At 54.6% G+C, this 57,671-nt stretch carries 53 protein-coding genes and 1 riboswitch (1 of these 54 running past the window's edge); of the genes, 15 read left to right on the top strand and 38 right to left on the bottom strand.

Going from position 1 to position 57,671, the window contains the following annotated elements:
- The 6 genes from MHH78_RS33715 to acpS all read right to left on the bottom strand — a co-directional run.
- Positions 1 to 503 carry the 5' portion of a carbohydrate ABC transporter permease gene (locus MHH78_RS33715; protein ID WP_425355130.1) on the bottom strand. The gene continues 403 nt to the left of window position 1, outside the view, so 503 of the gene's 906 nt are visible here — the first part of the coding sequence; its start codon is at positions 501 to 503; its stop codon lies off the left edge, out of view.
- Positions 504 to 575: 72 nt separating this feature from the next.
- Positions 576 to 3,485, bottom strand: coding sequence for an extracellular solute-binding protein (locus tag MHH78_RS33710; RefSeq protein ID WP_341170460.1), 2,910 nt, complete (start codon positions 3,483 to 3,485; stop codon positions 576 to 578).
- 214 nt (positions 3,486 to 3,699) lie between these two features.
- On the bottom strand, positions 3,700 to 5,115 hold the full coding sequence (locus MHH78_RS33705; RefSeq protein ID WP_341170459.1) for an extracellular solute-binding protein: 1,416 nt from the start codon (positions 5,113 to 5,115) through the stop codon (positions 3,700 to 3,702).
- A gap of 859 nt (positions 5,116 to 5,974) precedes the next feature.
- The gene (locus MHH78_RS33700; protein WP_341170458.1) at positions 5,975 to 7,012 is read right to left on the bottom strand and encodes a LacI family DNA-binding transcriptional regulator; all 1,038 of its coding nucleotides are present in this window, start codon (positions 7,010 to 7,012) and stop codon (positions 5,975 to 5,977) included.
- A 1,222-nt stretch (positions 7,013 to 8,234) separates the two neighbouring features.
- Positions 8,235 to 9,611 (bottom strand): A/G-specific adenine glycosylase, encoded by a 1,377-nt coding sequence (gene mutY, locus MHH78_RS33695; RefSeq protein WP_341170457.1) that lies wholly within the window; start codon positions 9,609 to 9,611, stop codon positions 8,235 to 8,237.
- A gap of 32 nt (positions 9,612 to 9,643) precedes the next feature.
- Entirely contained in the window at positions 9,644 to 10,048 is a 405-nt protein-coding gene (acpS, locus tag MHH78_RS33690; RefSeq protein ID WP_076086774.1) for a holo-ACP synthase, read from the bottom strand.
- Between the two features lie 281 nt (positions 10,049 to 10,329).
- Here acpS and MHH78_RS33685 point away from each other — a divergent pair, with 281 nt between their 5' ends.
- Complete coding sequence (locus MHH78_RS33685; RefSeq protein ID WP_341170456.1) at positions 10,330 to 11,148, top strand: alpha/beta hydrolase family protein; 819 nt, start codon at positions 10,330 to 10,332, stop codon at positions 11,146 to 11,148.
- Between the two features lie 417 nt (positions 11,149 to 11,565).
- Here the strand turns inward: MHH78_RS33685 and nadE are convergent, their stop codons facing one another.
- From nadE to MHH78_RS33670, 3 genes are all read right to left on the bottom strand, one after another.
- Complete coding sequence (nadE, locus tag MHH78_RS33680; protein ID WP_076086768.1) at positions 11,566 to 12,375, bottom strand: ammonia-dependent NAD(+) synthetase; 810 nt, start codon at positions 12,373 to 12,375, stop codon at positions 11,566 to 11,568.
- 142 nt (positions 12,376 to 12,517) lie between these two features.
- Complete coding sequence (locus tag MHH78_RS33675) at positions 12,518 to 12,952, bottom strand: BrxA/BrxB family bacilliredoxin (protein ID WP_036722287.1); 435 nt, start codon at positions 12,950 to 12,952, stop codon at positions 12,518 to 12,520.
- Positions 12,953 to 13,121: 169 nt separating this feature from the next.
- Positions 13,122 to 14,741, bottom strand: a complete 1,620-nt coding sequence (locus tag MHH78_RS33670; RefSeq protein WP_341170455.1) for an ATP-binding protein — start codon at positions 14,739 to 14,741, stop codon at positions 13,122 to 13,124.
- Positions 14,742 to 15,004: 263 nt separating this feature from the next.
- On the opposite strand from MHH78_RS33670, the gene MHH78_RS33665 reads away from it, so the two are divergent.
- Positions 15,005 to 16,264, top strand: a complete 1,260-nt coding sequence (locus MHH78_RS33665; protein WP_076086765.1) for a BaiN/RdsA family NAD(P)/FAD-dependent oxidoreductase — start codon at positions 15,005 to 15,007, stop codon at positions 16,262 to 16,264.
- 140 nt (positions 16,265 to 16,404) lie between these two features.
- Here the strand turns inward: MHH78_RS33665 and MHH78_RS33660 are convergent, their stop codons facing one another.
- Positions 16,405 to 17,673 carry an ABC transporter permease gene (locus tag MHH78_RS33660; RefSeq protein ID WP_341170454.1) on the bottom strand — a complete coding sequence of 423 codons (1,269 nt, stop codon included), beginning with the start codon at positions 17,671 to 17,673 and terminating at the stop codon, positions 16,405 to 16,407.
- Positions 17,652 to 18,443, bottom strand: a complete 792-nt coding sequence (locus MHH78_RS33655; RefSeq protein ID WP_341170453.1) for an ABC transporter ATP-binding protein — start codon at positions 18,441 to 18,443, stop codon at positions 17,652 to 17,654. The genes MHH78_RS33660 and MHH78_RS33655 overlap by 22 nt, the downstream gene beginning before the upstream one ends.
- Positions 18,444 to 18,701: 258 nt before the next feature.
- Here MHH78_RS33655 and MHH78_RS33650 point away from each other — a divergent pair, with 258 nt between their 5' ends.
- Positions 18,702 to 19,169 (top strand): MarR family winged helix-turn-helix transcriptional regulator, encoded by a 468-nt coding sequence (locus MHH78_RS33650; protein ID WP_036722277.1) that lies wholly within the window; start codon positions 18,702 to 18,704, stop codon positions 19,167 to 19,169.
- A 161-nt stretch (positions 19,170 to 19,330) separates the two neighbouring features.
- Here MHH78_RS33650 and MHH78_RS33645 read toward each other — a convergent pair whose 3' ends face one another.
- The 3 genes from MHH78_RS33645 to MHH78_RS33635 all read right to left on the bottom strand — a co-directional run bounded on the left by MHH78_RS33645 (position 19,331) and on the right by MHH78_RS33635 (position 21,912).
- Positions 19,331 to 20,827, bottom strand: a complete 1,497-nt coding sequence (locus MHH78_RS33645; protein ID WP_445668115.1) for an MDR family MFS transporter — start codon at positions 20,825 to 20,827, stop codon at positions 19,331 to 19,333.
- Between the two features lie 27 nt (positions 20,828 to 20,854).
- On the bottom strand, positions 20,855 to 21,433 hold the full coding sequence (locus MHH78_RS33640) for a GNAT family N-acetyltransferase (protein ID WP_341170451.1): 579 nt from the start codon (positions 21,431 to 21,433) through the stop codon (positions 20,855 to 20,857).
- 179 nt (positions 21,434 to 21,612) lie between these two features.
- On the bottom strand, positions 21,613 to 21,912 hold the full coding sequence (locus MHH78_RS33635; protein WP_036700151.1) for a hypothetical protein: 300 nt from the start codon (positions 21,910 to 21,912) through the stop codon (positions 21,613 to 21,615).
- Positions 21,913 to 22,143: 231 nt separating this feature from the next.
- Between MHH78_RS33635 and MHH78_RS33630 the strand changes: the two genes are divergently transcribed.
- Positions 22,144 to 22,623, top strand: a complete 480-nt coding sequence (locus MHH78_RS33630) for a GAF domain-containing protein (RefSeq protein WP_036722270.1) — start codon at positions 22,144 to 22,146, stop codon at positions 22,621 to 22,623.
- Positions 22,624 to 22,858: 235 nt separating this feature from the next.
- Here MHH78_RS33630 and MHH78_RS33625 read toward each other — a convergent pair whose 3' ends face one another.
- The 3 genes from MHH78_RS33625 to MHH78_RS33615 all read right to left on the bottom strand — a co-directional run bounded on the left by MHH78_RS33625 (position 22,859) and on the right by MHH78_RS33615 (position 27,689).
- Positions 22,859 to 25,291 carry a glycogen/starch/alpha-glucan phosphorylase gene (locus MHH78_RS33625; RefSeq protein ID WP_341170450.1) on the bottom strand — a complete coding sequence of 811 codons (2,433 nt, stop codon included), beginning with the start codon at positions 25,289 to 25,291 and terminating at the stop codon, positions 22,859 to 22,861.
- Positions 25,292 to 25,398: 107 nt separating this feature from the next.
- The gene (gene glgD, locus MHH78_RS33620) at positions 25,399 to 26,502 is read right to left on the bottom strand and encodes a glucose-1-phosphate adenylyltransferase subunit GlgD (RefSeq protein WP_036722265.1); all 1,104 of its coding nucleotides are present in this window, start codon (positions 26,500 to 26,502) and stop codon (positions 25,399 to 25,401) included.
- 23 nt (positions 26,503 to 26,525) lie between these two features.
- Positions 26,526 to 27,689 (bottom strand): glucose-1-phosphate adenylyltransferase, encoded by a 1,164-nt coding sequence (locus tag MHH78_RS33615; RefSeq protein ID WP_076083906.1) that lies wholly within the window; start codon positions 27,687 to 27,689, stop codon positions 26,526 to 26,528.
- Between the two features lie 481 nt (positions 27,690 to 28,170).
- On the opposite strand from MHH78_RS33615, the gene MHH78_RS33610 reads away from it, so the two are divergent.
- The 3 genes from MHH78_RS33610 (at position 28,171) to MHH78_RS33600 (ending at position 30,994) form a co-directional block, all read left to right on the top strand.
- Complete coding sequence (locus MHH78_RS33610) at positions 28,171 to 28,857, top strand: response regulator transcription factor (protein WP_340990910.1); 687 nt, start codon at positions 28,171 to 28,173, stop codon at positions 28,855 to 28,857.
- The gene (locus tag MHH78_RS33605; protein ID WP_341170449.1) at positions 28,854 to 30,323 is read left to right on the top strand and encodes a sensor histidine kinase; all 1,470 of its coding nucleotides are present in this window, start codon (positions 28,854 to 28,856) and stop codon (positions 30,321 to 30,323) included. Before MHH78_RS33610 ends, MHH78_RS33605 begins: the two co-directional genes overlap by 4 nt.
- Positions 30,324 to 30,427: 104 nt before the next feature.
- The gene (locus MHH78_RS33600) at positions 30,428 to 30,994 is read left to right on the top strand and encodes an FAD-dependent oxidoreductase (protein ID WP_341170448.1); all 567 of its coding nucleotides are present in this window, start codon (positions 30,428 to 30,430) and stop codon (positions 30,992 to 30,994) included.
- 75 nt (positions 30,995 to 31,069) lie between these two features.
- On the opposite strand, the gene MHH78_RS33595 is transcribed toward MHH78_RS33600, so the two are convergent.
- The 9 genes from MHH78_RS33595 to MHH78_RS33555 all read right to left on the bottom strand — a co-directional run bounded on the left by MHH78_RS33595 (position 31,070) and on the right by MHH78_RS33555 (position 40,752).
- Positions 31,070 to 32,053, bottom strand: a complete 984-nt coding sequence (locus MHH78_RS33595) for a glycosyltransferase family 2 protein (RefSeq protein WP_340990907.1) — start codon at positions 32,051 to 32,053, stop codon at positions 31,070 to 31,072.
- Positions 32,054 to 32,137: 84 nt separating this feature from the next.
- On the bottom strand, positions 32,138 to 34,333 hold the full coding sequence (locus MHH78_RS33590) for a glycosyltransferase family 39 protein (protein ID WP_341170447.1): 2,196 nt from the start codon (positions 34,331 to 34,333) through the stop codon (positions 32,138 to 32,140).
- 163 nt (positions 34,334 to 34,496) lie between these two features.
- Positions 34,497 to 35,042 (bottom strand): DUF1697 domain-containing protein, encoded by a 546-nt coding sequence (locus MHH78_RS33585; protein WP_341170446.1) that lies wholly within the window; start codon positions 35,040 to 35,042, stop codon positions 34,497 to 34,499.
- 48 nt (positions 35,043 to 35,090) lie between these two features.
- Positions 35,091 to 35,891 carry a phosphotransferase family protein gene (locus MHH78_RS33580; protein WP_076083879.1) on the bottom strand — a complete coding sequence of 267 codons (801 nt, stop codon included), beginning with the start codon at positions 35,889 to 35,891 and terminating at the stop codon, positions 35,091 to 35,093.
- 57 nt (positions 35,892 to 35,948) lie between these two features.
- Positions 35,949 to 36,569, bottom strand: a complete 621-nt coding sequence (locus tag MHH78_RS33575; protein ID WP_341170445.1) for a hypothetical protein — start codon at positions 36,567 to 36,569, stop codon at positions 35,949 to 35,951.
- 123 nt (positions 36,570 to 36,692) lie between these two features.
- Positions 36,693 to 37,817, bottom strand: a complete 1,125-nt coding sequence (locus tag MHH78_RS33570) for a GerAB/ArcD/ProY family transporter (RefSeq protein WP_341170444.1) — start codon at positions 37,815 to 37,817, stop codon at positions 36,693 to 36,695.
- Positions 37,818 to 37,844: 27 nt separating this feature from the next.
- The gene (locus MHH78_RS33565) at positions 37,845 to 38,048 is read right to left on the bottom strand and encodes a hypothetical protein (RefSeq protein ID WP_076083870.1); all 204 of its coding nucleotides are present in this window, start codon (positions 38,046 to 38,048) and stop codon (positions 37,845 to 37,847) included.
- 2 nt (positions 38,049 to 38,050) lie between these two features.
- Positions 38,051 to 39,208, bottom strand: a complete 1,158-nt coding sequence (locus MHH78_RS33560) for a Ger(x)C family spore germination protein (protein ID WP_341170443.1) — start codon at positions 39,206 to 39,208, stop codon at positions 38,051 to 38,053.
- The gene (locus tag MHH78_RS33555; RefSeq protein WP_340825717.1) at positions 39,205 to 40,752 is read right to left on the bottom strand and encodes a spore germination protein; all 1,548 of its coding nucleotides are present in this window, start codon (positions 40,750 to 40,752) and stop codon (positions 39,205 to 39,207) included. Before MHH78_RS33555 ends, MHH78_RS33560 begins: the two co-directional genes overlap by 4 nt.
- A 295-nt stretch (positions 40,753 to 41,047) precedes the next feature.
- On the opposite strand from MHH78_RS33555, the gene MHH78_RS33550 reads away from it, so the two are divergent.
- The gene (locus tag MHH78_RS33550; protein WP_076083864.1) at positions 41,048 to 41,413 is read left to right on the top strand and encodes an MGMT family protein; all 366 of its coding nucleotides are present in this window, start codon (positions 41,048 to 41,050) and stop codon (positions 41,411 to 41,413) included.
- On the opposite strand, the gene MHH78_RS33545 is transcribed toward MHH78_RS33550, so the two are convergent.
- Positions 41,410 to 42,117: a DUF1361 domain-containing protein gene (locus MHH78_RS33545; RefSeq protein ID WP_341170442.1), complete on the bottom strand. Its 708-nt coding sequence runs from the start codon at positions 42,115 to 42,117 to the stop codon at positions 41,410 to 41,412. The genes MHH78_RS33550 and MHH78_RS33545 overlap by 4 nt on opposite strands.
- Positions 42,118 to 42,288: 171 nt before the next feature.
- A complete protein-coding gene (locus MHH78_RS33540) occupies positions 42,289 to 42,717 on the bottom strand; it encodes a nuclear transport factor 2 family protein (protein WP_341170441.1) in 429 nt (142 codons plus the stop codon).
- Between the two features lie 174 nt (positions 42,718 to 42,891).
- Here MHH78_RS33540 and MHH78_RS33535 point away from each other — a divergent pair, with 174 nt between their 5' ends.
- The gene (locus tag MHH78_RS33535; RefSeq protein WP_341170466.1) at positions 42,892 to 43,203 is read left to right on the top strand and encodes an ArsR/SmtB family transcription factor; all 312 of its coding nucleotides are present in this window, start codon (positions 42,892 to 42,894) and stop codon (positions 43,201 to 43,203) included.
- Between the two features lie 116 nt (positions 43,204 to 43,319).
- Here MHH78_RS33535 and MHH78_RS33530 read toward each other — a convergent pair whose 3' ends face one another.
- The 7 genes from MHH78_RS33530 to MHH78_RS33500 form a co-directional block, all read right to left on the bottom strand.
- Positions 43,320 to 45,098: a SulP family inorganic anion transporter gene (locus MHH78_RS33530; RefSeq protein ID WP_341170440.1), complete on the bottom strand. Its 1,779-nt coding sequence runs from the start codon at positions 45,096 to 45,098 to the stop codon at positions 43,320 to 43,322.
- Positions 45,099 to 45,204: 106 nt separating this feature from the next.
- Entirely contained in the window at positions 45,205 to 45,531 is a 327-nt protein-coding gene (locus MHH78_RS33525; RefSeq protein WP_036700195.1) for an ArsR/SmtB family transcription factor, read from the bottom strand.
- A gap of 115 nt (positions 45,532 to 45,646) precedes the next feature.
- The gene (locus tag MHH78_RS33520) at positions 45,647 to 46,027 is read right to left on the bottom strand and encodes a hypothetical protein (RefSeq protein ID WP_339312580.1); all 381 of its coding nucleotides are present in this window, start codon (positions 46,025 to 46,027) and stop codon (positions 45,647 to 45,649) included.
- A gap of 67 nt (positions 46,028 to 46,094) precedes the next feature.
- Positions 46,095 to 47,723: a phospholipase D-like domain-containing protein gene (locus MHH78_RS33515; protein ID WP_341170439.1), complete on the bottom strand. Its 1,629-nt coding sequence runs from the start codon at positions 47,721 to 47,723 to the stop codon at positions 46,095 to 46,097.
- A gap of 283 nt (positions 47,724 to 48,006) precedes the next feature.
- Entirely contained in the window at positions 48,007 to 48,303 is a 297-nt protein-coding gene (locus MHH78_RS33510) for a putative quinol monooxygenase (protein ID WP_076083848.1), read from the bottom strand.
- Positions 48,304 to 48,340: 37 nt separating this feature from the next.
- Complete coding sequence (locus MHH78_RS33505) at positions 48,341 to 48,976, bottom strand: nitroreductase family protein (protein WP_341170438.1); 636 nt, start codon at positions 48,974 to 48,976, stop codon at positions 48,341 to 48,343.
- A gap of 39 nt (positions 48,977 to 49,015) precedes the next feature.
- Positions 49,016 to 49,444: a MarR family winged helix-turn-helix transcriptional regulator gene (locus MHH78_RS33500; protein WP_341170437.1), complete on the bottom strand. Its 429-nt coding sequence runs from the start codon at positions 49,442 to 49,444 to the stop codon at positions 49,016 to 49,018.
- Between the two features lie 108 nt (positions 49,445 to 49,552).
- Here MHH78_RS33500 and MHH78_RS33495 point away from each other — a divergent pair, with 108 nt between their 5' ends.
- On the top strand, positions 49,553 to 50,335 hold the full coding sequence (locus MHH78_RS33495; protein ID WP_341170436.1) for a carbon-nitrogen family hydrolase: 783 nt from the start codon (positions 49,553 to 49,555) through the stop codon (positions 50,333 to 50,335).
- Between the two features lie 374 nt (positions 50,336 to 50,709).
- On the opposite strand, the gene MHH78_RS33490 is transcribed toward MHH78_RS33495, so the two are convergent.
- Complete coding sequence (locus MHH78_RS33490; RefSeq protein ID WP_341170435.1) at positions 50,710 to 51,615, bottom strand: lipoate--protein ligase family protein; 906 nt, start codon at positions 51,613 to 51,615, stop codon at positions 50,710 to 50,712.
- Positions 51,616 to 51,838: 223 nt separating this feature from the next.
- Here MHH78_RS33490 and MHH78_RS33485 point away from each other — a divergent pair, with 223 nt between their 5' ends.
- The gene (locus tag MHH78_RS33485; RefSeq protein ID WP_076083836.1) at positions 51,839 to 52,738 is read left to right on the top strand and encodes a CHAD domain-containing protein; all 900 of its coding nucleotides are present in this window, start codon (positions 51,839 to 51,841) and stop codon (positions 52,736 to 52,738) included.
- 93 nt (positions 52,739 to 52,831) lie between these two features.
- On the opposite strand, the gene MHH78_RS33480 is transcribed toward MHH78_RS33485, so the two are convergent.
- Positions 52,832 to 53,467, bottom strand: coding sequence for a ThuA domain-containing protein (locus tag MHH78_RS33480; protein ID WP_341170434.1), 636 nt, complete (start codon positions 53,465 to 53,467; stop codon positions 52,832 to 52,834).
- Positions 53,468 to 53,516: 49 nt separating this feature from the next.
- Positions 53,517 to 54,239, bottom strand: a complete 723-nt coding sequence (locus MHH78_RS33475; protein WP_341170433.1) for an SDR family NAD(P)-dependent oxidoreductase — start codon at positions 54,237 to 54,239, stop codon at positions 53,517 to 53,519.
- Between the two features lie 228 nt (positions 54,240 to 54,467).
- On the opposite strand from MHH78_RS33475, the gene ytxJ reads away from it, so the two are divergent.
- From ytxJ to MHH78_RS33455, 4 genes are all read left to right on the top strand, one after another.
- Positions 54,468 to 54,794, top strand: coding sequence for a bacillithiol system redox-active protein YtxJ (ytxJ, locus tag MHH78_RS33470; protein WP_076083788.1), 327 nt, complete (start codon positions 54,468 to 54,470; stop codon positions 54,792 to 54,794).
- Positions 54,791 to 55,033 carry a glutaredoxin family protein gene (locus tag MHH78_RS33465; RefSeq protein ID WP_036722203.1) on the top strand — a complete coding sequence of 81 codons (243 nt, stop codon included), beginning with the start codon at positions 54,791 to 54,793 and terminating at the stop codon, positions 55,031 to 55,033. The genes ytxJ and MHH78_RS33465 overlap by 4 nt, the downstream gene beginning before the upstream one ends.
- A 107-nt stretch (positions 55,034 to 55,140) precedes the next feature.
- Positions 55,141 to 56,472: a WD40 repeat domain-containing protein gene (locus MHH78_RS33460; RefSeq protein WP_341170432.1), complete on the top strand. Its 1,332-nt coding sequence runs from the start codon at positions 55,141 to 55,143 to the stop codon at positions 56,470 to 56,472.
- A gap of 206 nt (positions 56,473 to 56,678) precedes the next feature.
- A riboswitch (cyclic di-AMP (ydaO/yuaA leader) is annotated at positions 56,679 to 56,848 on the top strand.
- Between the two features lie 134 nt (positions 56,849 to 56,982).
- Positions 56,983 to 57,438, top strand: coding sequence for a hypothetical protein (locus tag MHH78_RS33455; RefSeq protein WP_341170431.1), 456 nt, complete (start codon positions 56,983 to 56,985; stop codon positions 57,436 to 57,438).
- The last annotated feature ends 233 nt before the right edge of the window (positions 57,439 to 57,671 follow it).

The following is a 57,671-nucleotide window of genomic DNA, read 5'->3' as shown; positions in this document are numbered from 1 at the left end:
ATGATCCCCAGCATATACTTGGGGTCCTGCAGCCATTGGATCGGTTCGTAGATTACGCCAAGTTGCATGAGAAGTCCGTTGATGATCCCGTAGGAGTCACTGGAGAAGATAATCTGCCAGATGAAGAAGACATTCCCCGAGATCGACGGCGCAAAAAAGATCAGGGTCATAAACGCCCGCAGCTTGGGATTCAGCTCATTGATCAGCCAGGCAAACAGAAAACAGGCGATATAGCTGACCGGTCCGGTAACCACCGAGAAAATCAGTGTATTCTTGACCCCGATCAGGAACACATCATCGTTCCAGAGCAGCTTGGAATAATTCTCCCAGCCGATCCAGCGCGGCATCTCCAGCATGTTGAAGTGCGTGAAGCTGAAGATGATCGAAATCGCCACCGGCAGTACGGTAAACAGCAGAAACAGCACCATATATGGAGCCAGCAGGACGTACAGGTGCTTATCCCGCCGCACATCCTTGCCGAACAAAGCCCAGTAATTACGCAGCCCGGAAGGGGACAGCCGGGGCTGAATCAAGGGTTCGGCCGTATTTTTCACTTTCTGCACAAGAGTCCCTCCCTATTCCCTTCGTTTCAAATCGAACTCTGCTCTCTTCTGATCAATCTCATAGTCGATTTCCTGCACATAATCGTACAGGGCATCAGCGGTGTTCGTTCCATTGTTGATGACCTCGCGCAGGGCATTGTCCAGATGGCGTCCTGTGAAGTAACCGCCAGGCACCTCAGGTACACCCTGCACCCATTGCCACTGCTCCTCCAGATGGCGGTAATCGCTTGTCGGCCACGGCAGCTCCTTAAGCGCTTCAACGTTCGCGGTCGGATACCGCGCTGCCGCGCCCATGAGGCCCTCCATCTCCCGGCCGAAGCGGACCTGAGAATCCTTGTCTACCCACCACTTCATGAATTCCCAGGCGGCATCCTTGTTCTTGGCCTGCCTCAGCATTAGCGCGGCGGTGCCCCCGCTGGCAACATCCCTGCGGATACTGCCGTCCGGCTGCTTCGTCCCCGGAACCGGAATGAATTCCCATAGCCCCTTAATCTCCGGCGCAGAGACCGTCAGATAGTTATAGAAGGTATAGTCCTGAATGCCGACCGGCATCTCGCCGGTGCGGAACCGCATCGGGAAGTCGAAGATCAGCGGCAGCTTGTAGCTGGTGTAGAAATTGGTCCAGTTCTTGAAGGCAGCCAGACCGGTCTCTGTATCGAGTCCGCTCTTCGCTCCGTTATTCAGATAAAAGGATCCGCCCATCTGATAGAGCAGCATGGCATAGGCGCGGTTGACCTCCAGCACCGGCACACCTGTCGTCTGCGCGAGCGGCAGCGCCATATCCATCCGGTGCTTCTGCAGCACCGGAATCATTGCATATACCTCATCCCACGTCTGCGGCGGATCAAGATTCAGCTCCTGCAGAATATCCTTGCGGTAGAAGAGCATGTTGAAGATCTGCTGCTCCGGCAGGGCAAAGACCTGATTCTCGAACCGGTACGGCACGAGCGCACTGTCTCTGAACTGCTTCACCACATCCTCATAGCCGGGATACTTCGACAGATCCTCTGCCGCTTGGCGCATCCCGAAGTTCACCGGCATATCATTGCCGACCTGCATCGCCACATCCGGGCCTTCCCCGGCCAGCGAGGCGCGCAGCAGCACATTCGGACTCACCAGCTTCAGATTGACACCGATGCCGGTAAGCGGGGTAAATGTATCATCGATCATTGCCTTCAGCACCTGCGCCTGGTCGCGGCCGGTTCCAATCCATACATCAATGGTCTCGCCGTTCTCCGTGGTATTGCCAATCGTGTTGTAATCCTCGAAGAACGAATGGGTGAAGGACGACACCTCATGCACAAGCTTCCTGAACCCGGAAGCATGCGCCTTCGGCAGCTTCACATCCGGCGAAGAGAGCAGCAGGTAATCAATCTCCAGCGGCTGCTCCCGTACCTCCAGAATCCAGGAGCCGACGCTGCCGACATTGATTTTGAACTGCGACAGCCGCTTCTGCACCGTTTCCGGCTTGTCGGCCATGTCCGCCAGCTGATAGGCAGTTTTATTCAAGGTTGCGGTTTTATCACTCTTTTCCCCTGTAAGCCGGACCAGCTCTTCCGATACGCCATATAGAATCTTGCTCTGCTCACGGAAGACCGCCGTCATATCCGGGATTTGCTCCTCCAGCTTATAATCGCGGTACGGATCAGGCACATTGCCTGTAATCATCAGGATTTTCCGGTACATCGCATTAATGTCCAGCACACTGGCCTCCACCTGGCGCAAGAGCGGTGCAATGGCCCCGAGGCTGACCTCCAGCTGTAATTCGTGTTTTCCTTTGCTTAAATAGAATAAATAGGGCTCCTCATCGTTCCCCAGCCGGTTCATCTGCCAATCCGAATCATAGTAGAACGGAATCTGCAGCATTTCCCGGAACGGAATCTCTCCGTCAATCCGCATAGAGCGTGTGGAATAGATCCCTCTTAACAGCTCCTGCCGGCCTTTGATGGTGATGTTGTACAGACCGTCCTCCGGCGCTTCCACCTCCCAGGCGATCCATTGTCCCGGTACCCGCCAGTTGTTGCCGCCAATCGTGTTCATTCTGATCTTGGACACATCGTACGGCTCTGTTGAAGGGCTTGAGCGGTCTGTGATCGGATACAAGGTCGGGGAGGATTTGTAAGCAGCGTCTTCCCCCTGCACCTTAACCGAGTGGCCGCTGGTGGCCTTATACCCCTTAGCTTCGTAGCTCTGCTTCACCTCTGCGTAGGCAGCGGGTGCATCGTAGCTGTGCAGCTTAATATAGTCGATGACCATCGGCTCTCTGCTGGACACCATCGTCAAGGTGTGCCGCCCGGCCGACAGATAGAATTGGTACGGCTCCTCATAGTAGCCTTCCGTATCTCTCAGCAGCGTCTCCTGCCAGGTCGGGGCCTCAATCTGGCGCGGCCGGAGATCATTGTCCCGGTTATCCTGCTGGATCTCCGGGTTCTCATTGACCCAGATCCGCCCGAAGGACAGATTGCGGGCGCTGGTGAACGGCAGCTTGCCGTCGATCAGCAGCTCACGTTCAATCGCCGAGCTTTTGCCCTTTACCGGATAATACCGGACAGAGATGTGGTACAGCCCGGACTTCGGCACATCCAGCTGCCACTCTACCGAACCGCTCTCCTCCGTTCTGACGTATCTTCCCGTCTCCCCGCCAAGCTCAGTTAGCACCTCCGGACTCATCCCCTCGGCCCCGGTATAATCAGCTCCCTTCAGCATAATTTCTTCGCGTGGCTGCTCCTCGCCCTCATATTGCTGCAGATAATGCTCATAGCTGCCCTCAGGCAGCTGCCGCACCTCCTGCCCGTTCCCCGTCACACCTTGCGCCTGGGCAGCAGGCAGCTCTGCGCTTGCCGCAGGCAGCGTCATCATGGAGATCAGCATGACGGTTACAAGTGTCCGGTTCATCATCCGCCGGGATAATGATATTCTCACTCGGGTTCCCTCCTCTAGCAGACTTGCATATTAAGAGTGATACAGGTGGTGCAGAATAGAAGGATAAATAATTGTGTGAAACATATAAATCCTTATATTTCAAGCGCACACGGCTACGCCGCCCTATAAGGGCGGCTGCCGATTTCGCAGACAAACACAGCAGGTATTGCGCAGGACAAGCAGTTATTACCCTTGTTATGAGCTGTCCAGCTACCTATTTCTTCTCTTTATCCTGCTCACCGCTTAGTACTTTCTTGGCTGCGGCCTGCGCCGTTCCAATGACTTGGGCCACCCCGGTGGACGGTGTAATCTCGCCCTTCAGGAATTTCTCAGTCACCTTATCCAGCTGATCCTTGACGCCAAGACCGCCGTAACGTCCGCCGAAGACCCGCTCCACCTTACCTTCATCATTCATCGCATTGGTGATAGAGGCTTCATCCGGTAAAATATTCTCCATCGACAATCTGCGGTTCTCCTGCCAGCTGTCGAACGGCTGCAGATCCTCCCAGATCTTCACGATGGTATCCGCATCCTTAACCCCTTTGGGAATGGCATAGGCTGCTGTCTGGCCCAGCGGATCGTAGTACTTATCCGCCTGCGGTCCTTTTGGAATATAGACATATCCCCATTCATCCTTCATCTTGCCGAGAATACGTCCCTCGATCTCCCACAGGCCGCCTGGATACATCGCAACGGTTCCTTCTCCAAAATACTTGGCCGGGTCTTCCCAGTCGTTGCCTTCGTTCGGCTTGAACACCTTATCCTGCGTATACAGCTTATGAAGGAAGTTAAGCGCTTCCATGGATGCCGGTGAATCAAAGACCGCCTTCTGGGTAGCTTCGTCGTAGATTTTGCCGCCGTTGCTGGCGATCAGCAGCTCCGAGATCACATAATGGGCTCCGGCCAGACCGTACTGGTCCATCTTCCCGTCCCCGTTCTTGTCAATCGTCAGCTTCTTCGCCGCATCAAGCATCGTATTCCAGTTCCAGTTATCCTCATCCATCAGCTGCTGCGGGTCCTTCAGGCCCGCTTCCTTGAAAATACGCTTGTTGTAGAACACGCCGCTGTCGTTCGGGCTATACCAGCTCTCCAGGCCATAGACCTTATCGCCGCCGAAGCGCATGGAATCAATCACACTCTGATCGATGAGTGAATCCTTCAGATAATCATCCAGCGGTGTCAGGAAGCCGCCATGCATCAGGCCCCAGATGAAGCCGTCAGGCAGCCGGACAATCTCGGCAAACGGATCGCTCGCCATAACGGAAGAGGACAGCTTCTCGGCGGTGGACCAATACTCTGTATTCAGGTATTTAATCTTGACGTTGTATTTCTCTTCCACCGCTTTGATCCGTTCGCGGGCAAGCTCATCTGCCTCTGAATCCCCGACAGGAGTGGCATCCCACCAGTGGGAGATGCGGATCTCCCGCCCGTTCAGATTAGCAGCCGGCGTTGCCGAAGGCGCTTCCGTTGCTGCTGGTGCCGTTTCACTGGCTGCCGGAGCCTGAGTCGCCTCCGCCGCCGGTGTTGCCGGTGCAGACGCATTATTCCCTCCGCTGCAACCGGTTACAAGTGTAACTACGGCTGTCAGCAGCATGAACCACGCCGAGCTTTTCTTCTTCAACTGTTTCACTGTTCGCCACGCTCCCCTAATTTCAGTGATGTTAAGCTAATCCAATATTGAACTGATTCAAGATTGAACTGATTCAAGATTGAACTGATTCAAGCATGTCTGCGTCCGTCCCCCGCTCCCTTCCCGATGTCATATTTATATAGTGGCGTATGCCAGCATATAAGCCCTTAAGACTACCCTTGAGATGATGAAAAGAAAACTTGGAAATAAATGAACTTGGATACGGTTATTGCCGCCCCCTAAGGGTGGTGCCGTATAAGCAAGAAAGATAAGGAGCATTGCATGGCCGAATCGTCCCATTAAGGGCGATACCGCTTCAGAGGGCGTATCAGGAGCAACTGTGTACGGGCCTCTCCCGAGAGAAGGACAAGATTATTGCACGGCCCTTGCCGTCCCATTAAGAGCGATACCGCTTCAGAGGGCGTATCAGGAGCAACTGTGCACGGGCCATGCCGTCCCTCTGAGGTCGGCACCTCTCTCGCGGGAAATATCCCGATGAGTGGTGGGTTACGGCTGCGAATTCTTATACTTTTCAAATTATCAGTAAATTCGCAAAATCTCCTTGTCCCATATGTACCGCCAGAGTAACCGCTTACTCAAACTCTAAAAAATAATGAAATGGGTTTCATGAAATCCATTTCATTATAACTTCTGGTTATCCCCTGGTCAATCCTACTTTACACAAATTTCATGCTTCAATCCAAAAACTTTCCAGAATACAGGCCCCCTCGTGCTGACGCACTCCACATACGCCTGGAAAGTTCTTGACCGGCCCTGGATGAACATACTTGAATGCGTGCACGGCAGACTTGTCTGGTAAGCAGCTTCCGTTAGGCTACTATGCGTGCTATTGCGTGAGCTATTCTGCGAGATTTTTCGGGCGGCCCGTGCTGTCACGTACCACCAGCTTAGGCTGGAGCACCGTCCGTTTTCTGGGATTTCTGCCGCTGATCAGCTCATGAAGCATCTCTACAGACAGCTCCCCCAGCTGGTTGGTGTTCTGCGACACCGTGGTCAGCTCCGGAATAACCGCTCTGGACAAGGGCGAGTCATCGAACCCGACGATCGACAGATCCTCTGGTATCTTTAGCCCATGCTGGGTGGCCGACTTCAACGCGCCGATAGCCGTAAAATCATTTACACACAATACCGCTGTCGGCCGTTCCTCCTGCTCCAGCATCCGGTCCATCAGCTTCCGCCCGCCCTCGATCGAGAAGTCGTGGAACATGACCCAATCCTTGCGCAGTTCAAGCCCCTGCTCCTTTAGCTTCATCCTTACGGACTTCAGCTTCACCTGAGTCGTGGAGGTCTCCTCCATCCCCCCGAGAAACCCGATTCTCCGGTGCCCCAGGTCCAGCAGATGCTGGGTGGCCAGTGCCGCCCCTTCTTCTTCATCGGTGTAAATGCGGTGCAGACCGCTCCGGGGCAGATTGCCGTTGACCAGCACGATCGGCACATGCTTTGACAGCTCCACAACCTCCTGGGACAACGCCGGCGGACACTGGTTCAGGTTAATTCTGCCGCCCAGGAAAATAATCCCATCCACTCTTTTCTCCCGAAGGATGCTAAGGTACTCCGACTCGCGGCTATGCTCCCCCGCCGTATCGCAGAGGAAGAAGGTATAATGCTTCTCTCTGGCCACATTCTCGGCTCCCCAGAAGACCTCCGGGAAAAAAGGGTTGGTGATGTCAGGCAGAATCATCGCGATGGTGCCGGTCTCCTTCTTGAGCAGACTGCGGGCAAGCGCGTTCGGCTGAAACTGATGCTTCTCAATTACAGCCATGATGATCTCCCGGGTGCTCTCCTTGACCGGAGCTGTATTGTTGAGGACACGGGAGACTGTGGCTACGGACACCTGGGCCTCCTTGGCGATATCATATATGGTAATCGTCTTCATCCTTTACCTCCTTGGTCTCGCGTTCCTGGCTTATAGCAACTTACATCCGGGGCGGATGGGTGCGGGGTTTGGGGTGGGGTGGGGAAGTCGGCAGAGGGGCAGGGTGCAGTTAGGGCTGGAAGGGCGCGTGGAGATGGGCTGGTGCTTAGTGGCCCTTTATTCGTGCCAGTCGCCAACTGCTCCTCATTTTGCTCAATCCCCCACTTTTGGACATTCAGGGGTATTTGTGCTCCTCATTTCGTTCGACCCGCCCACTTTTGGACATTCAGGGGCATTTGTGCTCTTCATTTTGCTCGACCCGCCCACCTTTGGCCATTTCAGGAGTATTTGTGCTCCTCATTTCGTTCGACCCGCCCACTTTTGGACATTCAGGGGTATTTGTGCTCCTCATTTTGCTCGCCCCGCCCACTTTCGGCCAATTCAGGGGTACTTGTGCTCCACATTTACGTCTGCGGCCCATTTTCGGCACATTTAATGGGATTTATCCCTCTGATTTCACCGTGCGGCTCACTTTCCGCACATTTAATGGGATTAATCCCTCTGATTTCACCGTGCGGCCCACTTTCGGCACATTTAATGGGATTTATCCCTTTGATTTCACCGTGCGGCCCACTTCCGGCACTTTTTAATGGGATTTATCCCTCTGATTTCACCGTGCGGCTCACTTTCGGCACATTTAATGGGATTTATCCCTCTGATTTCACCGTGCGGCCCACTTCAGACACATTTTATGGGATTTATACCTTTGATTTCACCGTGCGGCTCACTTTCGGCACATTTAATGGGATTAATCCCTCTGATTTCACCGTGGGGCCCACTTTCGGCACATTTAATGGGATTTATACCTTTGGGTTCGGCCGTGCGGCTCACTTCCGGCACTTTTAATGGGATTTATCCCTCTGATTTCACCGTGCGGCCCACTTCCGGCACTTTTTAATGGGATTTATCCCTCTGATTTCACCGTGCGGCTCACTTCCGGCACTTTTAATGGGTTTTTGCAGTCTGATTCCGGCGCGGTCAGTGGCGCACATATACTATACTTTAGGCTGTTGAGGTCAGGTAATACTTAATTCCAGTTTGTCCACAACCGAAGCCCCCTAAATTTGCACAACAGCACACGGAAGCGGTGGCACTCTATTGAGAAGGACCGCAGCAGCTATGCTTGTCCGTTGGTGATCTGTATGGCTCAACAGGGATTAGCATAGCGGTAGCAGCTTGGAGCCTACGTCCCTTGCTCATCGAAATAGCTGTTCAGCAGCTTGAGGAACACATTCGGAAAGGCGTAATTTTTCATGTCCTCACGGTTGATCCAGCGCTGCGCTCCGCTGTCTGCTGCATCAGCTGCGGCATCCCCGCTGTCGAACAGCGCCAGCGGTGCGTCTTCCGCCGGCTGTGCCCCCAGCGCCGCAGCCAGCAGGCTGTTCTCACGCTCCACATGAGCCGCTCCCGCATCCACTCCCAGCGGACTATTCTCGCGCCCCGCATGTGCATCCACTCCCAGCGTGCCATCCGCGCGCTCCGCTTGCGCCGCCCCGTACACGGCGCGGCTCTCCGCTGCCAGCGGCAGCGCCGCCTCTTCCCTGCAGCGGTACACCTGCAGGGTCCACACAATATGGCTGAATGTATGCTCCGCAGCCATCCAGTGCCCCTCAGGCCGGGCGTGAATCCCGGCCTGGCTCATGGACCGGCGCAGCCGGTCCAGCGCTCCCGCTTCAGGCAGCAGCGCACCGCGCGCACCGCCAGCCTCAGCAGGCGGCGCAGGCCAGTGCGGCAGCTCCCACATGCGGGCCAAAAGCCCGCTAGCCGGCCGCTGCCGGATCAGTACCCGGCCCGCGTGCTCGCCGCGGCCCTCCACCAGGGCAGCCAGCCGCTCCTCCGGACGCGGCGGCTTCGCCTTGGTCTTGACAGGCAGCGAGGCCTCGCAGCCCGCCAGCCGCGCGGCGCAGTGCTCCATCACCGGGCACGGAAGGCAGCGCGGTGATTTCGGCGTGCAGATGAGCGCGCCAAGCTCCATCAGCGCCTGATTGAAGCTGCCCGCTTCCCCTTCGGGGATCAGCTCGGCGGCGAGCTTCTCCATTTTCACACGGGTCGGGCCTTTGGCAATGTCATCCTCAATCAGGAAATACCGGGATAGGACGCGCATCACATTGCCATCCACCGCCGGCTCCGGCCGGTTGAACGCGATGCTCAGAATAGCACCGGCTGTATACGGGCCTACGCCCTTGAGACCGAATACGGCATCGCGGTCATCCGGCACCTGCCCCCCGTACAGCTCCTTGACCTGCTTCGCAGCATGCTGGAGATTCCGGGCACGCGAGTAGTAGCCAAGGCCCTCCCAGCATTTCAGCACCTCTTCCTCCGGTGCATCAGCGAGCGCCTCCACGGTTGGAAACTGCTCAATGAAACGGTTGAAATAAGGAATTACTGTATCTACCCGGGTCTGCTGCAGCATAATCTCAGAGATCCAGATGTAATACGGGTTACGGTGGCGCCGCCACGGCAGGTCCCGCTTCTGGAGGTGGTACCATTCCAGCAGGAACCGGCTGAAGAATAACTTGGCTTCCTGCTGCGCTTCTATTTGCTTCTCATCTGTGGTCATCGTTATTCTCCTTGCCGTTCATAATTATATAGTTACAGGCTGTGGCCGGTCGTCCGCTCCACCACCGCGAAGGCCGAGGCCAGTCCGCGGCTGTGCGTAATGGTGAGATGAATGACATACTCCTGCTCCGGCAGCCCCAGCCGGGCCCAGGCCTCCGCAGACAGTATGGCTACTGGCTTGCCCAGCGCATCCGGCAGAATCTCAATGTCCTGAAAGCCCACCATCTGACCGATTCCGCAGCCCAGCGCCTTCACAACCGCTTCCTTGGCCGAGAATCTCCCGGCGGTGAATTCCGCTGTCTTCGCGCCTTTGCCTGCGGCCAGCACCCGCTCCGGCCCGGTCAGAATTCTCCGGGAGAAGCGGCTACCCAGGCTGCTCTCCGTAATCCCGGCAACCCTGCCGATTTCCAGCACATCATGCCCGATTCCGTAAATCACACTCCCACACCTCTCCTGGCTCTGCATTCCTTAACCCTCTTATATTACCTTCTATCCTTACCCTGCGTCTAATGATATGATCTTGCTAGGACTCCACAGATCTCATGTAACAGTGAGGCCTGTCAGCTTCCTGGCCAAGTATTATTAATAATAGTCTTAGCGTCAGCTTTCTGCTATCTTAAAAGAAAAAAAACTGAAAGTCTATCACCCGCAAATCAGGTATATCTGGTAAAGAAGTACAACCGCCAGTTCCAAGAGATGAAGGAAAGGAAGAATACCTTATGTCCCGTAATTTTGAATTACCCGCAGGAGAGGATGCGGTGCTTCGCTGCTCCCATTTTCCCGCTCAGGGAGAGCCCCGGAGTGTGGTGGTTATCGCTCACGGCTACAAAGGCTTCAAGGATTGGGGGATGTTCCCGTATACGGCACAGGCGCTCAGCGACGAGCATGAAGTGATCAGCTTCAACTTCTCCCATGCCGGCATCGGCGAGGATCTGCAGAATTTCACCGAGCTGGACAAATTCGCCCGCAACACCTACCAGCGTGAGATCAAGGATATGGAGATCCTGCTCTCTTATCTGAGCCAGCACCACAGGTTCGGCAGCCTCCCGCTTTTCCTGCTGGGCCATAGCCGCGGCGGGGGCGACTCGCTCCTCTACGCACTGGATCATCCGGCAGAAATTGCGGGGGTCATCTCCTGGAACGGGATCACTAACCTGGATCTGTTCACAGAGCAGCAGAAGAGTGAAATGCGGGAAAAGGGCCGGACCCATGTGCTCAACGGACGGACCGGCCAGCAAATGCCGCTGGACGCCATCATTATAGAGGATCTGGAGCAGCAGGCGGAGCGTTACCAGATTCTAGAGCGGATGAAGCAGGCCAACTTCCCCGTTGTCCTGATTCAAGGCAGTGAGGACGGCGAGCATCTGCGGCGCGGCTCCGAGCAATTGATCCGGCTGCGGCCGGATATCGAATGGGTGCAGATTCCCGGCGGCAATCATACCTTTGGCACCGTTCATCCTTTTGCCGGAACTACCCCCCAGTTAGAACAGGCGATATCCGCTACCAGAGAGTTCATCGACCGGGTGCTGGCGAAGTAGACCATCCATTTATAATGAGCCTCACATACCTGGCTGCCTAATTGTGTTCGGTTTTCCGCACACATTCGGCCGATGCACCTTCGCACCAGCACATTGTATTCGGTTTTCCGCACACATTTGGCCGTTCGCCTTCGCACCAGCACAATGTATTCGGTTTTCCGCATACATTCGGCCGTTCGCCTTCGCACCAGCACATTGTATTCGGTTTTCCGCACACATTTGGCCGTTCGCCTTCGCACCAGCACATTGTATTCGGTTTTCCGCACACATTTGGCCGTTCGCCTTCGCACCAGCACAATGTATTCGGTTTTCCGCATACATTCGGCTCGTTCGCCTTCGCACCAGCATACTCTTACACAAAAACCGCCGGAGCGTCTGCATCAAACGCAGCGCCCCGGCGGCTCCGGCATAACCTGCTTAGATCCCCGGAATACTGTCGCGCTTATGCGCCGTTCTCCGGAAGAAGCGCTCCAGCTTCTCAGCCGCTTCAGGGCTGACGGTCTTCCCCTCCAGATAATCGCTGTTCTCCTCATAGGTGATTCCAAGCTCAGTCTCATCCGTCTGGCCCGGCCAGAGTCCGGCCGTCGGCGCTTTGGTTACGATATCCGCCGGCACGCCAAGCGCCGCAGCCAGCTGTCGTACCTGCCGTTTGTTCAGGGAGGACAGCGGTGTTATATCGACGGCGCCATCGCCCCACTTTGTATAGAATCCGGTAATGGCCTCAGAGGCATGATCGGTACCCACCACCAGCAGATTGTTCTCAAAAGCAAGCGCATACTGCATCACCATCCGCGTTCTCGCTTTTACATTCCCCTTGCCCTGATGGGTAATATGCTTGTGCTGGCCCAGGGCCTTCAGGCTGTGCTCAACCTCCAGGGCGATCTCGTTCACCGCTTCTTCGATATTGGTCTCCACCGTATGGGTCAGCTCAAAAGCCCGGGCCACCGCATAGCTGTGCTCAATATCCTCCTGCTCCCCGTAAGGCTGGAACACCCCGAGTGTCATATACTCCTTGCCTTCCTCCGCCGTAAGCTCGTCCGTAGCCAGCTTGCACAGACCCGCAGCCACCGCGCTGTCCACACCCCCGCTAATCGCAATCAGCAGACCTCTGGCCCCCGCCTGGAGCGCATACGCTTTCAGGAAATCTACACGCTTACGTATCTCCGCATCCGTATCAATCGCCGGCTTAACTCCCAGCGTAGCAATAATCTCTTCCTGCAGACTCACAGGACCACCCCGTTTCTTAGAATTGTAATCCCTGCCCTTAACATTAGAAAAAAATCCCGCATGAGCCAAGCCCCCGGCTGACGGCTGGCTGATGCGGGATCATTACTTATTCATGCTGCTGCCCTCAGGCTGCAGGACATTATTACTGGCACACGCGGTCAAAAACTTCCTTCAGCTCCGCAGCAATCTCGGCGGCCGAACGGTCTTCCACACCGTGACGTTCGATGAAGTGAACCAGCTCGCCGTCCTTCATCAGCGCGATGGAAGGGGACGATGGCGGATACGGTGCGAAAAATTCACGCGCCTTGGCGGTAGCTTCCTTCTCCTGACCGGCAAATACGGTGAACAGGTGATCCGGCAGAATCTCGTTCTGCAGCGCCTGGGCTACCCCTGGACGGCACTGTCCGGCGGCACAGCCGCATACGGAGTTCACAACAACCAGCGAAGTTCCCTTGGCTGCCGGAAGGGCTGCTTCCACATCCTCCGGGGTCAACAGCTCCTGAAATCCGATGCTTGTCAGATCGTCGCGCATAGGTTGGATAGAATCTCTCATATATTGATTAAAAGACATGGACATTTCTCTGCACTCTCCTTCATCACTTGAATTGAGATAAGGTCAGAACCCGGATAACGTTACCGCGTTCCAGCACTATTTGCTAACTTTATTATACATACATACTCTGCGAAAGCAAGAGACGCAGCCTGCCGCTGCACAGCCCCGAAACGGTGCCGTCCCGTGAATTCTGCTACATATATACAGGGCTCTGGACCGCTCCCTCTCTGGACTCCACCGGAAAAGTAACGATGACCGAGGTCCCGCACCCGACCTCCGATTCTACCCGGATCGTCCCGTTATGCCGCTCTGCAATACTAAGACAGAGCGACAGCCCAAGACCTGTCCCCTGGCTCTTAGTGGTGAAGAACGGGGTGAACAATTGTTGCAGCTGGCTCTCGGGCATACCGCTTCCGGTATCCGTTATAATCAGCAGCACGGTATCCTCATGCTCACAGGTAGCCAGCGTCAGTACGCCCTTGGCCTCCATCGCCTCCATGGCGTTGCGGGCCAGATTCAGAATCAGCTGCTTGATCTCCCGGACATTCAGCTGCAGCAGCGGCATGGCCGGGCTGATTTTCAGCTCCACACTCTGGCCGCGGAGATTGGCATCCGCCCAGATCAGCGGCGTAAGCTCCTCCAGAATATGCTGGAGCCCGGCCGGCTCCTTGTCCGATACACGGGTCTGTGCCAGCGACAGAAAGTCATTGATGATGCTGTTGGCCCGGTCCAGCTCTTCCATGACAATATGATAATAGGAGTGGAGATCCTCCGGGCTTTTCTCCCGCATCAGCTGCAGGAAGCCGCGAACTACCGCCATCGGGTTACGGATCTCATGCGTAATGCCCGCAGCCATCTGCCCGACCAGCGACAGGCGCTCGACATTATCAAGCTCACTGCGCATTTTCTCCTCTTCCGTCAAATCCTGAATAATCATGACGATGCCGCCCGGCAGTCCCGATTCATGCTGGAGCGGTGCAGTAAAAATATGATAGGTCATCGAATCGACCCTGATCTTGGTATTGGAGCGCTGTCTGCTCCGCAGAACCGCCTGTAACCGGTCCAGGGTAGCCTGATCCATGCTTTTGCCGAAGATATCACTAACCGGCCTGGACAAAATAAACTCTCTGGTCAACAGGGGACAATGACGCTGCATCAGGCTCAGCATATATTCATTCACCTCTGTCACATACCCGTTGTCATCGAACTCCATAATATTCAGCGGAACTACATTTGTAATCTGCTGCAGCTTCTCCGATTCCCACTGGAATTTCTCCGAGATTCCCTGCATTTCGACCCTGACCTGCAGCTTGTCCCACGCCTTATCGATATAGGTGATGAACAAGGCGCCCAGAATTAGGGCCGTTAATCCGTATAGTCCGGCGAGAGCCGCTTCGTTAGGAGGTATATCCATGACGTTCCTGCCCTGTATATTCGGTACAATGACTATGAATAACATGCTCGGGAAAAGTGCGCCCCACAGGATGAAGATTTTGCCGGGTATCGCAGATTTCTTGAACATCCCGGACATACCGAAGAGCAGCGGATACAGCAGCACTCCTGTATTCAGGAAGAGATGCTCCAGACCTGAGGGCACCGAGAACAAGGCAGTACAGAAGAAGAAATATAGCGCGAGGTAGACGCTGGAGCGCAGATTACCATATAAGATCCCAATATACGCCGGGAGAATAGCCAGATTCAAATAGACCAACCCGAACATCGTGGCCGACAGTGCCATGCACAGCGTAATCCCCAGCGCGCAGCAGATCATCAGAAAGGTCTGGTCATCCGGAAACCTGATGTTCCTGCGCAAGGGATGGCCCCGGTCCAGCCTCCACTGAAAGAGAAACAGAAAAATGCAGGCAGCCGATATTTGCAATAAAATATCCTTTACCGCATAAATAATTGCAATCACTCCTCAAATTGGTTAAAATTCCTTTTCCACTTAGATTAAAGCATAACCGCGCATTCCTGACAACGATAATCAGGTTTCGGTCGCTTGGACCTGGCTACACTCCGCCTGGAATGGTATGATGCCGTTAATAGAGTGTCGCAATAAGCAAAAGGAGCAAATGAATGAGTAACTACGATGTAATCGTCATTGGAGGCGGCCCGTCCGGGCTGATGGCCAGCGTAGCCGCAGCCGGACACGGAGCGTCCGTACTTCTGATCGACAAAGGAGCGAAGCTGGGCCGCAAGCTGGGAATCTCGGGCGGCGGGCGCTGCAATGTTACCAATATAAAGGAGACCTCGGAGCTGATCGCCCATATTCCGGGCAACGGCCGTTTTTTATACAGCTCGTTTGATCATTTCAACAACCGGGATATTATAGATTTCTTTGAGGGGCTGGGCATTGCCTTGAAGGAGGAGGATAACGGGCGGATGTTCCCTGTATCGGACAAGGCCGCAAGCGTAGTATCCGCTCTGATAGGCAAAGTGCGGAGCCTTGGTGTGCAGATCATGACGGACAGCCCGGTCCGTGAGGTTCTCTACGAGGAAGGAGCCGTCCGGGGCATCCGCCTGGAGTCAGGCCAAGCGTTCGGCGCGAAGGCTGTAATCATCGCCACCGGAGGCAAATCCGTTCCGCAGACCGGCTCTACCGGCGACGGGTACCCTTGGGCTGCCGCCGCCGGACATACGATCACGGAGCTGTTCCCGACCGAGGTCCCCATTCTCTCCCGGGAGGCGTGGATCAAATCCGGGGAGCTGCAGGGCTTGTCCCTCCGCGATGTCATGCTGAGCGTCTGGAATCAGAAGGGCAAGAAAGTGATCTCTCACAGGGGGGATATGATCTTCACCCATTTCGGCTTATCCGGCCCGATTGCGCTGCGCTGCAGCCAGTTCCTCCGCCAGGTTCAGCAGAAGTCGGGAAACGATACCGTGGAGATGTCCATCGACCTGTTCCCGGACCTGTCCCTTCAGGAGGCGGAGTCTATGCTCCAGAATAAGCTCGATCTGGAGCCGAAGAAGGCTATCCGCAATTCGCTGAAGGGCCTGCTGCCCGAGCGCCTGATCCCGCTGCTGCTGGCGAAGAGCGGGCTGGACGGGGAGATTACAGGCCATCATCTGCCCAAGCTTGGCCTTGGGGCGCTGGCTGCCCTGGTGAAGCGGATGCCCGTTCAGGTTCATGGGACACGTTCCCTGGCGGAAGCCTTTGTGACCGGCGGGGGAGTTGCGCTCAAGGAGATTGACCCCAAGACCATGCAGTCCAAGCTGACCGCAGGCCTCTATTTCTGCGGTGAGATTCTCGATATTCACGGGTATACCGGCGGCTATAATATTACCGCCGCCTTCTCCACCGGCTATACTGCCGGCAAGCATGCGGCGGCGCAGTAAGGCGGATAAGCAGCGCCTATAGTTAGCTTCTTCTGTCTGGCCTGCGATCTGAGAAACATCCCGGATGCTGCCAGTGACAGCCAGAACAGCCGTAACAGCAAAAAGCCTTCCCCCGGCTTGTGGAGGAAGGCTTTTTGCTGTTATCTTGCAAACCTTATGACACTGAAGATGCGGCCGATCCAGATTCCGGCGGCAGCCCCGACAGGGATAAAGATCAGCAAGCCCCACCAGCCATAGGCTGGCATGCAGAGCACTGCGGAGCACAGAACGGCGAAGGGCATCAGCAGAATAGGCATCGCCTTGGAACCGGCGTCCGCCTTCTGCACCTTGGTGAACGGTAGAATGCCGATATAATCATCCCCGGAGAACAGATTCCAGAAGGAGGTCAGCCAGTACGCCATCATACTAGTCAAGACAATATACAGCAGCCACTTCAGCACTACCGGTACAATAAAGATTGCTATCAGCGACACCCCGGTGAACTGCAAATACAGCTTGAGGTGGGCCGGATTGCGCAGCAGCGCCTTCATCCCTGCGGCGGCGAAGCGGCTCTCGGGCAGCTTCGAAGCCAGCAGCGGCTGTGACTTGCGGAAGATCCAGGGCTTATAGCGTGTCGGCCGCGGCTTATCCAGCACACGGCGCAGCAGAACCGCCGCAATTCTCATCCGCTGCTTGTAGTCTTCGCGCACATCATTCATGAACGTGCCGCGCAGACGCAGGCGGGCTCTGAAGGCCAGGACGGTCACCACCGCGTAGGCGGCTGCCGCCAGGAACAGAAGGGCCGGGCTGTCCTTCCAGAAGAGCGCGAGACGCAGGTAAATCCCGCAGGGTACGGCCACCGCCAGGATCAGCCACAGCCGGCGGCGGAAGCCCTGCCGCTGTACCTTGACGATATGGCCCAGCAGCTTAACGGCCCAGCTGCAGGCTATAGTCAGCGCCAGCAGGCCATAGGCGCTTGCCGCGCTCAGATCATAGCCGCGGATCAGAAACGGCAGCAGAATGACGTACACCGCCGCCATCTTCAGCGCAGTTACCGCTAGGCTATAGACCATCCCGCCCTTGAGGATCGTGCTGATCCAGTTCTGCCGCTGCCGCAGGAACAGCAGATCGCCTTCCTGGAGCAGCAGCACGATACCTCCGGTAGCCAGCAGAATGGCCAGCAGCGAAGGCACAACAACAAAGGGTACATGGCTGAACCAACCCGGGAGATTGCCGTTCCAGTAGCCATAGTAGAAGCGGCCGCCGAGGAGGCCCCCCGGGATGAGGATATACAGCAGGACCGTCCAGTCTACTGCCGTACGGATAATAGCAGTCTGCTCCCGGAAATGGGAGAACAGTCTTCGTTTTAAGAGATTCCTTGCAGCCGGGAACGCAAATGAATTCCGGCTCATGTTAATTCGTCGAAGCAATCAAACAGCGATCCCTCCGGCAGCCCCGCTTCCCCGCGTATCGCCGCAAGTGTTCCCTCGGCAGCAATTTTGCCTCCGGAGATCAGAATGAAGCTGTCGCAGATTTTCTCCGCTGTATCCAGAACATGCGTGGACATCAGCACCCCGGCGCCGCGTTCCCGTTCCGCCTCCAGCAGGCGCAAGAAATCCTTGGTGGCCCTGGGATCAAGGCCGATGAACGGCTCGTCCACAATATAGACATCCGGCTGTACCAGGAAGCCGAGCATGAGCATCATCTTCTGCTTCATCCCCTTGGAGAAGCCCGCCGGCAGATCATCGCGCACATGGGTCATACTGAACTGTACCAGCAGCTGTTCCGCCGTGGATTCGAAGGCTTCATAGCTTAAGCCGTAGGCAGCGGCAGCCAGATCAAGATGCTCCCACAGCGTAAGGTCCTCGTAGAATACCGGCTGCTCCGGCACGTAGGCGTAGGACTGGTTCTCACCACCCAGCTTCACCCGGGCCTTGGCATGCTTCAGCAGACCAAGCAGCGTCTTGATCGTAGTGCTTTTGCCGGCCCCGTTCGGTCCGATCAGTCCCAGCAGCTCTCCCTTTCTCACCTGGAAGGAGATTCCTGAGATGCGGATATCTCCTGCCTCATAGCCCGCTTCCTCAATCACCACATCAAGCACAGTATCCTCTTCGTCCTCATCATCGTCGTAATACTTGTTGACACGATCCTCCGTCTGCTTCGGAGCCTTCTGTTCCTCTGAGCCTTCTGTCTCTTCCATATCTATCTCCATCCCCTGCATCATCATTCAATATAATGCGATCATAGCACCATAGACGGACCTTTGCTGCAATAATTTTCACCCTTCACCCGTCCTTCAAAAGATTGTTCAATTTTTTATAATTAAAAGTGTGCTTATTGTGACAAATGACATGTTTTTCAATCTTTGTTTGACGTATTGTAAAAGCTAGATATCCGGAAGGAAGTATTCCAAACCGTGCGGATAAGCCCGTACGATTAACAATAGAGGTGGAGAAGCATGATACAATCCTATGAACGCGATACTCAGTTGACCCTGCATTTGTACAGAGTTTTTGCCAAGTCCTTCAAGAGCATTAACGAGCATGCTGTAACCGGCAGCAAAATCGAAGGTTTCAACCCGACCGCCTTCGCAGTCATGGAGGTTCTCTATTACAAAGGACCGCAGCCGATCCAGCAGATCGGTGCCAAGCTGCTGCTGCAGAGCGGCAACGTTACTTATGTGATCGACAAGCTGGAAGAACGCGGCTACCTGCAGCGCAAGCCTTGCCCCAGTGACCGCCGTGTTATTTTTGCCGAGCTGACTACCGAGGGCGAACGCCTGATGAACGAGATGTATCCGAAGTACTCGGAGCGCCTGCATCTGGCCTTCAGCGGACTCAGCGACGAAGAGAAGGAACAGATGATTGTGCTGCTGAAGAAGATGGGCCTGCAGGCAGAGAAGCTCTCCCCGCTCCCGCGCAAGTAAGCTTAGTTGAGGAATCGGCGGTTGTGAATATATTCACCACCATTGAAATCGCTCTTTTGGGTAAATGGAAGGTCTACCATCCATCCCCAAAGGAGCGATTTCTTTATATGTTTTAATTCCCTAATGAATGCATCTGGAGACCGGACGCTAAGACTTGAAGCTTAACGCTTCGATGGTGTATTTACTTCCTGTATGGAAGGCACCCCTTGGTCAAGACGCACCGAGATTACCAGGGAGATCACAGCGAACACTGCCATCACGATGAACAGGGAGTGCAGACCGCCCTCCAGCGCACCTTGCAGACTGCTCCAGGCTTCCTTAGGCAGCACGCTTCCGCTATGCGGGTTAAGCAGCTGGTTAATATCTGCGCCGGAGGCGGCTGCCCCCGGCTGTTCCGCCAGGCTCCGGTCAATACTGAAGTTCAGCCAGGAGCCGAAGATTGCCACCCCCACCGTCTGCCCGAGTGAGCGGGTGAAGGTGTTCAGTGCCGTAGACGCACCGCGCTGCTCATGCTGCACCGAGGACTGGGCGATAATGGTGAAGACGGTCGAGGCATAGCCAAAGCCCACCCCGCAGAATAGCATCAGCACCAGAAGCAGCAGCTGCGAGGAGTCTGCATTCATCAGCGTAAGCCCCACGGCTGCGATAACAATCAGCGACAGGCCGAGCATTCCCGTACGGCGGGTGCCTGCACGCAGAATCATCCGCCCGCCCGCGATGGAGCCCAGCATCCAGCCGACCGACATCGGTGCCAGGAGCAGGCCTGAGAGGGCGGCGCTTTTGCCGAATACGCCCTGCACCCACAGCGGAACATACGTAGACAGGCCGATAATGAGCGTGCTGACCAGCAGATTCGCACCTGTAGAGACTGCAATATTACGGATGGAGAACAGCTCCAGCGGCAGCATCGGCTCGGCGGCCCGGCGCTCCACGAACAGGAACACCACCAGCAGCAGAACAGCCGCCAGGAGAATAGCCAGCAGCAGCGGAGAATTCCAGGGCAGACTCTGCCCCCCAGTCGTCAGGCCAAACAGCAGCGCCCCCATTCCCGCAGCGAACAGCAGCACTCCGGCTACATCGATCTTCGTCTTGCGGCGGACCTTCTCTTCCTTAAGATAACGCGAGATGAAGATAATCGACAGCAGGCCGAACGGCAGATTGAACACGAATACCCAGCGCCAGCTTAAGTAATCCACTACATAACCGCCAAGCAGCGGCCCGACCAGCGAAGAAATCCCCCACACCGAGCTAAGCAGCCCCTGCGTCTTCGCCCGTTCCTTCAGACTGTAGATATCTCCGATAATGGTAAAAGTCATCGGAATCAGCGCCCCCGCACCAATCCCCTGAATCCCCCGGTAAATAATCAGCTGCTGCATACTCTGCGAGAATCCGCATAACAGCGAGCCTGCGAGGAAAACTACGGCGCCGCCAATGAACACGGGCTTCCTTCCGATCAGATCGCTCAATTTGCCAAAAATCGGCGTGGTCACTGCCATCGCCAGCAGATAAGCTGTAAAGATCCAGCTCAGCCACTGCATCCCCTGGAAATCCCCTACGATGGCCGGCCCCGCCGGACCCGTTACCGTCCCTTCAATCGCTGCCAGAAATGTAGCCAGCAGTACGCCTGTCAATATTAACTTCCGCTGCTTGTCCCCCATTGAACTCAATGAATCCATACCTTCTCTCTATGTTCTCTCTGTTCTCTCTCCTGCGCCCGTATCTCCTTGCAGCAGGGAATACATCAATACATCCTGATAGCCCGATGCTGTATGCCGATATTGCCGCAACAGGCCTTCCTGCCGGAAGCCAAGTCCCGTGAGCAGACGCTCTGCCCGAAGGTTGCCCGGATGGCACAAGGCTTCCATCCGGTTCAGCCCCATGCTCTGGAAGCCGAACGCAAGCGCAAGCATAAGCGCTTCCTGCATGTACCCCTGGCGCATGGCTGCCGGTGACAGCTCGAAGCCGATCTCTCCCCGGTAAGCGCCTTGAAGCTGCCAGTGGTTATAGCCGCAGCTGCCGATGACACTGCCTTCCGGCCCCAGGATGCTCCAGCGCAGGCTCTCTTCCTCCACCGCCCACTCCGCCAGCAGGGCAATCAGTGCTTCCGTATCCTCCACAGAGGACAGAGGAGGGCCATCCAGCCAGGGCGCTACTGCCGGATGGCTCCAAATTGCGAACAGCGCCTGCGCATCCGCCGGCAGCATCGCCCGCAGACGCACCCTCCGTCCGCTTAGTTCCGGGATAACCCCCCCGCACACATACATGTTCCCGTCCCCTTTCAACCCTATCAGTATACATCTTATTCTGCCCGGACGGCGCATTTACCTGTCACTCCCGCTTACCCATCACAAATAGCGTCTGCCCCCATGGCTTGCCGCCACACGGTCAGACGCTGTACCTTATCCCTTATGTTATGTTCCATTCGTTGCAGCTGCATTCAGACTTAACCCGACGCACCCGCTGCCTTAACCGGCTTAAGCACTTCGGTGCACAGTACACCAAGCTTGGCCTGAATGGCTTTGAACTCTTCGATTCCTGTTCCCGTGACACTATAAGCGTCGCCATGGGCGGTGAGGAAATTCTCCTGTGTCAGCCGTTCCAGCTCCTGTTTCACTTCGCGCTCCGCCACCCGGTACCCCAGGTTCTCCAGCTCCGGCAGCATTTCCGTTAGTGTCAGATCCTTCTCATGTGCACAATATAGCATATGGATTCCAATAAACAAGTTCTGTACGTCGGCGCGCATGTTTCACTCCTTCTGGCTACTAGCCTGCTGTATTTATAAAAGCATTACCCTGCCCTGAGTTCCCGGAAACATCCCCGCTTAAGTAATTCTTGCTTCTTCCTCTTCTTCCACTAAGCGGTAAAACCTGTTAATCCCCCGTTAATGCTTGACGTATTGCGCTTCCCTGTACTATCTTGATAGTTAACAGTTATGGGATTCATACTGACTCAAGGTACAGGAAGGTGATGCTTCATGTTTCAAGCCATGCCTTATGATGGCACTCGCAGCGAACGGTTCGAAGCCGTTCTCAGCCAGCTCGGGGCACTGATGGAGGGTGAACCGAACGCCATTGCCAACTTGGCCAACGCCTCGGCGCTGTTAAAGCTCTCTCTGCCGGACACCAACTGGACCGGTTTCTACTTGTATGACGGCACAGAGCTGGTGCTCGGCCCCTTCCAGGGACTTCCGGCCTGCATCCGCATTCCGCTGGGCCGCGGTGTCTGCGGAACCGCAGCCGCCGAGCGCCGCACGCTAGTGGTCGGCGATGTTCATGCCTTCCCGGGACATATTGCCTGCGATGCTGCCTCTAACAGCGAAATTGTTGTTCCACTGGTCAAAGGGGACACCCTCTATGGCGTACTGGATATCGACAGCCCGCTTAAGCACCGCTTCGACGACGAGGAGCGCCGCTTCCTCGAACGGTTCGCAGCCATGGTATCCGAGGTGCTATAAGGCTAGCCTTCATCAGCAGCAGCAAGTAAGTCCTAAACCGCAAAATACCCCCACAAAGTGGAGCTTAGCTTTGATGATGACTTAGGTACTTTGCGGGGACCCCAAAACATATCAATTCTTATGCACCAAAGAAGCCGCCCTACCGCAGGAATTATTCCTGGGTGGGGCGGCTTTTGCTGTTCTGATTATACCGCCTGGAGCTGCGGCTATGAAGCTGCAGCCTGTACCGATGGCGTTACAGCCGGACCGGATCGATATGCCAAATCTCGGCGGCGTAGCGGCTAATCGTATTGTCGCTGGAGAATTTGCCGGAATGGCCGATATTGATGATGGACTTCTTCAGCCATTCCTTCTGGTTCCGGTAAGCCAGGTCAATCTTGACATGGGTCTCCACATAGCTGGCGAAATCCTTAAGCACGAAGAATTCGTCATTGTTATCAATCAGCGACTGGAAGAGTGTATCGAACTCCTGGGCATGGGAGCTGAAGGGGCCAGGGACGATTAGCTGATCCAAGACTTCTTTTACCCGGCCGTCGCCATTATAGATATCGCGGGCGTGGTATCCGCCGTACTGGTAATAATCAAGTACCTGCTCTGCCCGGAGGCCGAACAGGAACATATTATTGTCCCCTACCATCTCATGCATCTCCACGTTTGCCCCGTCCATGGTTCCAATCGTCAGCGCACCGTTCATCATGAACTTCATATTGCCGGTACCAGAGGCTTCCTTACTCGCCGTGGAGATCTGCTCGCTAACATCGGCGGCCGGAATAATCTTCTCCGCCAGCGATACCGAATAATTCTCCAGGAAGAAGATACGGATCTTCCCGTTTATGTCCGGATCCCGGTTCACTACATCAGCCACCGTATTGATCAGCTTAATGATCCGCTTGGCCAGATGATAGCTTGGAGCAGCCTTGGCACCGAAGATGAAGGTCCGCGGCACGATATTAATGGATGGATTATCCTTGATTTGATTATACAAATGCATAATATGCAGCACGTTCAGCAGCTGGCGCTTATAGGCATGCAGGCGCTTGACCTGTACATCGAAGATCGAGTCGGGATCTACCGCAATACCATGCTTTTTCGTGATATATTCAGCCAAATGCAGCTTGTTGCGGCGTTTGATGGCGGCCACCTGCTCCTGGAAGGAGGCATCCTCACTGTATTTGATCAGTCCGATCATCTCCTGGGGCTGATGCATCCAGCGGGTGCCAATGGACTCGCTGATCAGTCCGGCAAGCTCGGGATTGGCATGCTGCAGCCAGCGGCGGTGCGTAATGCCGTTGGTCTTGTTATTGAAGCGGTGCGGATACATCTCATTGAACAGCCGCATCTCACGCTTTTGCAGAATCTCCGTATGCAGCGCCGCTACACCGTTCACACTGTGGCTGGCGACAATCGCCAGATGTGCCATCCGTACTTGATCGTCATGGATGATCGCCATCTGATTGATCCGGTCCTGGTCTCCGGGATATTTACTCATCAGCTCGCCGCAGAAGCGGGCGTTAATCTCCTCAATAATCAGGAAGATGCGCGGAAGCAGCTCTCTGACCATGCCGATCGGCCACTTCTCCAGCGCTTCGCTCAGAATGGTATGGTTGGTATACGACACCATCCGGGTAGTCATGCTCCAGGCCTGATCCCAGCCCAGATGATAGACATCCATCAGGATGCGCATCAGCTCAGGGATCACCAGCGTAGGATGAGTGTCATTGATATGCAGGGCTACTTTGTCAGGCAGGCTGTCAATCGGCAGACCCGTCTTGGCGAAGGTCCGGATAATACTCTGCAGGCCGGCACTGCACATGAAGTACTGCTGCTTCAGACGAAGCAGCTTGCCTTCGTACTGGGAATCATCGGGATACAGGAATTCAGAGATGGATTCCACCGAACGCTTGTATTCGAGGAACTTGTGATAATCCGTACCGCCCTGAGCACCGAAGACTCTCGATGGCTGGGTGATGGACTCGGCACTCCAGTTCCGCAGCGTGTTCACATGTCTGCGGTCGGCACCGATCACCGGAATATCATACGGAACCGCCCGTACGGCTTCATAATCCTTGTGCTCGAACACAAGCTCATCATTCTCCCAGCGGGTGTCCACCTGTCCCCAGAAATGCACCTCGACCTGTTTGTCCTCGCGGCGTACTTCCCACACGTTGTCATTCTGCAGCCAGTAATCCGGCAGCTCCACCTGATAGCCGTCTACAATCTTCTGCTCGAACAAGCCGTATTTATAACGGATGCCGCAGCCGTGTCCTGCATATTGCAGGGAAGCGAGCGAATCCAGGAAGCAGGCGGCCAGACGGCCCAACCCCCCGTTGCCCAGACCGGCATCGGCTTCCACCTCTTCGATATCCTGCAGACAGAACCCCAGATCCGCGAGGCCCTCGCGGACAACCTCCAGCACGCCCATATTCAGCAGGTTATTGCCCAGCAGCCTGCCGATCAGGAATTCCATGGAGAAATAATATACCTGCTTATCCTTATCGATCTTGAACTTCTGATTGGTGTCCGCCCAGTTCTTACCAGCACTCTCCCGGATCATGTTGCCGAGAATATTATAGATGTCGGCGTTCGAAGCTTCTTCAAGCGGCTTGCCTAATTTCCCGATGAGTTTCTCACGGAACACTTGTTTGAAAGTCTCTTTATCGTTGAACAACAGCAGGTTCCTCCTTACAGATGCATGTATTGGTTGATAATAGTGCCTATTACAACACTGGATCAGAAGAAATGCCCCGAAGTGGCACATTCCCCCTGATCCAGATATTATATCTTGCTGCTCTTGGCTATGACAAATGGACGCCTGCTGTCTCCAACGAGTATCCGATCTTTGCTGAGATGCACATCTTTGTCCATGATCACATTCTCAATCACGGCATTCTCTTCAATCACGCATTTCTGCATAATCACAGAATTAATAATTCTCGCACCCTTACGAATCTGTACGCCCCGGAAAATAACGCTGTTCTCCACCGTCCCGGCGATTACACAGCCGTTGGCCACCAGCGAGTTGCTGACCGACGCACTATCCAGATAACGGGTAGGCGCCTCGTATTTAATCTTGGTCTGCACCGGATTCTCTTTGAACAGGCCGAAGTAATTCTCCTGCTTCAGCAGCTCCAGACTGTTCTTATAGTAACTCTCCAGCGAATTGATAACGGCATGGTAACCCTTATATTCATAGGCGGAGATTTTGAATTTGTGGCGGTTCTTCTGAATGGCATCGCGGAAGAAATAGCTCTCGCCATGGGCAATGCAATGCTCCACCTGCTCCAGGAACAGCTTCTTCTCCATAATGAAGATGTCCAGATACACATTCGGATGATGCTTCTCATGGTGAATATTCGTAACGAGGTTGTCGTCATTAAGCTCGACCCGCAGACACGGATCATGCTCCGGCTGAAGCTCGTCAATCTGCTTGTAGACCATCGTTACATCCGCGCCCTGCTCCAGGTGATACTGATAGAGGTCCTGCAGATCCACCGTGTTAATGTGCTGGCTGCCGGAGAAGACAATGTATTTGGCCGAAGCCCTTTTGAAGAAATCCAGATTGTTATGATAATGCTGCAGGTCTCCCAGGGAAGTGTCCGTAGGGTCATTCCAGTCTGGCGGCAGGATGAACAGTCCGCCGTGCTTACGGTTCATATCCCACGATTTGCCGTCACCGAGATGATCCATCAGCGACCGGTATTTGCGGCGGACGAACAGTCCCACGCTCTCCAGCTCTGCACGCATCATGTTGGACAAGACGAAATCAATCAGCCGGTACCGGCTGGCGAAGGGGACCGCTGCCCCGCAGCGGAAATAGGTCAGTTCATTTAAATTATCCAATTCATGATCAAGATTAATTACACCCATAAGCTCTTTCATCGGAATCCCCCGCCCTCTTGTGGTTATATGGTTTTGGCTGCTACAGATTTGAGCTTCTTGCTTCGTTTGTCGATCAGCAGAATTTCATTCTCATTCTCCCGGTCGGCGCCGATTTCCATATTATCCTCAATGACCGTGTTCTGACTGATGATGGCTTTGTGAATTCTCACGTTCTTGCCGATCTTCACCTTGGGCATAATGACAGAGTCGGTGATGACACTGCCTTCGCCCACTTCAACCCCGTAAAAGAGGACAGAGTGCTTCACCTCGCCATGCACGATGCAGCCCTCATTAATGATGCAGCTTGATACCTTGGCTCCCGGTGCCACATATTGTGCGGGCTGATTCGGATTACGGGTGAAGATTCTCCAGCCGGTATCGTTCAGGTTCAGGGGAGGCGTATCGCTCAGAAGATCCATATTCGCTTCCCACAGACTGTCTACCGTACCTACATCTCTCCAGTAGCCTTCAAAAGGATAAGCGTACAGGGATTGGCCTTCACCCAGCATCATCGGAATAATGTCCTTACCGAAGTCATGGGATGATCCGGCGTTCTCCCCGTCCTCAAGCAGATGCTTGCGCAGAACATCCCATTTGAAAATATATACCCCCATAGAAGCAAGTGTGCTCTTAGGCTGGGCTGGCTTCTCTTCGAACTCGTAGATCTTCAGATCATCTTCCGTATTCAGTATGCCGAAGCGGCTCGCTTCCTCCAATGGAACGTCAATGACCGAGATGGTGCAGTCGGCGTTCTTGGATTTGTGATATTGCAGCATGGCATGATAATCCATCTTGTAAATATGGTCTCCCGACAGAATTAACACATGCTCCGGATCGAATTGATCCACGAACTTAAGATTGCGGTAAATGGCATCCGCCGTTCCCCGGTACCAGCTGCTTCCATTCTCCCGTTCATGCGGTGGCAATACGAATACGCCGCCATCCTTGCGGTTCAAATCCCAATCGCTGCCGACTCCGATATACGAATGCAGCACCAGCGGTTCATATTGTGTCAGCACACCCACGGTATCGATGCCCGAATTGGAGCAGTTACTTAGGGGGAAGTCGATGATCCGGTAGGTTCCTCCGAAATAAACAGCCGGTTTGGCAATCGATTTGGTCAAACTTTTTAATCTTTTCCCTTGGCCTCCCGCCAATAGCATGGCTACCATCTCTTTTTTCTTCATGGAAGAGCCTCCTTGACTTATGGGTAATGGAACATGTAATAAATTAGGTTGAATGAGTGATGCTGTGAAGTTAGACCTAAGTAAATACCCTAAAAAGAAGTGTTGTGAAAAGATGTAGCCCAAAAGAAATGCAGAGACAGGATGAATACGGGTGATACGGGGAGGAAAACAGCTGATCGGGACATATTACCGGTTAAGCCGAATCAAAAGCAAAAACCAGGTTGTATCCTTTATTCTAATAGTGTTCTATACCCGCCGTCAAAACCCTTTATTGCCCGCCTTAAACTGAGTAATTTCTAACTATATTTCATATTCATGGCGCGATAAATCACTATAATTAGATTAATATGATTAACCGCAATCAGCGCGAATGAATCGAAGGTTTGGCTCCAAAGACCTATTTTCAGCAAACCTTCAACCTGTAGCTTCAAACTATGGACATACTATACTTACTTAATTACTGGATATGGAGGAATTGCTAATGAAAGCAGCCCAAGGTGTCCGGCTACTCCTGGTGGATGATGAGCCTCATATCCTTCAGTTCCTGGAGCTGGGCCTAATCAATGAAGGCTTTGAGGTACAGACCGCCGCAGATGGCGCTGAGGCCCTGGCAGCGGCGGCCGACTTCAAGCCGCATGTCGTTATTCTCGATGTGATGATGCCCGGCATGGACGGATTCGAGGTCTGCAGGTGCCTCCGTTCCGAGGAAGCGGAGGTGGCGATCATTATGCTGACCGCGAGGGATGAGGTGGACGACCGCGTCACGGGTCTGTCCCTGGGCGCAGATGATTACATGGTGAAGCCGTTCAGCTTCGAGGAGCTGCTGGCCCGGATTCAGGCCCGGCTGCGCAACCAGTTCCCCGGCCTGCTCGGCGAGGTCCGCTGCGGCCCCTTCCGGATTGACGGCCGCCGCAAGGAGATCCGCCATAAGGAGGAGGTGCTGGAGCTGTCTCCGACCGAATATGAGCTGCTGCAGTATCTGGTGATCAACCACGGACTGGTCCTGAGCAAGCCGATGATTCTGGACAAGGTGTGGGGCTATGACTTCGGCGGGGAGGAGAATATCGTGGAGGTCTATATCCGCTCCCTCCGGGAGAAGCTCGGCGACAAGGAGCACCGGATCATCCGCACCCTGCGCGGGGCGGGGTACCGGGTGGATCTGGTATGACTGCCCGGACCCGTAGATTCACGGGCAGATTCCATGCTCCGCGTTCCCTGCGCAAGCAGTTGCTCGTCACCTCGCTGCTCATTCTCTCAGGATTGCTTATACTGATCGGCACACTCCAGTATGTACTCATGCGAAATTTCATCTACAGCAACCGGGCAGAGGCGATGGAGACCCAGATACGCTCTGTGCCATTTGAAATCTTCAATAATGCAGGTAACAGACGACCCGGGGGAGACCGTCGTCCCCTGCTGCTGGACGCCCATACTACCCTCGCTATCTACAATCAGGATGGCGGCTTCATGGATTTGAAGGAAGAGACTCTGTCCGCTTCGCCTGCTCCGAGAATGAGTAATGAGGCCTATGACCAGCTGTTGAAGCTCCCCACGTTCAAGCCAAATGGGGACTACCGGCTGATTACCGCCGGGGATGGCAGTGAGCATCTGGCTGTCTTCATGAACCTCGGCAGACCGGGTGCTGCCCGGATGCTCCTGCAGATGACGGTGGAGACCGGCCCCCTGAGGGATGTCATCCTGCAGCAGCTGCTTATCTTCGGCGCGTTGTCTGTAGCGGCTCTGCTGGCCGGGCTGCTGCTGTATTTGCCGGCGCTGCGCAAGACGCTGGTCCCCTTATCCAACATGGGGAGATCGGCCCAGATCATCGATGCCGGTAACCTTAATGTGCGGTTCCCTGAGGATCAGGGCCAGCTTGAGATCGACCAGCTCTCCCAGTCCTTCAACGGCATGCTGGAGCGGCTGGAGATATCGTTCAAGAATGAGCGGGAGGCGAAAGAGCAGATGCGCCGGTTCGCCGCCGATGCTTCCCATGAGCTGCGGACGCCGCTGACGTCCATCTACGGCTTCCTGGAGGTGCTGCTGCGCGGAGCTGCCGATAACCGGGAACAGCTCTACAGCGCGCTCAGCAGCATGCATGGTGAAGCCAAGCGGATCAACAAGCTGGTGGAGGACCTGCTTCTGCTCGCCCGGATGGACGGCGCACCCCGGCTGCGGGTCAAGCAGGTACTGCTGGGCGAGCTGATCGACGGCATGCAGGCGCAGCTCCGGGTACTGGCCGGGGAGCGGCAGGTCGTCTTCGACCTGGCCTGCGGCATCCGGTGCCTGGTTGATCCTGACCAGATCAGACAGGTCCTTCTTAATCTATTCCACAATGCGGTTCAGCATACCGATGCGGTCAAGGGCATCATCCATATATCTCTGCACGCCGCGGGAGAACTGGCAGAGCTGACCGTGAAGGATAACGGCTCCGGCATCTCTGCGGAGCATCTCCCGCATGTCTTCGACCGCTTCTACCGCAGCGATTCCTCCCGCACACGCAAATATGGCGGCTCCGGGCTTGGGTTATCGATTACGAGGTCCATTGCCGAAGCGCATCACGGAGAGGTGACGGTATCCAGCACTCCGGGTGAGGGCGCTGCCTTCAAGGTCTCCCTTCCATGTCTGCGGGATTAGCCAATGAGCTGTAAATAGCGATATAATAGTAAGCAGGAATGAAGCAAGTTTTGCGATGTGATTCAATGAAGAGTATGCTATCAAAACTTTTAGGAGGTTATCTCATGTACGAAATCGCCATTATCGGTGCCGGTCCTGCCGGTGCAAGCGCCGCCCTGTTCGCTGCCAAGGCCGGCAAAAAAACACTGCTGATTGACAACGACAAAGGTATGACCCGCAGAGGCTGGTATGAGAATTATTACGGAATTAGCGAGATCGGCGGACCTGATCTTGTAGAAACCGGACATAAGCAGGCCGTGAAGTTCGGGGCTGAGCTGGTTGCCGGACAGGCGACCTCACTGGAAGCCAGCGGTGAGGGCTTCGTCATCGGGATAGAGAGCGGAGCTGCTTATGAAGCTAAGCATGTCGTGCTGGCGACAGGTGTTCTGACGGATCTGGCTGCCGCAGCCGGGGTAACAACCAAGGAGGGTACGGAGCCAAGAATCAAGACGGTGATTGCCGCCACACCGGAAGGCAGAACCAACATCGACGGAATCTGGGCCGCCGGAACCGTTGCCGGAATGAGTGTCCACGCGATTATCACTGCCGGGGACGGCGCCAAGGTTGCCGTCAACATTATCAGTGAGCTGAACGGTGCACGGTATGTCGATCACGATTTGCTGAAGGCTTAGCAGATACAGCTGTTACATAAGAACCGCCTTTCCTTTTTGGAGGAGAGGCGGTTTTTTGATGTGGAAGGAATATAGTTATTTGTTGAGACTGGCGACTCTCTGCTCCTGCGCGTTCTGCTGCGGCCTGCCGCTGTAGAATTCCTGAACGATATAGAGGGGACGGCCCTTCGATTCATCATAGATCCGTCCGACATACTCACCCAGAATACCCAGCATGAGCAGCACGAACCCGTTGAAGGTCAAGGTGATCCCGATCATCGACGCCCAGCCCTTCACGGCCGCATCCGTAAAGAGCGCCAGATACAGTACATACATCAGGTACAGAAACCCGGATACGGACAGCAGTGCTCCAAGAACACCCGCCAGCTTCAGCGGCTTATAAGAGAAGGAGGTAATGCCGTCCAGCGACAGCTTCAGCATCCGTCTGAACGGATATTTGGTCTCTCCGGCCAGCCGCTCCTCCCGCTCGTATTCTATCGCCTTCTGGCGGAATCCAACCCAGCTGACGAGACCGCGAACGAAGCGGTTCTTCTCAGGCAGACGCTTCAGCTCGTCGCAGACCCTGCGGTCCATCAGGCGGAAATCGCCGGTATCCACCGGAATGGAGATATCGGTCGAGTAACGCAGCACCCGGTAAAATAAGCTGGCCGACCACTTTTTGAACAGGGACTCTCCGTTTCGCTTGATCCGCTTGGCATACACGACCTGGTAGCCTTGCTTCCACTCCGCAATCATCTCGGGAATCAGCTCGGGCGGGTCCTGGAGATCCGCGTCAATGATCACGACCGCATCGCCCAGCGCATAATCCATACCTGCGGTAATAGCGACCTGATGCCCGAAATTGCGGGACAGATCGATCAGCTTCACACTTTCATCCCAATAGCTGTATTCCTCGATCATCTGCGCGCAGTTGTCCGTGCTGCCGTCATTGACGAAGATCAGCTCGTAGGGCTCGCCTGTTATGCCCATTACTTTTTTGATGCGCCGGTAGGTCTCCTGAATAACAGCCTCTTCATTGAACATCGGTATGATAATGGAATAGCGCACTTGAACACTCATGGGCAGCTCCTCCTCAAAAGTAGTAAGGAAGCGCGCCGGCACACGACCGGATATACGCGCTTCCTGATCTCCTGCTCAAGCAGGTTAGTTCAGGGTGATCTCGTACAAGGTTCCGGCATTGCCGCTGTTCTGCGTTCCCTGCCAGTCTGCGGCCGGAACCTCCGTCCCGTTCGCGGTAATCCATTCCGTAATCTCCGAGCTGCCGCCGCCCCGCATCCCGCCCATGCCGCCGCTGGTGACCAGGAAGTACTTCACTTGCCCGCTCTCTACAAGCTCCTTCAGAGTGGCTGGGGTGTAGGGCGTATCTGACGCATTGAAGCCGTTCAGGATGACGACCTGCTCCCCTTCGTCGATGATATACGGGCCTGCCGTTCCATAATCCATCGCTGCGAACAGATATTTCTCGCCGGTATTATGCTCCTTGAGATAGGTCAGCAGAGACTCATTGATACCGGCAGCGTTATTCCTTCCCCCCATGCCGCCCATGTTGGCTATGTTGGGCATGTTGGCTATGTTGGGCATGTTGCCCATTGCGCCCATCCCGAAGGAGCTGCCGCTGTTCGGCCCTGCTGCTGGAGTCATACTATTATTCCCATAGACAATCGGTGTAAATGCCCAGTAGAGCGGGCCAATCAGCAGTACCAGGAACCCAGTTACCGCAGCGGCATGTAACCAGGAGGGCTTATCGCGTAGCGCCTTCAGCAGCCGCAGAATGACCAGCAGTACCGTCATGGCAAGACCTGCTGCCAGAATACCGGAGGACCAGCCGCTGCCGATCGTATCGTCGTACGGACGGATAATGTACACCTCAAGTACCGTTGTAGCCAGCACCGCTGCGGGCAGCAGCCAGGACAGCCAGGCCTTCCGCTCCTTATAGTAGCTCCAAAGCTGAGACCAGCCTGCACCTGCCAGCGCCGCCACCGGCGGAGCCATCATAATCAGGTAATAATGGTGGAAGAAGCCTGCGATGCTGAAGAATCCCATGACCGGGACCAGCCAGGCCAGCCAGAAGATGGCTTCCTTATGCTGCCGGGTGAAGCTCCTGCGGCGCAAGCTGGCCAAGATCCCGATGCTGCCAAACAGCACGAACGGCAGCAGCCAGCTCGCCTGGCCGGACAGCTCCTGCTGGAACAGCCGCAGCGGACCGGCAGTGCCTGTGTTGAACATGCCGCCGCCGTTCATTCCTCCGCGTCCGTTCGGGCCGCCGAACCCGCCGAATCCGCCTTCCGCTCCTTCTCCGCGCCGTCCGCCGTCCTGACCGCCCGGCACCATTCCGCCACCGCGTCCGTCCTGGCCTGGAGCAGTCCCGCCGCTGTCACGGCTCTGATTGTCCCCGGCGGCGGAATCACGGCCGTTCGTCGCCCCTTGCCCGTCTGCGCCCCCTTGTCCATCAGCTCCATCCATGGGCGGGAATTCACCGCCTAATTCCGGCATTTCCCCGTTCATTCCGGGCATACCGCCACCGAATCCACCGCTTCCGCCTGCCCCGCGGTCACCGGTCAAGCGGGACACACCATTATAGCCAAAAGCCAGATTAAGCACAGAATTGGTGCCGCTGCTCCCGATGTAAGGCCGCTCATCTGCCGGAATGGAATCGACAATTACAGCCCAGGATAGAGACACTGCCAGCAGTACGGCAGTGCAGGCTGCAAGGGTGCCGGTCTTCTTTTTCCAGTTCACCTTGGCTGCCAGAAGATAGAATAGATAAAAGGCCGGAAGAACCATATAAGCCTGCAGCATCTTCTCATTGAAGGCGACACCGATGAGCCCGAAGGCGGCGAGCAGGCTACCCGTCCGGTGGGTCCGGGTACCTCGGAAGAGAAACCATGCCGCCAACAGCAGCGTGAACACCAGCAGCGCATCAATATTGTTCGTCCGGCTTACCGCCGCTGCTACCGGGGTAGCCGCCATAACGAGCGCTGCTAGCCGTGCCGCCGCCCGTCCGAAGGAAGGCTTCACCAGCAGATAGACTAAGAGTACCGAGCCTACACCGCCGAGCACCTGCGGCAGAATGACACTCCAGCCATGCAGGCCGAAGACCAGCGCGCTTAAGGTCTGCAGCCAGAAGGTTACCGGCGGCTTATCGACTGTTACAGACCCTGCTGAATCCAGGGAAGCGAAGAAGAAGTTATGGAAGCTCTGCAGCATGCTGCCCACTGCGGTTGTATAGTACGTATTGGCATATTGGTCATTCCAGATTCCGTATCCGTACAGGACGGCTGCCAGCAGCATAATCATTACCAGTACAACATCGGTACCCGGCCTCTTCAGTATTTTCATCGTTTGATCCACTCCGATTCGTTCATTTCTTAGGTGTATTATGGCATCCGTACCTTAACCGGCAATGAACGCCCGCTGAATGTTTGCTGAACGTGCCGGACACGCCAAATACCCCACCAAGTGATATATCCTGGTGGGGTATTTGGGAGAGCAACTATTTCCTTTACGGCTTACTGGCCAGCGATGCTACCTTGTTCAGGGTGTTCCAGTTGCGCGCGGTAAGCGCCGTTCCCAGCAGCTTGTCGAATGGTACCTTGAACAGCGGCGACTCGCTCACACTCACTTCATAGAAGGCATACAGCTCCCTGCCGATCACCTGCACCTTATCGGCTCCATCCTCATAGGGACGGAGCTTCTCCAGCGCTTCAGCGGATGGCTCTGCTGCCAGAAACGAGACGTACAGGCGCTTGTAGGCTTCCTGTTCACTCTGCGGGAACGGATTACCGGCGATGACCGCCTCCAGCTCCTCCAGAGAACGGATGATGACAGGCACCTCAAAGCCGAAGGTCTCCTGGATCCGCTGGCTGATGGTCCCGGCGAGCCCGGAAGCGGAGGCTCCTTCACTCTCGAACACAACGTTGCCGCTCTGAATGTAGGTGCGCACATTCTCATATTTAAGCGCTTCGAACATCGCCTTCAGTTCTTGCATCTTAATGATTTTGTTGCCGCCGACATTAATGCCGCGCAGTAAGGCAATGTATGTATTCATCTGCGTTCCGCCTTCTCTATATCATCTATTATTCTGTTGCCCGCAGCGCTATGCTCTCAGGCGTCTGCGGATCTCGCGGACCAGCAGCTCCTTCTCGGGAACCGGAAGTCCTTCAACCAGCCGTGCGGCTGCTACCGGCAGTATCCACGGGTTGATATCGGCAAGCGTCAAGCCTGACAGCTTCAGATACCTGCGGACATATTGCGCGGTCAGCCGCTTCCTGGCGAACCCCAGGAACCCCTTAGTGAACACAGAAGCCCGCTCAGGCAAGGCCCCGATACTGAACATGATTACCGACCGTGCAACATCCGCTGCAGGATTGCCGCGGACGCCTGTCATCCAGTCAATAACCCACAGCTTACTGTCCATCAGGATGTTGTCCGGGTGGAAATCGCCATGGCATAGCTTCTCCCCGTCCGGCAGCTCTGCAAGCCGGGACAGAATCTGTGATTTCTCCTCTGTCGCAAGCATGGGTGCAGCTATGATCTGATGTTCCAGCTGCTTCTTCTGCGCTCCAGCTTCTCCCATGCCCTCAAGCTGGTGAAGACTGTAGTGCAGGCCGGCCATCTGCTTGAAGCCGCTGAAGTTCAGCCACGGCTTCCGGTTCATCTGCTGTAACAGGGTCGGACCGGCGATCTGCTGATACACAATTCCCGGTCTGCCCTCTACCACTACCCGCTCATGAGGCTGCGGAGTAGCAACACCTTGTTCATAGACCCATTTACTGAAGCGGTATTCTAAGTCCACATGCTCTTCCGGAACGTCATCGCGGTACAGCTTAAGAATCATTCCTTCCCCGTACTCCAGCACTTCCGCCGTTCTGCCTTGACCGATTACCTTCCCCTGCATATCAATGTCCTCCCGGCTAATCCAGACTGATCCGCGAGTAGATGCTCTCATCTCCCTTTATAGTGAATCGCGGAAAAATTCATGATAGAAATTAATAATAACCAGCAGCACAGCCAGCGATTCGTTGACGCTATCCACTTCCAGAGAGTGGTTGGCATCGTCAATCCTGTAGACCCGTACCTGCTTCATGCTGCTAAGCTCGGCAGGATGCTGCCCGGTGAACATCGGGTCACTCCCGCCGTAAATCACACTGCCCCGGCTCTGCCGGATGAACGGGAGACTCTCCGCCACAGGGGTAAGGAACAGATGTGAGACCTTCTCGCCCATTCCAGGCTCCGACGCCACCTTACCGGCAATAATCGTCCCCATACTCTTGCTGATGAACAGGAGTTGCTCATAGTCGGGAAGCGAAGCAAGAGCAATCTTGCATTCCTCGGCAACAATATCAATCTCCTCGCGCTTGAAGGCTACTCTCGCAGCCTGGTAGCCGTATTCGAGCAGCAGCAGGTCACAGCCGTATTCCCGGGCCAGCTTGCCCGCATAATCCAGCAGCGGCCGCTCGGCGGAATAATTCTGTCCCGGGAACACCACAGCCAGCACCTTGGAGCCTTGCGTGATAAGCTTATGTCTGACCTCTCTGCCCCAATGTGAGGACATTACAATGCTCGATACGCTCATCTATAATCCACGCCTTTCCTACCTGTTCTATGAGATTCTCTCTTGCCTCTCATTATAGCTAACTTCAGCACAGGTTGAAAACCGGACAGCCCCGCAGGGCGGGGCTGAATAGCTGACGCTGCTCTATGAACCTTCTGGCTGCTGCTCTGGAAGGGCCTTGTGTCTACTGTTCCTTCTGCGGGCGAGAAGCTCCGCTGTAAGCCACAGCAGTACAGGGATAACTACCTGGAACGGGAGTGCATATATCTTGTAGATATGATACGCGAAATACTCCATTTCCATAATATTGGAATAGATGAAATCCGACAGATAGACCATGATCAGTCCCATCTGAAGCACTACAGACCGGTAGCTCTCCAGCTTGAATACCTTGGCCACACCGTTGCAGGTTACATACAGGCACAGACTGACCTTGATGAAGAGCGCCGTAACAAACACAATGGCAGCGGAGCCTTCAATCCGGGTGACGAAATCGCCGATATTAATCCGGCTGACCGCCACGTAAGAGGGGTAGTACAGGCTGGACAGAATATCAGGGCCGAGCATCAGCAGGTTGCGCAGCGTGATCATAATAATGATCCCCCCTGCAATCAATGTGCTGCTGACCAGCACCCGCTTGGCAGAGCCCTTGGCCGGAATGGCGCTGAATGCGCCAAGGAAGACTACAATCTCGGCAAAAGGGAAGGTGAACGAGCCTGCTGTATCTGCGAGAATAAGGTTAAATCTGGTATTGAGTAGCGGCTTCAGATGATGGTATTCAAATTTGGGTACGGAGAGTAGTTGTAAGACCACAATTACAATCAGCGAGAACAGCAGCAGGAATTTGGCGCTTCTTCCAAGCACCTCGATCCCGGCGTGGACCACCCACATACAGAGCAGGCCAATCATAAGCATGGGTGCGAGCATCGGAGTTGCGGTTAAAGCCACGGTCTTGCTGAACTCCCCGAAATTGCGCAGCACCAGCGCTCCCAGATGTAAAGCATACCAGATATACAGACAACAGAGCATCCGTCCCAGGACGGATCCGAACACTTCAATCAGCATGTCATACAGATCCTTGCCCGGAAACAGGACATGGAGTCTCGCATAGACCAGCATAAGCGGAACGGCCAGCAGAATTGCCAGCAGTTGGGCAATCCAGCTGCTGTTGCCGGACTGTGACGAGGTTCCCAGGAACAGGGAAGCACCGGTGACAAATAATACAGCGATGCTGATGGACTGGCCAGCCGGAATAGTCTCTTTGCTCACACTCTCCTCCTCCTTCAGCGGTGCGCTCTAATATAGCTTTTTCACCCATTCCACAAACAGCGGTGACGGACTGGGAATCTCCCAGCGCATCGACAGTGCGAAGGCCAGCCCGAAGGAGATCAGGTACAGGGCGGAGCAGACCAGGAAATCCCGCTTCATTCCCTTCTTCCGCAGCCCATATGGATCAATTACAGCTATCAATGCGTAGATCAATATCACGTAAATGAACATTCTTAATCCCCCAGCCGGATGGCCCGCGAAGTCTTGGCACTGCTCTGTATCGTCAGCTTGGACTTGACGCTCACTTCAAGACCGGCAAAGGCCTCAGGCCAGTGGTCTTTCACTTTGGCCCAGAGCTTAGGATGATTCTCGTACAAGCTCTCTCCAAAGCCAAAAATATCAGCATCGTATCGCTGCTGCATCTTATGAATTAACGCCAGAATATCCGCCTGCAGCCGCTCAGCTGCCCTTTGCTCGATATCCTGAATTGTCTCATCCTCAAGGAATCCCTCCGTTATCATAACCTCATCCAGCCCTGTCTTGGTTACCGTATGAATCTGTATCTGGAGCTTGCCATCCACCATTTCATGCTTCAGCTTGGTCTGATTGGAGACAATCTCCAGGGAATACGCCGGATTCCCCCGCTTATCATCTACAGCCAACACCCCTCCCTGCATTACATTTTTGATTATAAGCATCGTCTTCGTCTCATCGCCGCTCAGTTTGCCTACCATCCGGTCCTTCACAAATACGGCGGTACCTGCCACCCTTTCGCTCTGCTCACCATTTTTTCGGTGAATATGAATGATTGGGGCCGTCGCATTAATCCCCGAAGTCTCCAGCTTGTCGATGAAATCCCAGATCTCCACAGCTGGAGCGATGTTCGTATACTTCTCGTCACGCATCATCTGGGCCAATTCAAAGGACAGGATGGCTTCCGTGGTGCTTTTCATATTGAGCACCTCACGGGCCGTCTTCTCTCCAGACACGAAGATGAACACATCCGAGCGGGTCTCCGTGTCCCGGCTGTACCAGTCAATGACTTTGACTAGCCCCTCTCTGGCGACTTCCTCACTGATGATTATGGCCTTCGCATGACTCCAGAAAAGCTTCTTGCCTGTCATAGAGATCATATTGCGGACGATCTCAAACATCGTATTCCCGCTGAGGCTGACCATCTTGTAGCCCGCCTGGGCCTTGTCCGCCGACCCGCCTGTATCCACTACCTCTGCTGTAAGCAGCAGCTTCCCATCCTCATTCTTATCAATGGCCACTCCGGCGACAATCGCCATATCATCCACCTCGGCATAATTCCAGCAGCCGGTGAGTCCCAGGCTCAGCAACAGCAACAGTGCGATAAGAGAGGTACACCCTCTCAGCAGAGATCTCATGACCGCTTGGCCGGTCTCTTGGACGGCTTCCTTCTTCGGTTACGCATGCCAATCACCGCAGGCCGCAGATTCATATCCCACCAGGGCGCACGGACAGCGGTGTCCTTAATATCCTGGGGGCGGATCGAGCCTACCCCGAGCATGTATGAGACGCCGAAGGAGCGCAGGCTCATTAGGTGAATGACCAGACCGAGCAGACCGAAGAAATACCCGTAGAGGCCCAGGAAGAAGGTGGTGCCCAGCAGCACCAGTCTGGCGATGATCAGCGGTCCGGTCAGCCTCGGATTGAGCAGCGTCGTTATCCCTGTCAATCCCACCACAATGACCATCGGCGCACTGACAATCCGCGCATCCACAGCAGCCTGGCCCAGCACCAGCGCCCCGACAATGCTTACAGCCTGGCCAATCGATGTCGGTATCCGTGCCCCCGCTTCCCGCAGCACCTCGAAGATGGTCAGCATAAGCAGCGCTTCCACTATGGTTGGAAAAGGTACCGATTGCCTGGCAGTCGCAATACTAAGCAGCAGCAGGGTAGGGACCATCTCCTGGGCATAGGTTACAAGGGCAATATAACCAGCCGGGATACTGATCGACATGAAGGCTCCCAACACTCTAAGCACACGGTTAAACGATGCAAAATAATAGTTGATATAATAATCCTCACTGGCCTGGAAGTTCTCAACGAATACATAAGGAACGGTCAGCGCAAAAGGGGTGCCTTCGACGAGGACCGCAACCCGGCCCTCCATGATTTTGCTCACGAGTGTGTCCGGCCGTTCGGTACTTCCAACGGTTTCAAACGGAGAGTAGGGCTCGTCGCGGATCAGCTCGGACAGATAACCCGTGTCCAGAATCAGATCAAGCTCTACCTTCTCCAGCCTGTCATACACCTCCTTAATAATATCGGGAGAGGCCAGGCTCCCCATATAGCAGATACAGGTCTGCGTCTTGCTGCGTGTTCCGATTTCCGTGAATTCAATTTTCAGATCCGGATCCCGTACCCTGCGGCGGATCAGGGTCAGATTCACAAGCAGCGATTCGGTGAAGCCCTCACGGGGGCCGCGTACCGCTTTTTCTGTAGTAGGCTCTTCTATCGCTCTGGAGTCCCATCCCTGAACATTGATGAGAAGCCCTCCGGCATAGCCTTCCAGCAGCAGCACCGCCTTCCCGCTGACGACCGCCCCGATCAGTCCATCCAACTCCTCGGAGACCATGACATCTGGGGTATCAATGACACTCAACCGGATTCTCTCCATCAGAACCTTAGGATCCCGGTGCTCTTCTTCTTCAGGCTGGTAAGCGAGTACCGGCTTGATGATCCCCGTCTGAATCAGATTCCGGTCCACCATTCCATCGACATAGATTAACCCGCAGCGGACGGGAGCGCCCTGGCTGTTCTCTATAATCCTTACTCTTAATGTCCCGTCGTTATTGAATATCTTCCGCAGCCGATCCACCGTCTCCTCCAGCGAAGGGCTTAGCGGGGGATACGCTGATAGGGTACCGGCAGCTTCGCTGTTCAGTGCAGGTTGCTTGTTCTTCACCGCTATCACTCCTCTCAGAGATCTATTGCTCTGATTATCCCCCGTCTCTCTGACTCCTATTCGCCAGAATTTGCTGGATAGGAGAAGCAGAAGCCGCCCGGCCCTTGAACGGCACAGCAAATAAGCCCGCTCTGTAACAGAGGGGCCGGCTGGACCAAGCTTCGTATGATATCGTCAGCCGCTGCTCCACTAAGGCAAATGCTCCTTGCAGCAGCCGCTTTATGTTATGGTTAGTACAGTTAGAAAACAGCGGTGGGACTGTTACAGACAGAGAAAGGTAAAAGGAGCACGTAAAATGACACCATTCACGCGAAAAGTTATTCTCATTATTCAGTCGATCCCGGAAGGCTCCGTCATGACCTACGGCGGGATTGCCCGGGCTGCCGGAAGTCCCCGGGCGGCCAGGCAGGTCGTGCGCATTCTGCATTCCATGAGCAGGAAGTACAAGCTGCCGTGGCACAGGGTCATCAACGCCAAAGGAATGATCTCGCTCACCGAAGACGAATCCGCCTCCCTGCAGCAGCTATATTTAACCGGAGAGGGCGTTATCTTCGATGAACGGGGCGTGGTTGACCTGGAGCGCTACCAGTATGTTCCGGCTCCTGAGCTGGAGATGGACATGGAGCTTCCGCCTGAACTCGGCGATGAGGAGGAGGCTTAACCTATCTTCCTCCGGCCCTCGAAATAACTCCTGCGGCTCCCGCCCGCCAGCCCGTTCAGCAGGCAATACATCGTGGCATAGATCACCAGCAGCACAAAGGCGACGAATAGGCTGAAGAACACTGACTGCCGGTTCAGACTGTCCATGACCAGCCGGTAGAGCTGATGGCGGTCCGTCAGCACATCCCAGCTGTTCAGCCGGTAGACTCTGCCAAGCAGGACGCCGTAGCCGCCCATGACACAGGCGAACAGGACGAAGACCCACGAGAGCAGCATGTTGCTTTTCCGGTAGATCACGTGCTGGAACTGGTACAGGGAGAAGAATCCGGTCAGCCAGCCGCTCCAGGTGAACAGGAGGAGGGTGGTCAGATCATACCAGTACCGGTTCTGGATCGTTCCGCCGACGATATACTTGCTTTTGCGGACAGTCAGATGGATCAGATCAGTCATAATATAAGGCGCATTCGGAAAAAACAGCAGCCAGGCTACGCCCAGCGGCAAAATCAGCAGCCCCCCGATCTTCCGCTTATCCAGCTCATGCGCAGCCATGGAGAAGAAGAACGGCACCCAAGCCAAAAACAGATTCCAGAGCAGAAACGCATAGTACGTATCCGTCTGCAGCGAAACTACCTGATACACTGCAATGGTTGCCGCGGACATTCCAGCCAAAAGTATAAAGACCTTGGTATAATTCAGTTCTTTCATGAAGGATAATCTCCTAACCTTGATATAGTCCATTTCTGTAATTGTACAAATATGGGGCTGGAGTGTCCAATATCGGGAGGTTTAGCGGGAAATGCGGTGACTAGTGGAGACGGCTTTGCCGTCTTTTTAATAGAAGGATATTCTTATATTTTGAAAAGACATACATTTCGCTTACGAATTAAATTCACTGTACTCTTCCTCAGTCGTCTGCACGTTCTTCAGATACATAATCTGCCCCATATCATTCACACGCACAATATCTATACCCGCCTTCGCATAGACCGTGCCATCGGCAGCTTGTCCGCATACTGCCCAGTTGGTCAGGTAGCTGCCGTCAGGCTGAAGTACCCATGCGTCCCACATATGTTTAATGTCTTTGTTGTGTTCATAAAAAGTCTTAATCACTACCTCGAATCCTGTGCGGCTTCTCCCGCCCGACACAATTTCAGCATCCTGCGTGAACAGTGACAACAAGTCGTGCATAGCCCGATCATCGGTGCGAGAGGCATCATACAAACGGAAATAGTTATTTAACATGGTTATGTTCTTATCCGTGTGTTGAGCATTAGTGGTATTACCGGCAGTTGTTGTGTTAGACATTTTATTACCTCCTGAATTTTCTGTAGTGTTATATTTAGTCGGGTTTTATAGTTCGAATATTTTCGAACTATTCAACATAAGAAGAACTATATCACACTCTATAAGCAACGTAAATGATAATTCGAAAATTTTCGAACATTGAAAGAAGATATTCATTATGCTAGTATCTACCTTATGAGAAATTTAACGATACCTACAGTTTCAGAGATGCGTCTGACCACGGTCTGTAATGCATTAGGTGACCCGTTGCGTATGAAGATTGCCTATTGTCTAGCCAGTTCTGGCGAGAAACGCTGCTCCGCCTTTGAAGTCGACCACATCTCAAAATCAACGTTGTCCCACCACGTTAAAATGCTTCGTGAAGCTGGAATTATCCAGCCGCGCATAGAAGGCAAACAGCACTTTTATTCGCTCAGAAAAGATGACTTAAATACCCGTTTCCCAGGTCTGGTCGATATGATTCTGCACACAGGAGACTTAGGATAATATATGATAAAGCGGGTACTTGGTATATTAAACGACAAAGAAATCGCTCCTTTTGGGATAGAAGGCGAACCCTCCATTTTACCAAAAAGGCGATTTCTTTTTCCGGATTACAAGGGCTATACCCCGCCGCTCAGCTTGCGGGCCACCGCCGGAGTGCGCCCCTTGAAGGCAGCGCTGCGCGATGAGGATTCCTCCAGCCCCGAGAGGGCGCTGCATTCTCTGAAAGCCGCATGTTCGCAGCCCCGGCAACGGCTGGGATTCACGCTTCCCAGCGCATCATTGATCGCTTCGCCGGTATGATCATAGAACTGGGCTGCCCCAATCCGGTCATATAGTCCTGTCTTCTTCAGCAGCTCCAGCGGCTGGCTCTGGATGCCTGAGATCATCAGTCTGCCTCCAGCGGCCTGCAGCTCCTTCACCAGCGCTGCCAGATTGGCCTCGCCTGTCGTATCCATCAGCGGCACCTTGCCCATGCGCAGCAGGATAAGCTTAGGCTGATCCGGGCCGAGCTCGGGCATGGTGTGGTCGAAGCGGTAGGCAGCGCCGAAGAACAGCGGTCCCTCCACATTGTAGATTCCGATCTGCGGACAGTCGTGGCTCTCTGTTACCATATGGGCCTCGACCTTGACGGAAGACGGGTCAGGCAGCACCTTGGAGATTCTATGCACCTCACCCATACGCTTGACGAAGAGGACAACGGCCAGGATCAGCCCCACCTCTACCGCCACGGTCAGATCAGCGAATACCGTCAGCAGGAAGGTAATCGCCAGCACCAGTGAATCCCCGGTCTTCAGCTTCAGCAGGTGGAGAAATTCCTTGCGTTCACTCATATTCCAGGCTACGACCATCAGAATCGGGGCCATCGCTGCCAGCGGAATGCTGGAGGCGTACGGGGCGAACAGCAACAGTATCAGGAACACCACCACACCGTGAATGATCCCGGAGAGCGGAGAAGCGGCACCGCTGCGGATATTGGTGGCGGTTCTGGCAATCGCACCGGTAGCCGGTATCCCGCCGAAGAGCGGCGCGGCGATATTGGCGACCCCCTGGCCGATCAGCTCACGGTTGCTGTCATGGCGGCTGCCCGACATGCCGTCGGCCACGACTGCGGAGAGCAGCGACTCAATGGCCCCCAGCAGCGCAATGACAAAGGCCGGACGGATCAGCAGCTTGATTTTTTCCCACGTAATGACCGGGAAGTGAAAGCTGGGGAGTGTATTCGGGATATCTCCGTAGGCGGAGCCGATGGTCGTCACCTTGCCGCTGAAGAACAGGGCTGCGATAACCGTGGCACACAACAGTCCAATCAGAGAACCTGGCACCTTCGGGGCAAACCGCAACCCAAGCACCACTACGCCGAGACATACTCCCGCAGTCAGAATGCTGTACAGATTGATTGTGGAGAGATGCGCCCCGATCTCCTTCATATTGTCAATAAAGCTCTCATGCCGCTTCATGTCCCTCAGGCCAAGGAAGTTCGCAATCTGCCCGCTGAAGATAATAACGGCAATCCCCGCTGTAAAACCAATGGTCACTGGCTTCGGAATAAACTTTATCAATACCCCCAGCCGCAGAACACCCATCAAGACAAGAATCACCCCGGCCATCATTCCGGCAATCAGCAGATTCTCATACCCGTACTGCATGGCAATAGCGAACAAAATAGGAATGAATGCACCCGTAGGCCCGCCAATCTGGAACCTGGACCCGCCGAATAAGGAAATCAGTATGCCGGCCACAATGGTTGTATAGATTCCGTACTCCGGCTTCACACCGGAAGCAATAGCAAATGCCATCCCAAGCGGGATGGCAATAACGCCGACGATTGTCCCTGAAATGATATCCTTGCGCAGCGAAGCAATGTTATAGCCTTTGAAACGGCCCCACCCTGTCATCCTATAACCTTCTTTTCTCTGAATATCTGATTATTTGAATATAATACCCACATTACTCCTGCCCGCTGCTCTTGTCAACGGGGTAATCCGCCCCCGGAGGCCGGGGTTATTCGCTGCGGATGCCTTCAAGCAGGGAAATGGTACTCACCAGATGATTGTCGAAGATCTGTCTGGCTACAGCCAGAAGCTCCTTAATCAGAGGATCACGGAGGGCATAGATGACAGTGGTCCCTTCCTTGACGCTGGTGACCACATTTTTGGCCCTGAGGACGGCCAGCTGCTGGGATACCGCAGAGCCTTCCGAACCCAGGATCGCCTGCAGCTCGTTCACATTCTTCTCGCCTTCGCTAAGCAGCTCCAGAATCCGAATCCGCATCGGGTGAGCCAGCGCCTTGAAGAATTCCGTCTTAAATTGTTGAATATCGCTGTTCATCAGACTTCTGCTCCTTATGCTGTTACTTGTTTCAATTATATTATATTAGCTCATTTGCCTGAAGGTGGCTATGCCGGGGCAGGAAATAGTTCGTCCGCCGGGGGCCCTGCGGCCCCTACAGATTCACCGGATACAGCCTGGCTTCACGGGTCCTCAGCTCGACGAAGCCGCCCAGTGCCATCGGTTCGCCCAGGCATTCGAACATGATCAGGTCGCGGCCGATCCGCAGATAACCCGTGCCGTCCTCCTCTATATTTTCCAGCACGCCTGTCAGGATGACCGTATCCCCTTCGATACGCAGGCCAAAGGCACCGCCGGGAGCAGGCACAATATCGACCCAGCTCATGAACAGCGCCGGCAGCTCCCATTCTGCCACCCATTCCTCACCCGGCTGAACAGGCGGTCCGCACCAGATGGCTCTGGCTTCCCCCCATTCCGCTGCCGCGAATCTGATTTCCCCGGTCCGGGGACCTTGTCCAAGAATGTGTATGTTCATCTTCATTAGCTCCATCTTCGTTCATTGGTATAACGTCATTATACATGACCGGGCACCGGAGAGGATATCAGGTGTAATTCTGCGTTGCTTTGTTCAGATAGGTGCTGGGATGCAGCCAAGGATGCTTGAAGAACTCGTGTTTGCCGGTGATCTGGCGCGATACGCTGAGGTCATAATCAATCATGCGCTTCACCTTCTCCGCGAGGCTTCTGCCCTTCACCAGCAGGCCCAGCTCGTAATCATGGCAGGCACTCCGTTCATTAATATTATAAGAGCCGTGAAATACCGCCTGCGCTCTGTGGTCGTAGATGATTTTCCAGTGGGAGAAGCGTTCAGTCGCACTATAATCATAGAAGGATACGCCGTTACAAAAGGGAACGTACATGTTGCTGCGCACCGCCGCCCGGTTTGTCGGATGATCATTAACCTCCAGCGGATTGCAGATGGTGAGATGGCAGGCGCGCTCCGGCCCCACTTCAGCCAGCCGGTCCCAGAAGGCCTGATCGATCAGATAAGGATTCACAATAAGGGTCTCATCGGCCGCATAGGTGATCACATCCAGAATATATTGCTGAATCAGATTCACCGGGTTGCCGGGAAAGCTCGCGAAGAGCGTACACTCCTCCTCCCCAAATGCATAGTCCACCACAGGACGATAGAAGGGTGACGCCAGGTCAAAGTGATCTCCCCCGAGCAGCAGCCACCTGGAGTGAAAAACAGCGTTCAGCGACTGGGCCACAGCCCCCTGAATCCTGAAGCAGCCGTCATGCCATTCCTCTTCCCTGGCGGGGATACCGAGCGGACGTCCATCTACCTGCTGATCCGAGGCTTCCTGAATGGGGGTGGCAAACGTATACTGGTCCCCGATATTCAGACTGCCGATAATGGAAGTTATTCCGTCTATAATCATGAATTTGCGGTGGTCAATCACATTCAGCCCGGTCACCTCCACATCCTCCTGAACCTTATCCTGCAGAAAAAGGATGCTCTCAGGCACGCCCTGTGACTTCAGCACCTTGCGCTTCGCAGCCCATTCCTCTGCACCGTAATAGGAGTGGAAGGTATCCAGCAGTTTTGCACCTGCCTGCTCCAGACGCCCGGCAATCTCGGAGAATTGCCCCACCTCCAGGTTCTGGCCGTATCCGAGCGCAGTGACCGTATAATTCACCATGATTCTAACCTCTACTCCGCGTTCAAGTGCATGAAGCAGCTCACTAGCGATAAGGTTCCCTGAATGGTCATTGAAGAACAGCATCACGGACAGATGAATGTAACGCTCAGCCTTGCCGATCTCGCCGAGCAGCATGTCCAGACATTGTGGTCCGTTCACATAAGGATCTACCCGGTTATGCCGGGTGGTCTGCGGGGCCAGAGCCCTGAGCTTACCGGAATCGAGTCCTGCTACTGTATCCGCGAGCTGATTAAGCCATTCCTGGCTTATACCCGGCAGGTGTTCGAGTTGCTGCATATCGGTTATGACGCCCCCGCACTCCTGCCGGTAAGCGCGGGCGGCATCACTTTGCAAAAGAGGGGCAAACGCCGGCTCCGCCTCCTTCGCACCTTCGGTAAGTGAGGCCAGGGAGCCGCCCGAAATATAATAATTCACGTAATCTATGAGATCCTGCTGAAGCTGCCCGTCCTGCCCGGCAGCAGCCGGGATTGAGGTTAACCGGTGATTGGTATGTAGATTAGTCATGCTGTCTTCATCTCCTTCGTTCTTCCCCGCCTTGCTTCGTCAGCAAATGACAATCCAAGTAAGGGTAAGGTAAGATACCCGGCTTGTACGTTTTATAAACGGCATGGCACCTATCAAAATAACCCCACAAAGTGGGGCTTTAGCTTCGATGATGACTCAGGTACTTTGCGGGGACCCCAAAACATATAAATTATTCTCTTAAAAAAGGATGCCGCAGCAGTCATTAGACTGCCGAAGCATCCCGGGATTCCAGATCATATAGGGTGAACCGCTTAATTCGTAATTATTTACTCAATTCCTCAGCGCTATACACCTTAACATCAAGCGGTGCGGTCAGGAACTCTCCCGCTTTGGCGGCGAAGCCAGTGAAGTGAGGGCTTGTGTTGTGAGCGGCAACGGCGGCCTGGTCACGCCAGGTCTCAACCATAATATAGAGACTTCCGTCTGCTGCATGCTTATACAGTTCGTAGGACAGGTTCCCTTCTTCTTCGTGCGTGGCGGCAATCAGCGGTTTCGCTGTGGCCAGGAACTCTTCCTCCCGTGCAGGATTCACATGAAGCAGCGCATGGATAATAATCATTTGGATATTCCTCCTAGAATTTCATGGGTATGGAGTATTATTTCCACTGGGCAATCGTGTCAATAGGCAGACGGACGGAGGCGTAGCCTTCTTCCAGCGCTTTACCGATCGAGATCAGCATGACCGGAATGTAGCGTTCTTTGTCCATACCGAACATTTCAGCGATCTGATCCTTTTCAAATCCGCCGATCGGATTGGTGTCATACCCGTGTGCGCGGGCGGACAGCATCAGTTGCATGGAGACCAGCCCCGCGTCAATCATCACGGTCTCTCTGTTCACATCTGCGGGCAGCTTGGCGAAGTGGGCGCCCAGGGCGGCCAGCTGTCTTTCTTTCACCTCGGCAGGCATAAGTCCGCGTTCTACAGCCGTTCCGTAGATTTGTTCAGCGTAATCGAAGTTATTCATATCACCGAATACGGCAATCACCGCTGCGGAGGTTTCGACCTGAGTCTGGTTGAACTTGGCAATAGGGGCCAGCTTAGCTTTGGCTTCCGGACTTTCGATGATCACAAAACGCCAAGGCTGCATATTTACGGATGAAGGTGCCAGTGTAGCTTCTGTTAGGATCTCTGTCATTTCCTCTTTGCTGATTTTGACGGATGGATCATATTTGCGGATTGAGCGGCGTCCTGTAATAATGCTGATGAAATCATTGTTTTTGGTAGTGTTCATATGAATTAGCTCCTTTATGGGTTTGATTATAGGTTACGGCTACAGTACATTGATATTATGCTGGAGCCGGGTAAGCATCTCTGCGAGCACAGTGCGCTCCTGTTCATTGAATCCGTTCAGCAGATCGCTGATGAACTCGGTCTTGTTCTCCCGGTAGGCATTGATATGCTCACGGCCTTGACCAGTCAGGGAGACGAGAGTCACCCGATTATCGGCTGGATTATTGCGGCGGGCGATCATCCCGTTCTCTTCAAGCCCTTTTAAGTGGCGGGTAACCGCTGCTGCATCGATTTCCAGAAGCTTTTGCAGGGAAATCTGACTGATCTCGGAAATCTGGTACAGCTCTTGCAGCAGCCTGAAGCGGGTCGGAGTCATGCCGGCGCAGCGCTCGAATTTGGGGCCGATTTCTTTGTGCAGGGCCTGTAGCAGTTCGAAGATCTTATGTTCATCGGGCTGAACTTCGCTCAAAATTAACCCCCTCACGCAAATAAATTGTGCAAAACCTTTTCGACAAAACATACTTTACACCTAATTCATTGACCCGTCAACTAATAATTTTTGGAGGAGGCTGCCAGTATGAAAATAGCTCTGATTCAGCTCGATATAGCATTTGGCAAACCGGAGGTGAATTATGCTGCCGCCGAGCGCAAAATTCGTGAGGCTGCCGCCGGAAGTCCAGACTGCATTATTCTTCCCGAGCTATGGACAACGGGATATGACCTGACCCGGCTGGGCGAAATCGCAGATCCCGGTGGACATACCACGGGTGCCTTGATGTCAGGTCTGGCCCGGGAATACGGCGTGAATATCGTTGCCGGCTCCTTTGCCGTCAGGCAGGAGAACGGCGGCGTTACGAACAGTATGTATGTCTTTGACCGCAGCGGGGCGTGCACCGGGGAGTATAGCAAGCTGCATCTGTTCAAGCTGATGGAGGAGCATCTCTACCTCCAGCCCGGCGCAGCCAAGGGACTGTTCACGCTGGACGGTATCTCCTGTGCCGGGCTGATCTGCTATGACATCCGGTTCCCGGAATGGGTCCGCGTCCATATGGCCGGAGGGGCGGAGATCCTGTTCATCAGCGCCGAATGGCCGCTGCCCCGCCTCTCTCACTGGCGCGCGCTATTGATCAGCCGGGCGATTGAGAACCAGTGCTACGTTATAGCATGTAACCGGGCAGGGGCAGATCCGGCGAATACCTTCGCTGGACATTCCCTGATCATCGATCCTTGGGGCGAGATTGTCAGCGAGGCCTCCGGGGGCGAAGAGATCCTCCGCGGCGAGATTGACCTCGCCCGGGTCCGGGAGGTACGGGGGCAGATCCCGGTCTTCGCAGACCGGCGCCCGGAGTTGTATAGGTAGTTGGGGCGGCAGGGGATATGTAGAGGCTGATCGCAGGGGGCGGCATCTCTTGCCCCCGCAATCAGCCTCTTGGACTGCCTCCGGCCTGCGCACGCATTGCTGATTTTATGTATGCTGTTTTCCGCATACATTCGGCCCGCGCACACCCCAGCCTGCACATTGTATGCTGTTTTTCGCCTACATTTGGCCCGTGCACACCCCAGCCTGCACATTGTATGCTGTTTTCCGCATACATTCAGCCGCGCACACCCCAGCCTGCACATTGTATGCTGTTTTCCGCATACATTTGGCCCGCGCACACCCCAGCCTGCATATTGTATGCTGTTTTTCGCATACATTCAGCCACCCGTCGCTGCCGCCAGTAGCCGCCCGCTTCAGCGGGCGTACCTCTCGCGCAGCATACGCGCTGCTTCAAGCACCTGCGGGTCGCTGTACCGCAGGCTGTAGCCTGTCTCCTGCTGCAGAAGCTCCGCCGGCAGCAGGCGGGTTCCCCGGCTGGCAAGCGCCTGCCGGATGCCTGCGATGAAGGCGGCCGCTGTAGACGGGCCGCCAAGCTCCGCGAGCGCGGCGATGGTCTCCGGCCGCACGCGCGGATAGTCCAGGGAGGCATCGCCGTCCGCTGCATCCTGATAGAAGCGACGGATGCACTCTCCGCGCGCGAGCCCCGTGCCGGACACAATCACGAACGCGTGGACGAAGTATGCGCTACTCTGTCTACGCTGGGCAATGCCGCAGAACTTACGGCCGCCGATCGCCAGGTCGAAGTCACCGGGGCAATACGACCCGGTGACTTCTTCTGCCCGGATCTGCGCCGCTGCCTGCGGATGGCCCGCGGCTACCGCTTCGGTAATCAACGAAGCCAGCAGCCGGAAATCATCGTGGAAGTCCAGCTTGCCCGCAGGCTTCGGCAGCAGCAGGGACACGTTGATCACTCCCGCATCCAGCGGCACCGCAGCGCCGCCCGAATGGCGGACTGCCGTACGGATGCCCTGCTGCTCCAGCGCCTGCATCGCCTCTGCTGCGCGGGGCAGCTTGCTGTCCCGCAGCCCTAGCGCTACTCCGCCGGGGTGGCTCCAGAGATGCAGCACCGGCGGGACCTTACCGGCCCCGACATCACGGCACAGCACCTCTTCAAAAGCAAACGGAATCAGCATATCCTCCGCAGATGCCTCTTCCCCTTCTTCTCCTGCTTCTCCGCCGGTATGCGTGAAGAGGACCATCTGTTCCGGCAGACTACCCGCAGCCCCGCTCTCCAGTACATCATAAGGTTCACTCCGCATGCTGATTCCCCTTTCTATCTATAAGCCCTGGCCAATCTTAACTCCGTTAACTATTCACATTGTAACCGATCTCTCCCCGCACCGTATAACAGGCAGTGTATCCCCTTACAGATTTGAAATGGTGGAGCGAACCCGTTATCCTTAATGTAGTACAGAAGAATATACCAGCCATAAGATTCGCGCATAAGCTCATGCTATACACAACCTCTAGGAGTGATGCTGCATGAACACCGTACCACAGGCAAAGGACAGGCAACTAAGCAAATCCAGGCAATGGGAACAGGCCATGAGCAAGCTGTACATTAATTTTCAGGACTATAGCAAGGATGCATGCAAAGGGTTCAACGATGAGGATATTCATCAGGCCAGAGTCAATAGCCGCAAGCTGCTGACCCTGTTGTCCATTCTTGATCCGGGCCATACTGCAACGGCAGACTTGTATGACAGCTTCAAGCAGGCCCAGAAGAAGCTCGGCAGAGTCCGTGATGCAGATGTGCTGATCGGATCGTTTGAGGCCCGGCGTAAGGCAGCAAAGGCGGCGGGCGATAAGAAGACTGCCAAGCTGCTGAAGGCGGTCATTGAACACCAGAAGGACACACGGAAGGACGCCCGCAAGAAGCTGAAGAAGGCACTGCCCAAGCTGTCCGGCCAAGCGCTCGAAGCGCTGTGGACCCCTTTTATCGAGACAGGGCTAGAGCCCCTCGCTGCCAAAAAAGACGCCAATGTCGCCATGCGCGAGCTTGAAGTCGCCTTTGAACAGAAGAAAAAAGCCTGCAAGACCTTATTCAAGGGTCCTCAAGCTGAATCAAAAGAAGCCTTTGAAGCTCTTCATGAGCTGAGGATCGCCGCCAAGGAACTGCGATATACGGCGAATGCGGCTGCTTTTGCGCTGAATCAGAAATTCCATGCCCATGAAGCCTTCTATAAGGACATCCAGGACCAGCTCGGACTCATTAATGACAAGCGGGTATGGCTTGAGACGCTGCAATCGATTGGACGCGAAGAGCTGGATGTCGGCAAAAAAGTCTGGGCCGCCTTCACCGATACGCTGCGTGCAGAGGTACTGGAAGCTCTTCATCAGAACGAGGTCGTCCCTGTTGCTGGTGCTGAGCCCCAAAAATAGGGCATCATAGCTGATCATCCTATCATTTACACAAAGGCAGGACACCGCATGTTATCCAAGCGGTATCCTGCCTTTTATCATAAGCGTCACGTACTATAGCATTCCGGCAGCCCATAATCCGCCTCTGCGGATCATCCGGCGCAGCGGCTCTGAAGAGAAGGAAGGCAGATGGTGCCCAGGCATCAGATAGACCACCCGGCCTTCGCCGAAGGTATGGCACCATGCCGCCGGTCTCATCGCTCCGTCATGAGGATATTCGGCCAGTACCGTTGTCTCGAAGTGGGGATGCTGCTCGAAATAGTAAGGCTCGTCCTCGATCACAAAATCAGAGATCCCCTCCATAATCGGATGCTCCGGCGCAGTCACCTTCATCTGAAGCGTCGTGAACGCCGGATGATGGGTGAACCGGGCACCGAGCATCGCCCCAAGCTCCTGATTACGCTGCAGGGATATGCCGTTGTGCACGACAAGCAACCCGCCGCCGCCAGCCACATAAGCAAGTAAGGCTCCGCTCTGCACAGCGGGTAACTGCTCCTCTGAGAATTCCGTATAGGAGACCACCAGCCTGCATTCTGCCAGCTCTGCCTGGTTCATCCGTCCGTAATCCTCCGTAGAGACCACCTGGAGCTCCGGCTTAAGGAGCTGCTCCAGCTCACGGTCTACCCCTTCGAAGGGATGATATTTCACTTCAGTATAGCTGCCGAACGCCAGTGCTTTGTATGAAGACATGATGTACACACCTCTCTTTTGCCAAGTTAGCCTGTCCTGAATGTTCGTGTCACCAGGGCCAGAGATTGCCGTCCAGATCGATATAAGCCGGTTCTTCGGCCAGATACATCTTGTGGTTATGAACGATCGTCATGATCTTGCCTGCTGATTCTTCAGGAGTTACAGGCGCCTGTGCATCCTTCTCCCCGTTCATATAGGTCTGCAGCCAGCCGGGATGGAAGACCAGCACTTGTCCGCCCATCGCACGCAGGTGATTGTGCAGCAGCGAAGACTGCATATTAAGCGCGGCCTTCGACATACAGTAGCCATACATATTGATCCGCTTGTTCCGCCCGATGCTTCCGGCCTCAGACGAGATATTAACCACCAGACGCTGGCGGCCTTGCAGCAGTAAGCCCATCAATGCATTGCTCACCCTCAGCGCACCCAGCGTGTTCACGTTATAAATCTCCGCCATAGCTTCATCATCCATATCCACGAGCACTGTTGCATCATCAGACTTGTGGATAATCCCTGCGTTATTGATAATCATATCAAGGTGCCCTGTACTTCCGGCAATACTCCGCGCGGCCTCCTTTACGCTCCCTGCACTGCCGATATCGAGAGGAACCAGCTTCAGGCTATCCGGGTATTGCGCTTTCAAAGCTTCAAGTAGCGCAGGGTCCGGCAAATACTGTCCGGCAAACACCATGTACTTACTCTCCAAAAGAGATCGAACGAGGCACAATCCCAGTCCACGGTCAGCACCGGTAACACAAGCAACCCTTTTCATAAGCTCCCCCCTCATATCTGCATGATTATGCACCGAGCCTAGGTTCATCCCTCCCACATTAGCATGGCTGCAGGCCTTTAACAACATCCTTCAAGGGAGGGGATGGCTAAGCAGAACTTTACTTTTGCTTTAATTTTGAACTATGCTACAATCATGATTAATAGTTGTTAACAACACAATTGTTGACAACAGGTTTCATTAACTCTTACCCAGGAAGGTGATCCTCCAATGTCTATTCAACAAATTCACACTAAGGAAGAACTACAGCAATATATCGGGCAGCCTGGCAAAAAACTGCTCTTCAAGCACAGCACCACCTGCCCGATCAGCGCCAAGGCCAACGAGGAATTCCAGGCCTATACACAGCATTCAGATACTCCTGCAGCCGTGGTCCATGTGATCGAAGACCGTCCTGTCTCCAATCAGATCGCTGAGGATTTCGGGATCAAGCATGAATCCCCGCAGATTTTCCTGCTGGAGGACAGCGAAGTCCGCTGGAACACCTCACACTGGAAGATTACCCAAAAAGCGATAAAGGAAGCAGTGGAACAATGAGCGCGAACGTAATTGTCTATTCAACCTCCGGCTGTGGCGAGTGCAATCAGGTCAAGCAGCTGCTGGAGAGCAAGGGCATTCCCTTCGAGGTCCGGGATGTGATGACCAGCTCCGTCTATCAGGAGGAAGTGGAGAAGCTGGGCTTCATGGGCATTCCAGTCACCGTATCCGGGGACCGGGCGGTCAAGGGCTTCAATCTCCCTGAGCTTCAGGAGCTTATGGATGCTGCTGTTCTGTAATATACGCAAAGGTGCTGTCCTCTCAACAGGAGCAGCGCCTTTTTTTTGCGATTCATCGATGAAATAATTGTATATTTATATATATCTGGACAAGGAGGATTGATCCTTTGAAGTGGCTACAGGATGAGCATGCCGCCAAATGGCGTGAAGAAGGACAGCGTTATGTGAGCGACGTCAATCAATTCGTACATAAGGGACTGACAGAAGGCTGGGACAAAGCGGGAAATGAACCCGCAGAGGATACACGCGGCGCCCTCGCCGCCAAAATCTATAAGATGATTAGAGGAGCTAATGAACACGGTGAAATTGCTGAGCTGCGGGAGCAACTACCGGCGGCAACGTGGCCGCTCTCCGGGCACTTCCAGAAGGAGATGCAGGCGATTCGCGGTATCCATTTCATAAGTGATGATGCTGTGGTGTTCAGCACCGGCTCACCTTGGGAGAAGAATGCAGTTGTGGCTGCACATAAGGATGTTATTTCCGTATTCGACGAGTTTAGCCTGGTTGGGGCATCTCCTGACAATCAGTTCTATGCACTCGCCGGAACTCAAGGCATTACCATTATGCAATCCATGAACAGCACTCTACAAGGAAAAGTTGTAGCAGATCTCACATGGCGTGAGCTGAATGGCACGATTCAAGGGCTGGACCCGGACTTCCCCGTTTTGGACATAGACAGCCTGGATCAGGAGTTACCCTTGGAGCAAGTCATTCCTTTTAACGGGGGCCAAGCGTTATTGCTTGTTACAAGCCAGGGGATTTTCCTGGTCCAGCAATCGCAGGAGAAGCTATGGGAGGTGAAGCTGCTGCATCCTGATCTCGAAGAATATAAAGCAGATGAGATGGAGCATATTGAAATTGACATGCCGCATGGTGCCGTCTCTCCGGATGGAAGATGGATTGCCTATGGCAGCCAGGGCAGTGATCATCTTTTATATGACACAACTTCAAGGCAGGTTCACTTATTCAATCCGGAATCCAGTTACCCGCACTATACTATATTTACGAAGGACCAGCACAGCGTGTGGTACAATGCCTGCCACTTCTATAATGGCGTTACCCTTGCTGTGTCCCTTGAACATGCGGAGTCAGGTAAACTCTCGTCCGATCAGGAATATCCGGTCGTAAACGAGGAAGCCCGGGTATATGCGGCGGCAGCGCTGAAGGACGGTGTTGTCATTGGCGATGCCTATGGCTACTTGAGGCTCATTGATGCAGAGGGGCGGGAGCTGTGGCGTTATTATGCCGGAAGCACCATTTCTGGATTAGCTGTCAATCCGGATGAGACCATACTGGCCGTGGGGACTTATGGAGGGATGCTGCATTTCCTGGACCTTCATGCCACTGAACGCAGCGACTATGAGATTACAACAGGAATCGTTCGTGAGATGAAGCGGATTATTGCCTGGAAGAATCAGAATGAGCCGCTTTGGTGGTGAGCTCTGCCAAAAATAAAAAACAGCGCTTGAGCGAGATAAATGGCAGATAATCTGCTACATATATGAGTTTTGGCTTCCATTTGCTTAGCCATTCAGCCATTTGCTGAAAATAAGGCGAATAGCACTCTTTTCCATTTTTACAAACCCCCTCTGAAGAGAGTATGATTCGTGTTGAAAGCAAATGAATGCATTCATGAAAATGAGCATATGCATGCACGCTGAATTTCCGTCACGTGGAAAACGGGGGAACCATCCGGCCGTCAGGCCGACTTGGGGTGAATCCGAAGGAGAATGCCACGCGCAGGTCTCCGGCAGGTAGGGCGACTCTCACCGTCCGAATCCGACAGCTAACCTCGTAAGCGTAAGGAGAGAGCCCTGATCCGCCACGCTTTTGTGCCAGGCGTCTTAAGCCTGTTACCCACAACCGCAGGCAGAGGTCCTCCTCTGCCTGCGGTTTTTTGCGCGCTGGAATGAACTGCACAGTATAGATTCAGGAAGGAACGTGACCACATGCCTGACCCCTTATCGCCCAAACTAACCGCCACTGCCGGATTCAACCCCTACACCCAGCAATATAGCGGTCCCGTCTATGCGCTTAGCTGCCTGCTGCTGGAGCAAGGCGTCCGCGCCGAACAAGCTGCAACCGCCACCTTCGTGGCCCTCCATCCACTATGGCTGAAGGGCCGACTCTCAGGGGACGCCGCTGCTCAGGCTGCCTACAGAGAGTGCATCCGCCAATGTGCCATGCTCTCCCACGACCGCAGCCGCTGCGCTTCTGCGCCGCTGAGCTGGGACGATCACGTTGCCAGTGCCTTATGGTACGGCATCCAGCTCCCCCTGTCCGACATCAGCCAGATCCTTGAGTGCAGCGTCCCCGAGCTCAAAGCCCGGCTCAGAGGAATACGCGAACAGATGGCAGCCGCACATTCAGCCTTGCCTTCGGTCCACCGCCCTTCGGCGGGTTGAGGTGGGGGATAACGCGGGATATGCGGGATATAGAAATGAGTGCGGCGGAATGAGTTGGATGTGGCGGAATTAGGGTACGGATGCGACAAAAGGAGATGGATAGCGGGCCATGCGGACTACAGATCCGCTATTTCAGCAAATGGGACCATTCCGAAGGCCATGCGGACTGAGGGGCGCTTAATTAACCAATTCCGCCTCATTTTGCGCTCCATACAGCCCTTTAAGGTCCTCTC

It is taken from the genome of Paenibacillus sp. FSL H3-0333 (assembly GCF_038002805.1).
Lineage (GTDB): Bacteria > Bacillota > Bacilli > Paenibacillales > Paenibacillaceae > Paenibacillus_AQ > Paenibacillus_AQ silagei.
The sequence above is the reverse complement of the archived record's forward strand: the minus strand, read 5'-3'. Positions and strand labels throughout refer to the sequence as shown.

Coding starts and splice junctions, on each gene's coding strand:
- MHH78_RS33700 (WP_341170458.1), bottom strand. CDS start 7,012: ATGAAGACGATTACCATATATGATATCGCCAAGGAGGCCCAGGTGTCC.
- mutY (WP_341170457.1), bottom strand. CDS start 9,611: ATGACCACAGATGAGAAGCAAATAGAAGCGCAGCAGGAAGCCAAGTTA.
- MHH78_RS33685 (WP_341170456.1), top strand. CDS start 10,330: ATGTCCCGTAATTTTGAATTACCCGCAGGAGAGGATGCGGTGCTTCGC.
- MHH78_RS33675 (WP_036722287.1), bottom strand. CDS start 12,952: ATGTCCATGTCTTTTAATCAATATATGAGAGATTCTATCCAACCTATG.
- MHH78_RS33665 (WP_076086765.1), top strand. CDS start 15,005: ATGAGTAACTACGATGTAATCGTCATTGGAGGCGGCCCGTCCGGGCTG.
- MHH78_RS33655 (WP_341170453.1), bottom strand. CDS start 18,443: ATGGAAGAGACAGAAGGCTCAGAGGAACAGAAGGCTCCGAAGCAGACG.
- MHH78_RS33650 (WP_036722277.1), top strand. CDS start 18,702: ATGATACAATCCTATGAACGCGATACTCAGTTGACCCTGCATTTGTAC.
- MHH78_RS33645 (WP_445668115.1), bottom strand. CDS start 20,827: ATGGGGGACAAGCAGCGGAAGTTAATATTGACAGGCGTACTGCTGGCT.
- MHH78_RS33640 (WP_341170451.1), bottom strand. CDS start 21,433: ATGTATGTGTGCGGGGGGGTTATCCCGGAACTAAGCGGACGGAGGGTG.
- MHH78_RS33635 (WP_036700151.1), bottom strand. CDS start 21,912: ATGCGCGCCGACGTACAGAACTTGTTTATTGGAATCCATATGCTATAT.
- MHH78_RS33630 (WP_036722270.1), top strand. CDS start 22,144: ATGTTTCAAGCCATGCCTTATGATGGCACTCGCAGCGAACGGTTCGAA.
- glgD (WP_036722265.1), bottom strand. CDS start 26,502: ATGAAAGAGCTTATGGGTGTAATTAATCTTGATCATGAATTGGATAAT.
- MHH78_RS33615 (WP_076083906.1), bottom strand. CDS start 27,689: ATGAAGAAAAAAGAGATGGTAGCCATGCTATTGGCGGGAGGCCAAGGG.
- MHH78_RS33610 (WP_340990910.1), top strand. CDS start 28,171: ATGAAAGCAGCCCAAGGTGTCCGGCTACTCCTGGTGGATGATGAGCCT.
- MHH78_RS33605 (WP_341170449.1), top strand. CDS start 28,854: ATGACTGCCCGGACCCGTAGATTCACGGGCAGATTCCATGCTCCGCGT.
- MHH78_RS33600 (WP_341170448.1), top strand. CDS start 30,428: ATGTACGAAATCGCCATTATCGGTGCCGGTCCTGCCGGTGCAAGCGCC.
- MHH78_RS33595 (WP_340990907.1), bottom strand. CDS start 32,053: ATGAGTGTTCAAGTGCGCTATTCCATTATCATACCGATGTTCAATGAA.
- MHH78_RS33590 (WP_341170447.1), bottom strand. CDS start 34,333: ATGAAAATACTGAAGAGGCCGGGTACCGATGTTGTACTGGTAATGATT.
- MHH78_RS33585 (WP_341170446.1), bottom strand. CDS start 35,042: ATGAATACATACATTGCCTTACTGCGCGGCATTAATGTCGGCGGCAAC.
- MHH78_RS33580 (WP_076083879.1), bottom strand. CDS start 35,891: ATGCAGGGGAAGGTAATCGGTCAAGGCAGAACGGCGGAAGTGCTGGAG.
- MHH78_RS33575 (WP_341170445.1), bottom strand. CDS start 36,569: ATGAGCGTATCGAGCATTGTAATGTCCTCACATTGGGGCAGAGAGGTC.
- MHH78_RS33565 (WP_076083870.1), bottom strand. CDS start 38,048: ATGTTCATTTACGTGATATTGATCTACGCATTGATAGCTGTAATTGAT.
- MHH78_RS33560 (WP_341170443.1), bottom strand. CDS start 39,208: ATGAGATCTCTGCTGAGAGGGTGTACCTCTCTTATCGCACTGTTGCTG.
- MHH78_RS33550 (WP_076083864.1), top strand. CDS start 41,048: ATGACACCATTCACGCGAAAAGTTATTCTCATTATTCAGTCGATCCCG.
- MHH78_RS33545 (WP_341170442.1), bottom strand. CDS start 42,117: ATGAAAGAACTGAATTATACCAAGGTCTTTATACTTTTGGCTGGAATG.
- MHH78_RS33540 (WP_341170441.1), bottom strand. CDS start 42,717: ATGTCTAACACAACAACTGCCGGTAATACCACTAATGCTCAACACACG.
- MHH78_RS33535 (WP_341170466.1), top strand. CDS start 42,892: ATGAGAAATTTAACGATACCTACAGTTTCAGAGATGCGTCTGACCACG.
- MHH78_RS33530 (WP_341170440.1), bottom strand. CDS start 45,098: ATGACAGGGTGGGGCCGTTTCAAAGGCTATAACATTGCTTCGCTGCGC.
- MHH78_RS33525 (WP_036700195.1), bottom strand. CDS start 45,531: ATGAACAGCGATATTCAACAATTTAAGACGGAATTCTTCAAGGCGCTG.
- MHH78_RS33520 (WP_339312580.1), bottom strand. CDS start 46,027: ATGAACATACACATTCTTGGACAAGGTCCCCGGACCGGGGAAATCAGA.
- MHH78_RS33515 (WP_341170439.1), bottom strand. CDS start 47,723: ATGACTAATCTACATACCAATCACCGGTTAACCTCAATCCCGGCTGCT.
- MHH78_RS33510 (WP_076083848.1), bottom strand. CDS start 48,303: ATGATTATTATCCATGCGCTGCTTCATGTGAATCCTGCACGGGAGGAA.
- MHH78_RS33505 (WP_341170438.1), bottom strand. CDS start 48,976: ATGAACACTACCAAAAACAATGATTTCATCAGCATTATTACAGGACGC.
- MHH78_RS33495 (WP_341170436.1), top strand. CDS start 49,553: ATGAAAATAGCTCTGATTCAGCTCGATATAGCATTTGGCAAACCGGAG.
- MHH78_RS33490 (WP_341170435.1), bottom strand. CDS start 51,615: ATGCGGAGTGAACCTTATGATGTACTGGAGAGCGGGGCTGCGGGTAGT.
- MHH78_RS33485 (WP_076083836.1), top strand. CDS start 51,839: ATGAACACCGTACCACAGGCAAAGGACAGGCAACTAAGCAAATCCAGG.
- MHH78_RS33480 (WP_341170434.1), bottom strand. CDS start 53,467: ATGTCTTCATACAAAGCACTGGCGTTCGGCAGCTATACTGAAGTGAAA.
- MHH78_RS33475 (WP_341170433.1), bottom strand. CDS start 54,239: ATGAAAAGGGTTGCTTGTGTTACCGGTGCTGACCGTGGACTGGGATTG.
- ytxJ (WP_076083788.1), top strand. CDS start 54,468: ATGTCTATTCAACAAATTCACACTAAGGAAGAACTACAGCAATATATC.
- MHH78_RS33465 (WP_036722203.1), top strand. CDS start 54,791: ATGAGCGCGAACGTAATTGTCTATTCAACCTCCGGCTGTGGCGAGTGC.
- MHH78_RS33455 (WP_341170431.1), top strand. CDS start 56,983: ATGCCTGACCCCTTATCGCCCAAACTAACCGCCACTGCCGGATTCAAC.